Genomic DNA, 54,294 nt, shown 5'->3' with positions numbered 1-54,294 from the left:
GGTATTAGGTGAAGTATCTAGTACCAAATGACCATAAACAGCAAAACGTGATTGGACTAACAGTCTTGCTCTAAACCAACATAGATTTCATGGTTTGGCGGTGTTGTAATGCAGTTTATAAACAAGCTTGGCAAATACTGAGTTTTTCGTTGCAGTGATTGTAATAGGGAAGAAAGATGCAGAAGCGAATTACCATTGATGGAATGCTGGATCTGCATATCGCCAATAAGGATGTTCTGGCGACTTACGACAATCATGAGGTCCACTTTACTTACATTGGTCTTTCCAATGATCGTGTCAGTGAGCGGTATTTGCTGTTTTCTCTTGATTACCACATCGAACCGCAAGCCATTCTCTATGGTGACGGTTTTCAAATGCACAGCCAAGTTTGTGGTCGGTTAGAGGACTTACGCGATATTGGACTGGGCCAAGATAATAGTTCGACCTACCGCCTCTATCCTCGTTCAGAAGCGAAGCGATTCTATAATCATGTGATCGTCTCTGACTCACTTGGCTACACCTTGTTTGGTTTCACTTCTTGTCATCGTTTTTCGGGTTATTTTCAGTTTAGTGAGATGAAGGGTATCCATAAACTAAGTGCCTATCTTGATGGCGAAAACACGTATCCGCAAGATTGGACCAGCAGTCAATTGGAATCAGTGTTGGTATTACAATCGGCCAACTTACAGGATCTCTATGCTCAATATGCCGACCGCCTCGCGGTACAACATCCGCCACGCCGACCGAACAGCAGTGCAGCTCCAATTGGATGGAGCGGTCACCACGCTTATGATATAGCGGTTAACGATCGCCAACTTCAAGCGAATTTAAATGCTTTGCCCACCCTGTCAAATGCGGTTGAGTACGTCTTGATTGATGAGGGTTATCAAGCGGCAATCGGTGATTGGCTCACGCCGTCAGAGCTCGGTGGCATTGATGTCAAACAGCAGATTAAGCAGATCCGCGCTGCTGGTAAAAAGCCAGCAATTTGGCTCGCGCCTTTTATTGCTCAGCAGCAATCCGAGTTGTTTAAACATTACCCTGATTGGTTTGTGAAGAACGAAGCAGATCGCCCACTCAAAGCGGAAGAGATCACTCATGCCGGATGGCATTCAACGCCATGGTACATACTTGATATGACCAATCCTGATGTGCAAGAACACATTGGGGAAGTCGTTCGTTATATGCGGGTAGAGTGGGGAATTGAACTTTTCAAACTCGACGCTTGTTACTGGGGCGCAATTAAAGCTCAGCGATCGCAAACTGGTTTGACTGGGGTTGAAGCTTATAGAATGGGGGTGCAAGCCATCACTGATGCTGCTGATAGTGCCATTGTAATGGCCAATCATGCGCCGCTTTGGCCGTCATTAGGTATGGTAGATGTGATGGGGATTGGCACTGAGGTAGTCCGTGATGAACGGCGCTTTGAACAACATGCCAAAGAGGTATTGCTGCGCAGTTGGCAGCATCGCCGTTTGTGGCAAGTGGATCCTGATAGCCTGGTGCTTATTTCACTACCGAATCAAGGTACTGAGCGTAAATATTACGATTTTCATCGCACGGTTCATCTCGCGTGTGCGGGTGTATTGATGTTGGGCGACCCGCTGGATGAGATGACCGCATTTGCTAAGCAAAGCATCGATAAATTGATTATTCGCCTGCAACACAACCAAGAGGCGGTCCGGTTTTCTACGCTAAACCTTCAACATGGTTCATTAGCTTTAACCGCGAACAATGATCTTCATTGTTTGTTCAATTACCAACAACCGGCACGAGAGGTGACCTTAGCGGCTGATCATCCTGTTGATTGGCATGACTTTTGGACAGGAGAAAAGCTCAATCAACAGCCGATCCAGGCATTCGAAATTACCCTCGAGTCAGGATTGTCAGCACGCGCCATACTTACCGTGGGTTAAGCTCGCCAATCTGTGATGCCTGCTATACACTAAGTGCCAAAGTAAGGCATTGATTAGGTTTTAGTATGTCTATTATCTTGGGGATTGACCCAGGTTCACGCATTACCGGCTACGGTGTGATTCGGCAGCAGGGGCGTCATCTGCAATATTTGGGCAGTGGCTGTATCCGCACTTCAGAAAAAGAGTTGCCTGGCCGACTTAAACAAATTTACGCTGGCGTGACGGAAATCATTACTCAGTTTCAGCCGGATGTATTCGCGATTGAACAAGTGTTTATGGCGAAAAATGCCGATTCAGCGTTAAAGTTAGGACAAGCCCGCGGTAGCGCGATTGTGGCTGCCGTTAACGCGGATTTACCGGTGTATGAATACGCAGCAAGGCTAATTAAACAAGCCGTGACGGGCACCGGTGGCGCGGATAAACAACAAGTGCAACACATGGTGAAGCAGATGCTCAAATTGCCTGCATGCCCACAAGCGGATGCAGCGGATGCTTTGGGTGTCGCAATTTGTCATGCCAATACCAATAAAACCTTAGTCGCCTTAGCGGGCAAAGCAACCAGTGCCCGACGAGGTCGTTACCGTTAAGCGCATTTTTGAACCTTGCTCGATAGCCAGTTTTTACTGGCTATCCATCCAGTTATTTATTATTATCAAACCAAACTTTATTACACTAGGTACCTACCGTGATTGGACGTCTCCGCGGCATTCTGCTGGAAAAGCAACCTCCTGAACTCCTGATTGAAGTCAATGGCATTGGCTATGAAGTACAAATGCCAATGAGTTGTTTTTACGAGTTACCCAATATCGGTGAAGAAGCGATTATCTATACGCATTTTGTGGTGCGTGAGGATGCGCAGTTACTGTATGGTTTTAATACCGTGAAGGAGCGAGCGTTGTTCCGCGAAGTTATTAAAGCCAACGGCGTAGGGCCAAAGCTTGGTTTAGGCATTCTTTCAGGTATGACGGCCACTCAGTTTGTTGCCAGTGTCGAGCGTGAAGATATTTCAACCTTGGTTAAATTGCCGGGTGTCGGCAAGAAGACGGCAGAGCGCCTAGTGGTTGAAATGAAAGACCGCCTTAAAGGTTGGAGTGCGGGTGACTTGTTTACCCCATTTACCGACGCAGCACCGTTGGATAACAGTACCGGTTCGTCTCAAAGCAACGCGGAAGAAGAAGCGGTGAGCGCACTACTTTCATTAGGCTATAAACCAGTACAAGCATCTAAAGTAGTTTCTCAAGTGATGAAGCCAGGCATGACCTGTGAAGAGCTGATCAAAGATGCTCTAAAATCGATGGTGTAACGGGGATAATTCATGATTGAAGCAGACCGTTTAATTGCACCCGATAGCCCGATTTTTCGTGATGAAGACGTTATTGACCGTGCGATCCGTCCGAAAAAGTTGGATGACTATCGTGGTCAAGATCATGTCCGTGACCAGATGGAGATCTTCATTCAAGCTGCAAGATTACGCAATGAGCCACTCGACCATCTGCTGATTTTTGGCCCTCCGGGTCTGGGTAAAACCACCTTGGCTAACATTGTCGCGAATGAAATGGGCGTAAATATTCGTACCACTTCTGGCCCTGTGTTGGAAAAAGCGGGTGATTTGGCGGCATTGTTGACCAACCTTGAAGAAAATGACGTGCTGTTCATCGACGAAATCCACCGCCTCAGCCCAATGGTTGAAGAGGTCCTTTATCCGGCGATGGAAGATTACCAGTTAGACATCATGATTGGTGAAGGCCCAGCCGCGCGCTCAATCAAAATTGATTTACCGCCTTTTACCTTAATTGGTGCCACTACGCGTGCTGGCTCACTGACCTCCCCATTACGTGACCGTTTTGGTATTACGCAGCGACTAGAGTATTACCAAGTACCGGATCTACAGCACATCGTTCAACGCAGTGCCGATTGCTTAGGCTTGTCGATGGAATCGGAAGGTGCACTTGAAGTTGCACGCCGTGCTCGCGGCACACCGCGGATTGCCAACCGCTTACTACGTCGTGTACGGGATTATGCTGAAGTGAAAGGGGACGGTCATATTAGCCCTGACATCGCAGACAAAGCACTCAATATGCTCGATGTCGACGCACAAGGCTTTGACTACATGGATAGAAAGCTATTGTTGGCGATTATGGAAAAATTTGGTGGTGGCCCAGTGGGTTTGGACAATATGGCAGCTGCGATTGGTGAGGAAAAAGACACCATCGAAGATGTACTAGAGCCTTATCTTATTCAGCAAGGTTACCTCCAACGTACCCCGCGTGGACGAATTGCCACCGATCGCGCTTACTTGCACTTCGGAATCGATAAGTAAACTTTGATTACCGATTTGATCGCATCCACTCAAGTGTTCGTAAAAAAATACAATAAATTGTGAATACTTGAGTGAGTTTGTTTTGGTTTTCTTTTCCAAAATAGCACTTTGTGGCATGGGTCACATTTAGTAAATCTTGCCTAATACTCTCTAAGTAGCTGAAAATGATGGGTTGTTAACGATTGATGTTGATCGTCTTTGGTTTAACTTCGCATTTTTGCCATCTTCCACTCGTATAGTTGCTAAACTCTTGATTTGGATCAAATTGATGCATTTCTGTTCGAAAATGCAAATTTAATCTTGATGCAGATCAAAGCGAACCTTTGCCATAAACCTTTTGAAACATTGGTCTTTTCACAGTAATATTAGCGATAGCTATATTAGCTGATGCTTAACAATTAACTAACCATTGCGGCACATGTTTGTAACAACAGTGATGTTTTATAAACAACTCTCGAGTTTGTTCAACTATTGAGGTGCCAAAGCAATTAATGTAGAGCGTGTCTTTCAGCCGACACATAGGAGTTACCATGATTGACATAGTTGATCTATCGCGGTTGCAGTTTGCTTTAACTGCGATGTATCACTTCCTATTCGTACCACTGACCCTAGGTATGGCATTTCTGCTTGCCATCATGGAATCACTGTACGTAATGACCGATAAGCAAATCTATAAGGACATGACTAAGTTCTGGGGTAAGCTTTTTGGTATTAACTTCGCCCTTGGTGTGGCTACAGGCCTAACCATGGAATTCCAGTTTGGTACGAACTGGTCTTACTATTCCCACTATGTAGGTGACATCTTCGGTGCACCACTGGCCATTGAAGCCCTCGTTGCTTTCTTCTTAGAATCCACTTTTGTAGGTTTATTCTTCTTTGGTTGGGATCGACTGACAAAACGCCAGCACTTAGTGGTGACGTGGTTAGTTGCTCTTGGTTCAAACTTCTCCGCACTTTGGATTCTAATTGCGAACGGCTGGATGCAAAACCCAGTTGGCGCAGAATTTAACTTCGAAACCATGCGTATGGAAATGGTGAGCTTTGCTGATGTGGTATTAAACCCAGTTGCTCAAGTTAAATTCGTTCACACGGTAGCTTCTGGCTACACATGTGGTGCAATGTTTGTTCTTGGTATCAGCTCTTACTACCTAATTAAAGGTCGTGATATCGCGTTTGCACGTCGTTCATTTGCAATTGCAGCATCGTTTGGTATGGCAGCAATTCTTTCAACAATCGTACTGGGTGATGAATCTGGTTACGAGCTAGGCGAAGTTCAAAAAGTGAAACTCGCGGCGGTTGAAGCAGAATGGCATACAGAGCCAGCACCAGCAGCGTTCACGCTATTTGGTCTGCCAAATCAAGAAACGATGGAAACCGACTACGCGATTAAGATCCCATACGTAATGGGTATTATCGCTACGCGTTCTTTCGATGAGCAAGTGACGGGTCTGCACGATCTTCGTGATGATCACGTCGACCGTATCCGTACAGGTATGTACGCTTACGAATTGCTAGAAAAACTGCGCGCAGGTGATAAATCTGAAGCAAACATGGCCGCTTTCGATGAAGTGAAAGGTGACCTTGGTTACGGCTTACTGCTTAAGCGTTACACTGACAAAGTGACAGACGCAAGCGAAGAGCAAATTCAAGCGGCAGCGGACGATTCAATCCCTACTGTTTGGCCACTATTCTGGTCATTCCGTATCATGGTGGCATGTGGCTTCATCATGCTGTTCGTCTTTGGTGCTGCATTCCTACAAACTTGCCGTCAGAAGATTGAGCAAAAACCGTGGGTTCTTAAAGCTGCACTATTCAGTATTCCACTACCATGGATCGCAATTGAAGCGGGCTGGTTTGTCGCTGAATACGGTCGTCAACCATGGGCAGTAGGTGAGATTCTACCCGTTCACGTTGCCGCATCTGCTTTGACTGCCGCTGAGATCTGGACTTCGCTATTCGCAATTCTAGCGCTTTACACAGTGTTCTTGATTGCTGAAGTTTACCTAATGGTTAAGTTCGCACGTAAAGGACCGAGCAGCCTGAAAACAGGCCGTTATCACTTCGAGCAAAACGCTGACTCTGTTGAAGACAAAGTTAGTCGCCAAGTAGAAGCGTAAGGAGAAAGAATATGTTTGATTACGAAATCTTGCGATTCATCTGGTGGGTACTGATCGGTGTGCTTCTGGTTGGTTTCGCGATTACGGATGGCTTCGATATGGGTGTGGGCGCGCTTGTACCTATTATCGGTAAGAACGACAGTGAACGTCGTGTGATGATCAACTCGATCGCACCACACTGGGATGGTAACCAAGTTTGGCTTATCACTGCCGGTGGTGCATTGTTCGCGGCATGGCCACTAGTGTACGCAACGTCGTTCTCTGGTTTCTACCTAGCGATGATCCTAACACTTGCAGCGCTTTGGCTACGTCCAATTGGCCTGGATTACCGTTCAAAAATTGAAGACAAAAAATGGCGTAGCACTTGGGATATCTGTATCTCAATCAGTGGCTTCGTTCCACCAATCATCTTCGGTGTTGCGTTTGGTAACTTACTGCAAGGTGTACCGTTTGAACTGAGTGATTTCATGATGCCGACATATCATGGCAACTTCTTCGGTCTATTGAACGGATTTGCACTACTGTGTGGTTTTGTTAGCTTGTTCATGATTTTGATGCAAGGCGCAGCTTGGCTTCAAATGAAAACAACCGATGATGTTCATGTTCGTGCACGTAATGTAGCGCAAATCATGGGTCTTCTAACGGTTGCGACGTTTGTGACAGCAGGCTTCTTCATCCAAGATATGGAAGGCTACGTTATTAAATCTGTGATTGACACTGGTGCTGCATCGAATCCACTAACGAAAGAAGTGGTTCGTGAAGCGGGTGCATGGATGAATAACTTTGAGGCTTACCCAGCAATGTGGGCGGCTCCTATCCTAGGTGTTGCTATGCCATTGCTAGCTGTAGTTGCTTCTCGCTTTGAAAAAGGTGGTTTTGCGTTCCTATTCTCAAGTCTAGGTAACGCTGGCATCATCTTCACCGCGGGTCTATCAATGTTCCCATTCGTGATGCCATCAAGCCGCGTACCAAGCCACAGCTTGACAATGTGGGATGCGACTTCATCTGAACTGACTTTGAACCTAATGACTGGTGTTGCATTTGTAATGGTACCAATCATTCTTGGCTACACCACGTGGACGTACTACAAAATGTTCGGCCGTTTGGATAGCAAGTTCATTGAAGAAAACAAAAACTCACTTTACTAAGGAGCAATCACTATGTGGTATTTCGCATGGATTCTAGGTGTACTACTTGCTTGCGCATTCGGTATCATCAACGCTCTTTGGTTAGAGCATTCAGAAATGATGGATAAAGACAGTGAGTGATCTCGCTGAAAAGGTGGCAAAAATACATGCCCCTTTGGATAAGACCCTACTAAGGGTCTTATCTCTGGTTTTAGGTTTTTTCCATGTTGCGATGGTGATGTGGGATCCTCATGCGTATTCAGAGGCGATTGGCGGCTTTAATGCAGTCATTTCACCGCTGATGATATGGGCGATTTGCTCAAGCATGGTGTTTGGTTTGTCATTCAAACCACACAACTGGTATTGGCAAATTCTGTTTAGCCCATACTTCAGTTTGTCGATCCTGATTTACCTAACGATTATTTACGTTTCGTAATAGATTAGCCTGAGAAATCATCAGAAAATCATTTAAATAGCGCCACTTTTGATAAGTTGGCGCTATTTTTTTGTCTAAGTTCTGAAATCGTAGATTCGCCAGTGCACATCCGCAGCACAGATGGGGTATAGTAGTCGTTAAGTGTACAAATTTTAGAGTGTTACCGTGGAAGCAGCCCCTCATGGCTTTGAATGGCCAGTGACCGTTTATTACGAAGATACCGACGCCGGTGGTGTGGTTTATCATTCAAACTATCTAAAATATTTTGAGCGCGCACGAACGGAGATGCTTCGCAGTGTTGGCGTATCACAACATGCATTGTTGGAACAAAACACTGGTTTTGTAGTCCGACATATGGACATAGACTTTTTACAAGGTGCGCGCCTTGATGATCAGCTCGTAGTGAGAACGACAATCGCTGAACTCAAGAAGGCCTCTTTGACCTTCTGTCAGGAGATCGTCAATCCTGATAGTAAAACATTGTGTAGAGCAATGGTTAAGGTAGCATGTATCGATAATCAGAGGATGCGACCGACTGCGATTCCTCAAGCAATTTATATGGAGTTTTCTCGAAGTGACCGCTGATATTTCAATTCTTGACCTGTTTTTGCAAGCCAGCTTGCTGGTAAAAATGGTCATGCTGATCCTACTTGGTATGTCGATTGCCTCATGGGCGATGATCATTAAGCGCAGCAAAGTGCTTTCTCAAGCAACCAAAGAGACAGAAGCCTTTGAAGATAAGTTTTGGTCTGGCACCGATCTTTCAATTATTTATCAAGCGGTAAACAAGAGAAAAGATGAACTCACGGGTACCGAAGAAATTTTCTATGCCGGCTTTACTGAATTTGCACGTCTACGTAAATCCAATGCAAATTCGCCAGATTACATCATGGAAGGCACAGGCCGAGCAATGCGCGTGGCGGTCGCCCGTGAAGTAGATGATCTGGAAACCAATCTGCCTTTCCTAGCAACAGTCGGCTCTATCAGCCCATATATTGGTTTGTTTGGTACGGTATGGGGCATCATGCATGCGTTCATCGCGTTGGGTGAAGTGAAGCAAGCGACCCTGGCAATGGTTGCGCCGGGTATCGCAGAAGCCTTGGTGGCAACGGCAATGGGTCTATTTGCTGCAATTCCCGCCGTAATGGCATACAACCGCTTGAGCAATAAAGTGTCAAAACTTGAGCATAACTACGCGACGTTCTCAGAAGAGTTTCACAGCATTTTGCACCGTCAAGTGATGGCTGGCAGGGAGTAACGCATGGCGGGTTATCAACCTAAAAAGCGTAAAATGACATGTGAAATCAACGTGGTGCCGTATATCGATGTCATGTTGGTGTTGCTGATCATTTTCATGGTGACCTCACCCTTTGTAACACAAGGTGTTGAAGTTGAGCTGCCAAAAACGGCGGCGGCAGAATCAATGCAAGAGATGGCGGAAGATCCGAATATCAGCTTTATCATTGTTGAAGTGGACCGTGATGGTAATCTCGGATTAAGCGTCAATGATGAAGAGGTGATGCGTGGTATTTCACTGCAAGATTTGATCGTGCGAGTGAAAGCTGAGCTTAGTATCAAACCTAACTCACCGGTTGCGGTGGGTGGGGATGCAGCCACGCCTTATGCGGAGATTGTATTGGTTTTAGATGAGTTGGGCCGAGCAGGGATCCCGAAAGTGGGCCTGCTAACGGACATCAAGGAATAAGTTCAATCACTCCATGAAAGACAAAAAGCCCAATAAAAATAAACTCGGCAAACCAATGGTTATTTCGTTTGCCTTACACGCAGTCTTACTTGCTGCGTTGCTTTGGGGCGCGGATTTTACGATGTCGAAACCTGAACCTGTCGGTCGAATGGTGGAAGCGGTTGTGATTGATCCAGCCTTAGTGCGTAAACAAGCACAGCAAATTCGCGAGCAGCGAGAAGAGGCGTCGCGCAAAGAGCAAGATCGCCTTGATAAACTGCGTCGTGAAAGTGAGCAGCTTGAGAAGAACCGCAAAGCGGAAGAAGAACGCATTCGTAAACTGAAAGAGCAACAAGTCAAAGAAGCGAAAGCGGCGCGTGATGCGGAAAAATTACGTAAGCAAAAAGAGCAAGAACGCAAAGTTGAAGAAGAGCGTGTTCGTAAAGAAAAAGAACGCGCAGTCAAACTTGAGCAAGAGCGTAAAAAGAAAGAAGAGGCAATACGTGTAGCGGAAAAGCAGCGCTTAGAGAAAGAGGCTGCGGTAGCCAAAGCTGAGCAACAACGTATTGAAAAAGAAGCGGCTGCAGCGAAAGCAGAGCAGCAACGCATCGAAAAAGAAAAAGCAGCAAAAGCGGCGCAAGAGGCCGCCGCTAAGGCTGAAAAAGAACGCATAGCAAAAGAGAAAGCGGCAAAAGAAGCGGCAGAAAAGGCACGTAAAGAAAAGCAACGTTTAGAGCGCTTGGAGCGAGAACGCAAAGAGCAAGAAGCTGCGATGAACGATATTTTTGCTGGCTTGGAATCAGAAACGGAACAAAATAGCGCGGCGCGCAATCAATTTGTTGATAGTGAAATTTCGCGCTATGCCGCGATCTACACACAGCTGATTAAGCAAAATTTGCTCGTGGAGGACTACTTCCGGGGAAAGTCTTGTCGAGTTAACTTGCGCCTTATTCCTACCGGAGCGGGGGCTATTGTCGGAAACTTTAGTATCCTTGATGGTGATAGCCGAGTTTGCTCAGCAACAAAACGTGCGGTAGCTCAAGTGCCAAGCTTCCCACTGCCGACAGATGCGGATCTAGTCAACAAACTGAAAAACATCAATTTAACCGTTGAACTTTAAATAAAGGATTAGCTTGTGTTAAAGCGACTGATAATAGGATTCTCGCTCGTGATTGCGAGCTCGGTTCAATTTGCCAATGCGGCTCTTGAACTGGTCATCACAGATGGTATTGATTCGGCCCGCCCGATAGCTATCGTGCCATTCAAATGGGAAGGCGCTAAGCCTCTACCACAAGATGTGTCAGCGGTGATTGCTTCTGACTTGCAACGCAGTGGTAAATTTAGCCCAGTGCCGACCAGTAAAATGCCACAAACCCCTTATAACGAAAGCGAAGTCAATTTTGACGCTTGGACACGTCTGGGGGTTGACTCATTGCTAACGGGATCGATCACACAAGATGCCAAAGGTGATTATGTGATTAATTACCAATTGGTCGATGTTGTGCGTGGCCAGTTAACGCAAGGTCAAAGCAAAGCGTTGGGTGAAGATGGCGAGTTAGTACTGTCTAAGGATCACGTTTTGTTTAACAAACGTGCCACGGTACCTGAGAGCCGTTTGCGTGAATACGCACACCGAATCTCTGATTTGGTTTACGAACAATTAACGGGTGAGCGCGGTGCATTTTTGACCCGCATCGCATATGTCGTCGTTAGTGACAAAGAATCCTACCCGTATCAATTACGCGTCGCAGATTATGACGGTTACAACGAACGTTTGGTGTTGCGCTCAAAACAGCCATTGATGTCACCGTCTTGGTCACCAGATGGTAAAAAGCTTGCATACGTTAGCTTCCAGAACGGTCAAGCTGAAATCTACATGATGGATATCTACACCGGTGAACGTGAGAAACTTACGTCATACCCTCGTCACAACGGGGCACCTAAGTTCTCTCCAGACGGTAAGACATTAGCCTTGGTATTATCAAAAACCGGCAGCTTGCAGGTTTATACGATGGATATAAAGACGCGTAAGCTCACACAAATAACGCGTGGTAGATCAAATAATACAGAACCATTTTGGCACCCAGATGGGAAATCCTTGATATTCACTTCTGATCGGGGTGGTAAACCTCAGATTTATCAAGTAAATTTGGCTGGCGGAGATACTAGCCGCATAACATGGCAGGGCAGTCAAAACTTGGGTGGTCAAATTACCCCAGATGGACGCTTTCTCGTAATGGTGAATCGCAGCAATACTGGTTTTAATCTTGCCAAACAAGATCTTGAGACTGGTGCGGTGCAGGTTTTAACCAAAACATTGTTAGACGAGTCGCCGAGTATTGCCCCAAATGGTGGAATGGTTATCTATAGTTCGATTTATAACAAAACCAACGTCTTATCGATGGTTTCTATAGATGGGCGTTTTAAAGCTCGATTACCCGCAACAAACGGACGAGTCCGTGCACCTGCGTGGTCACCGTTTTTGTAGCAAATAAGTATTTAAAAGTAAGGAAAACATAACAATGCAACTTAACAAAGTTCTTAAAGGGTTACTCATTGCACTACCTGTTCTAGCAATGACAGCATGTAGCTCGAGCGATGATGCTGCAAACGCGTCTGGCTCAGAAACGAACAACGGTTCTTCTACAACAGTAGTAACGCCAATCGATCAGAATGGCCAACTATCTGAGCAAGAACTAAAAGATCAAGTAATGCAAGCTTCAACTATCTACTTCGCATTCGATAACGCAACTATCGCAAGCGACTACGAGAAAGTTCTAGCACTACACGCTGCTTACCTAAGCTCTAACCCAGCGCTTAAAGTAACTGTTGAAGGCCACGCAGATGAGCGCGGTACTCCAGAGTACAACATCGCACTAGGCGAGCGTCGTGCTCAAGCGGTATCTATGTACCTTCAAGCACTAGGCGTAAACGCTGACCAAATCGCTATCGTTAGCTACGGTGAAGAGAAGCCTCTAGTACTAGGTCAATCTGACGAAGCTTACGCTAAGAACCGCCGCGCAGTTCTAGTGTACTAATTCGGGGATAACCTCATGTTCAGTAACTTAAAGCATGTCTTTTCGCTTACGTTACTGGCCAGTGCAGCGAACCTAGCGTTCGCTGCACCAGCCCCAGTAGCAGATATTGGCGGCAGCACCAGTAGCTCTAGAACGTTCTCTAGTAACGAAACGGATATTCAGCGTTTAGAACGTTTGCTAGAAAATCGTAACCGAGTGCAACTGCAAATGCAGCAGCAATTGGACACGATGTCGCTCGAAGTGAGTGAACTTCGTGGCCAAATTGAAAAGAACAACTATGACATGCAGCAAATGTTGCAGCGTCAAAAAGAGTTGTTTGTTGAACTTGATAAAGTTCGCCAAGAAGCAAAAGCTGCGCCCGCGATCGTCGCTGATGTGACAACAACAGAACCTGTTGAGTCGAAAGGCACATACAGCAGTAATGTTGATGAACAAACCGCCTATCAAAATGCAGTCGATTTGATTCTTAAGCAGCGTGACTATTCCGGTGCGATAAGCGCTTTTGTTCAATTCCAAAAAGATTTCCCAGATTCAACGTTTACCCCTAATTCACATTATTGGCTCGGCCAACTTTATTTTGCTAAGAAGCAAGATAAAGAAGCGGTGAAAAGCTTTGCTGCAGTGATCGCTTATAAAGATTCGAATAAGCGCGCTGATGCGCTAGTGAAGTTAGGTGATATTGCGGAGCGCAATAATAACGTTGAGCAAGCAAAGAAATACTATCAACAAGTGGTAACTGAATACCCAGATAGTGCTTCTGCAAAAGTTGCGCAGCAAAAGCTCAACTAAAGGCTAATTGACGAAAAAAGGCGCTTATGCGCCTTTTTTTTATCCTTCTTTTAGCGCCAAACAGCTTTGATTCTTGATGTCGATCGGAGTTACAATGTTCGAACTAACGGAAGTTGCGTAGAGCAAAGCAATGAGTCACATTCTAGATAAAATCGATACTGTTTACCCTTTTCCTCCTAAGCCAAAGCCATTGACGGCTGAGCAAAAGCAAGCCCATATTGCCAATATCAAGCAACTGCTGATTGATAAAGATGCCGTGCTGATTGCCCACTATTACACGGATCCTGAGATTCAGGCATTAGCGGAAGAAACGGGAGGTTTTGTTGGTGACTCACTGGAAATGGCTAAGTTTGGCAACCGTCATCCTGCCAGCACCCTAATAATTGCCGGTGTGCGCTTTATGGGCGAATCCGCCAAAATCCTTACACCAGAAAAACGCATTCTAATGCCAACACTTGACGCAGAATGTTCATTGGATCTTGGTTGTCCTGCAGACAAGTTCTCTGAATTTTGTGACGCGCACCCTGACCATACGGTTGTGGTTTACGCGAACACCTCTGCGGCAGTAAAAGCTCGTGCAGATTGGGTGGTAACCTCCAGTATTGCACTTGAAATCGTTGAGCACCTAGATAGCGAAGATAAGCCTATCATTTGGGGCCCAGACCGCCATTTAGGTTCATACATTGCCAACAAAACTGGCGCAGAAATGCTGTTGTGGCAGGGCGAGTGTGTGGTTCACGATGAGTTCTCTGCTGACGCACTGCGTAAGATGAAGAGCGTTTATCCTGATGCTGCGATTCTTGTTCACCCTGAATCACCAGCAAGTGTGGTTGAATTGGCAGATGCTGTTGGCTCAACTAGCCAATTGATCAAAGCGGCAAAAGAGCTGCCACAGCAAAAAATGATTGTCGCGACTGATAAAGGCATCTTCTTCAAGATGCAGCAGTTAGTGCCGGAAAAAGAATTGATCGAAGCACCAACAGCAGGTGCAGGTGCGACGTGTCGTAGCTGTGCACATTGCCCTTGGATGGCGATGAACGGTTTGTTTGCGATTGAGCAAGCGTTGAGTAAAGGCGGCGAGCAGCATGAAATCTTTGTTGATGAGGCATTGCGCGTAAAATCGCTGATCCCATTAAACCGTATGTTAGATTTTGCTGAACAGCTTAACTTGCTAGTAAAAGGCAATGCATAAGCTACGATTGGTTTAAGCCAAAATTACCTATTAGCCAGCCTCGTGCTGGCTTTTTTACGCCTGAGGTTTGCTACCTAACTTAAATGCAACAAAGAATTTTAGCGACTTTACCAACAGCGCCATTTTTGTCTTACACTTCTCAACAATCTATTTTTGATGCCAAGCAAACTCGAAAAGTCGCGTTAGTTCTGCATACAATAAGTAGAGTTATCAATCGAACAAAGCTAAGACAAGGAAATGGTATGGCGATCTGGTTCTACTTAAGGCGCAAACTGCGCTCCACCTTGTTTGATTTGAGTACGCGAAACTTAGCCATCCTTACACTGCTTTATGTCATTCTTTCGTGGGTGTTGCTGACTACTGCGGGAGAGCACGATCTTACCGATAATTTCTCCAACTTTATTTATTACTTAATGGTTACTGCGAGCACGGTTGGCTATGGCGATCATTCACCCGTAACCGACATGGGTAAATGGGTGGTGGTGCTATTTATCATTCCAGGTGGATTGGCACTGTTCGCTTCAATATTGGGGCGTATTGGTTCAAATCTTGTCGACTATTGGCGAGCTGGCGTATTAGGGAAACGAAAAGTGAATACACACAATCATATTTTATTATTGGGCTGGAATGGCCAACGTACCTTGCATTTGATTCGTATGTTGCAACATGAAGAAGAGGGGAACAGGCCTATTGTGTTGTGTACTCGCTCTGAGATTGAGAATCCGCTGCCTGGTGAGATCGGTTTTATCAAAGTCAGCAGTTACACCGATAGCCAAGAAATGAAAAATGCGAATATCGAACAGGCAAGCTGCATCGTAGTCGATAATCTTGAAGATGACATAACGCTCTCAGCATCGCTCTATTGTGCCAATGTTAATTCTAGCGCCCATCTTGTCGCTTATTTCAAAGACGAAGCCCTCAGCTCGCTACTGAGCCAGCATTGCCCAAATGCAGAGTGCATTCCAGCCGTTGGTGCTGAGATGCTAGCGAAAGCGGCGGTGGATCCCGGATCAAGTGCACTGCATCAAGAGTTACTTGCTTCTACGCGGGGGATGACCCAGTACTCAACTTATTACCCACAAGAGGCCGCAGCAGTCGAGGTCGAAGCGGTGTTTCTCTTTTTGAAAAAGCAGTACAAGGCAACCTTGATCGCATTGGAGGGCGAGCAAGGCATGGCGCTCAATCCTGATCTGGATGTTGAGATACGTCCTGGGACTAAGCTGTTTTACATCGCCGATGAGCGTATTGAGCAGATCAATTGGTCGAACCTTTAGGCCGTGCTATCCGCTGACTTTAGTGATGAAATGATGGTTTTTTACCGAAAAGAAACCTCTGGCGTTAAAAAGGCTTCCAATCGGAAGCCTTTCTCATCTTGAATCAGTGCCACATGTGCGGATTACTGGTCTGCTTCAACCAATTGCATGCCACGCATCGTTAAGCCAGAAAGCATGGTTGGGGTCGCGTTGAAGATCTCTTCAAACTGCTCCAGACCTTCGATGCCTTGTTCAGCAATCGTTGCGAGTGACGTTTCTGGATCGTACAGCATGCTTAGCGACAGCAATACACCACCGAGTAAGGCGTTTTCTGGGCTATCTTCAGGCATGATTGACTCCCAATCATCGCGAGATAATTGCCAGCCTTGTAGGAAGCCTTCGCAGAAATCGCGCGTTGCTTCTGTTACGATCTCTTCTTCGTCTAATACGCAGCCTTCAGGCCACTGCCATTGATTGTTTAACAATGCTGGACGATAGTTATTCCATAGCGCGATCACATGTTCAATATAACTCTCTAACAGCTCACCGTCGCTAAATGGTGCAACGTCTTCACCGCCCCATAGAAACGGGAGCCACTCATGCGGATCAAGCGTATGCGGTGCAGCCGCCATTGCCGTAACAAAACCTTGAGTTTTGGCCTGATTAATCAATTTTTCTTGCAGTTCAGGAAGGGCGAGAATGTCTTGTAGAGTCAAAATGAATACCACTACTTAGGTTGTAAATGTTGATATGGATATAGTAACAGCACCTTTGCGACAAAAATAGGTTGCTGTTACTCAGTATTGACTATAATTTTATATAAACGTCAAAAATTCAGTTGGTTATGGTTAAGAGCTCGTCACTAAAACGGAAAAGCATATTTGCCCTTGGCTTGTACCTTGCGTTCGTCGTTGCGACGGTAGGGACAGTAAGCTATTTGGTGGTAGAGCCTCCCGTTCGCGATCAACTTGTTATCAATCTAGATTCTCGCTCAAAAATCATCTCCAGCCAGATTGAAGCCCCACTAGAAAGCTCGTTAAGTGTTTTACAAAGCATTGTTAGCATTGGGAACACCGGTTATGGCCAATCGCTGCAAGTTGAATTACTCCAATCACTCTTTCAAGTTATTGATGGTGTCACCACCAGTGGTGGGCTATGGCCAACACCCTATTCAGTCGATTCCCAAGAGCCTTATTTAAGTCTATTTTTCAATCGTGCGATTGATGGCAAGGTCGATAGAATCCACGCTTGGAATAACGCCCAATCTGGTGGCTATGACAAAGAGCCTTGGTATTTGTCGTCCGTCGATAAGCCACTTGGTACCGTGTCGTGGTCACCCGTGTATATTGACCCGTTTACACACGTACAGATGATCACCGCTTCTTCGCCGTATTTCGTTAAAGGCGAATTTGCAGGTGTCGCGACCATTGATGTTTCGTTGGTCACTCTAATCGACTTTGTGCGCAAGCATGCTGAACAGCATGGTCTTGGTGTGATTGTGCGTGATGGTTTTGGCGATGTGATCGTTGAGCATAATTTTAATGTCGCGGAAGATGTTTACATCAGCCGCCAGCAGTTTGGTAGCTTTCACTGGACGATTGATGTGGTTAATGCCAATCGTTTAGTGGCTGATCAAGTATATGATTTAGTAAGCAAAGTTGAAAAGGGCATTGTGCCAATCATGCTACTTTGTGTGTTGTTTGGCTATGTTCTTATCAGCCGCTTTATCATTGAACCGATAACACGGATTGCACAAAAGGTAGATGACTCTAAAACCGGCGGAATCATCGACATTGGGTATCGCAGCAATGATGAGATCCAACATCTAATTGAAACCTTCAATGAGAAGACGGTATTTCTTGAGCAAGAAAAGAAAAAGGCACAGGCCTCCACTCGTGCGAAGAGCGCCTTTTTAGCGACTATATCGCATGAAATCCGAACGCCAATGAATGGCGTGCTTGGTACCGCTCAGATTCTACTTAAAACGGATTTAAGCGACGAGCAGCGCAAGCATTTAAAAACGCTTTATGACTCTGGCGACCATATGATGTTGCTGCTAAATGAAATTTTGGACTTTTCGAAGATAGAGCAAGGGCACCTTGAACTCGAGCAAGCCCCGTTTCCGCTGGAATCGATCGTGGGGAGCATCAATAGTGTCTATTACACCTTATGTTCAGAAAAAGGCTTGGATTTCAACATTCACAATGAAGTGAGTAAAGATCGTTGGTATCTCTCTGATAAAGCTCGCTTGCGCCAAGTGTTATTTAACTTATTGAATAACGCCGTGAAATTCACCTCCCATGGTTTTGTCGATGTGCACTTTTCGGAGGTCACGCTGGATGGTCGCAATTGCTTAAATATTCGAGTATCCGACTCGGGTATTGGTATTGATCGTGCGGCGCAAAAGAAAATCTTTAATCCGTTTGAGCAGGCTGAATCGTCAACCACTCGCCGCTTTGGTGGTACAGGGCTTGGCCTCGCTATCGTTAAACAAATTGGCGAATTAATGAATGGTGATGTTTCGGTTCAGAGCTCTATCGGAGTGGGGACGACTTTCGACATTATTCTCGAAATGGAAATTTGCCCACCAGGCACGGCAGAGGTCATTGAGCTGCGTAAACATGACTATAGTGGCCTTAAAGCGCTTATTGTTGAAGATAACCGCACTAATACCATTATCATTAACTCTTTCATCAGCAGCAAAGGGTTTGAATGTACTAATGTTGAAGATGGCCAACAGGCTGTGGAGGCGGTACAAAACGGTCAGTATGATTTGATATTGATGGATAACCACATGCCGAATAAAGATGGCATAACGGCTACCGCTGAAATTCGCGCGTTAAAAGGCCAACGGGCCGATACCTTGATCTTTGGCTGTACCGCAGACCTGTTTAAGGAGACGCGAGAAAGGATGTTAGCGGCCGGGGTCAATTGCATTATTTCCAAGCCTATCGATGAAAAAGAGCTGGATGATATGCTGCATCGGTATTACGAAAAGCTGTATCAATTCAAATCTATCGCAAGCGATAACCAGTTTATTGCTTTTAATGCCGAGCAGCAGTTAGTCTCGCTACACATCGCGGTTGAAGACCAAAAAACCGAAGATGCGCATCAAATCTTAACTACGATTAGCGAGTATGTTCATCGCAATTCATCCAGTAATGGCACTCAATTGGCTGAGACGCTTGCTCCGCTGCTACACAGCAAATCGCTCCCTTCAAGTCATGAGCTTGATGTTCTTACCGTACTGTTGAAAGATAGCTGACTCTAAACGACACATTTTATTCAATATAACCGACTCAAACCGCTATTTTTGGCGGTTTGAGTTTTTTTGGCTATTTTAAGCCTAAAAACCAGCAGTTTATTGACTCTTGATGTTTGAAATTGAAATCTAATTCTTTATTACTTGTGGTTTAATAGCGAATAAATCTGGTTTAATTCGCTTTGTTGGGCGTTTTATATTGTTCTTTATTCACTATACTAGTGATATATGTTGAGAATTTGCAATGAAAGCTCGTGGGTCTTTCTGTTTTCGTGGCGCAGTAGCAGATACGTTTGCGATGGTGGTGTTCTGCTTTATTTCAGGCATGTTTATCGAAATTTTCATTTCGGGTATGACATTTGAGCAGTCACTGGCTTCTCGATTGCTTTCTATCCCAGTCAATATTGCCATTGCTTGGCCCTACGGTGTGTTTAGAGATTTCATTTTGCGCCAAGGCGCCCGAGTTTCATTGTCTAAACGGATGAAGAACCTGTCAGATTTGGTCGCGTATGTACTGTTCCAATCTCCTGTTTATGCCGGTATTCTCTATACGGTTGGAGCATCAACTGACCAAATTATTACTGCTGTCGCTTCCAATGCGGTTGTTTCTTGTGCGATGGGCGTATTGTATGGTTACTTCTTAGATCTATGCCGTAAGTGGTTTAAGGTACCGGGTTACTGTTCACAAGCGTAAGTGCTCGAATTTGATGGACAAAGTGTCATCAATTTAGCTAGAGAGTGACCAATCGATCCGTTAGTACGTTATTTTTTTGCCTTTTGGCTTGACCTAACTCTATAGAATCATTAAATTAGCGCCTCGTTAGCCAAGTTGTTAACGATTCGGTGAGTTGTCCGAGTGGCTGAAGGAGCACGCCTGGAAAGTGTGTATACGGCAACGTATCGAGAGTTCGAATCTCTCACTCACCGCCACATTCTAAGCCCCAGCAGAAATGCTGGGGCTTTTTCGTTTTTGTTTTCTAGTAATATCTACTCAGCTAATCTGTGTGACTAACTCAACATGACTTTGTGCACATATTTTAATGCTTTTCTACGACCTTATCACCTACAAGGTTTAAGCCTTATATCTTCAGAATAGATTTATATCTTGAGCATAACTCGCTATTTTTACGATAAAAATACTGCTGAGTGGTAAAGCAATAGATGGTATCGACTTTGAGTCTGCACATCAATCATGGGGGCGTCTCTAACGAGGTTAGGGATGTGCATTTGGGGGCGAATAAAATAGCAAATGATGCGCGTATATTTTAGTAATGCGTAGCGCGAAAATTTGTGTAAAATGCGCCACCTTTTAAGAATCATAAAACTAGAAACCCAATGAGATTCAAAACGATTGTCGCTCTTGTTATCGCGGCTAATTTGACTGCGTGTGCTACTCCTGTAAACAAAAATTGGTTCGTGACTGATGGCAGTAAGGGTGATGCAACTATCACGCTAGCCTATGATGAAGGCTTGCTTCAGCAGGCAGTGATTGACGAACAAGAAGCTTTTTTAATGGCAGAAAACGGCTGTAAAGCTTGGGGATTCAAAGGCGCACAGGTTTTTGGTACTCCGCTAGATAAATGCGCTCGTCGTGATAAGTTATTTGGCTGTATTTCTACGCGTTATACTCAGCTTTATCAATGCGTTAATTAATCACGCGTATCATTCTACAAGGGGCTGCTTAGCCCCTTTTGTTCATTAAAATCTTTTAATTAATGCTTTGTTGTATCGGCTCAAATTTGGTTAAGCCGTTTTCTAAGCTTGCTCAGTGAATATCCCACCTGAGTATCATTCTCAGCATCGATCCATTTTCTTCCTTGCCGTTTAAATCGCCGCTAAAGTGGCATATCCCAATGTGAATATGACTGTTTATAGATGAAATTTCTCTGATGTTTAGTTAACCGAATCTTAAACCCTGCCTATCTCGTGTTTCCTCAATCGCTCTAGTTACGAGATAGCTCACCGTTTTGCCCTTGTGACCATGTGCTCTCTATCGGATAATTATTCAATAAGTTTCATTTAGTTAGAGCTGAATGTTACCAGATCAGGGAATAGAGGTTGATATGGGTTTTTGGAATAAAATAATGGGCGAGTTTATTGATATCGTCGAGTGGATTGACGATAGCAATGACACCTTGGTGTGGCGTTTTGAGCGCCATCAAAATGAGATCAAGAATGGCGCTCAGTTAACCGTACGTCAGGGGCAAGTTGCCATTTTCGTCAACGAAGGCCAAATTGCCGACGTATTTGAATCTGGCATGTATCAACTCACCACCGCGAACCTGCCTATTCTCAGTACGCTGAAAGGTTGGAAACATGGTTTTAATTCACCTTTCAAGGCTGAAGTCTACTTCGTCAATATGCGCCTATTTACTAACAACAAATGGGGAACGAAAAATCCTATTATGTTGCGAGACCCTGAGTTTGGTCCTGTACGTCTTCGTGCTTTTGGTAATTATGATATTCGCGTGAGTGAACCACTAAAGTTGCTTGAGCAAGTGGTCGGTACTGACGGTTGTTTCCAAATCGATGAAATACAGGGGCAGTTGCGCACGATGGCGGTCGCTCGTTTTACCGATGCGGTGGGCGAAAGTAAGTTACCCGTGCTTGATATGGCGGCAAACTATGATGAATTTGCGCTGCTAATGCGAGAAAAAATGAACGGTGACTTCGCCACTTATGGTTTGACGCTCGCGAAGTTCATGGTCGAGAACATTTCGCTACCGCCAGAAGTAGAAGAGGCGCTGGATAAGCGTTCTTCAATGGGCATTCTTGGTAACTTGAATCAGTATACCCAATTCCAAGCGGCAGAAGCGTTAGAGGCCGCTGCGCAAAATGGGGGTGGTAATGCCAGCGCAGGAATGGAAATGGGGATGGGTTTTGCGATGGCGCAGCAAATGGCACAAGCGATGACCCCACAACAAGGGGCGCAACAACACTCCCAACCTCAGAGCTCTCAATCACAGATTGCTCCGCCACCATTGCCACAACAGAGTGAGTATTTTGTGGCGGTGAATGGGCAGCAAGCAGGGCCGTTCGCGCTAGACACTCTTCAGCATCAAATCACCGCAGGACAAATCAGCCAAGATTCTTTGGTATGGAAGCAAGGTATGGCAGCATGGGAGAAAGCCAGCACAGTCGCAGAGCTACAAAATCTGTTTCAAGCCGCACCACCACCGATCCCAGGAGCGTAACGGATGTTAGTCGATGTAAAGTGCAAGAGTTGTGCTGCCGATTTATCTTATGAACCCGGTACGACTTCGCTGATTTGTAACCATTGCCAGTTTGAAGTGGAGATAGAGCAACCGCTAACGGTAAAAGAGGCGCATCATGAGGTCGATCTAGAGAGTTATTTAAATAATTTTGACGCTTGTCAGGAGAAGATCGAGTCACGCATGATTCAGTGCGAGAGCTGTGGTGCGACAACCGAGTTTGGCTCTGATGTGAAAGCGACACATTGTGCGTTTTGCGATACGCCGTTAGTGCTTTCTCGAGCTGAGAATACTAAGCGTATTAAGCCACAAGGTATTATTCCTTTTCAGATCAAACGTGAACAAGCTATCTCCAATTTTAGCTCCTGGGTAAAAGGGTTATGGTTAGCGCCTCATAATCTGAAAAAGCATGCAGAAAAGCTGGATCGTTTCCAAGGAGTGTATATTCCGTATTGGACTTATGACTGTAATGTTGCGACTTCCTATACAGGAAAAAAAGGGGTTAATTATAAAGAATCGGTAACGGTGACCAACTCTGACGGTAAAACAGAAACGCGCACGGAAACCCGTACTCGTTGGTATTTTGCTTCCGGGCATGTAACCAATAACTTTGATGATGTGCTTGTCCCTGCCACATACTCGCTTGATACCACGCAACTGCATCAATTAGAGCCATGGGATCTGTCTAAGCTGGTGGATTACACCGACAGTTACTTGCAAGGGTATCAGGCTGAACTGTACCAAGTGAATCTTAAAGAAGGTTACGCAGATGCCAAAGTACGTATGCAAGAGAAGATTGAAACCACGATCGATCGTGATATCGGGGGCGATAAACAAATAATCAGCACGAGAGATTCAACCTACACTGATGCTACCTTTAAACACTTGATTTTGCCTGTCTGGGTCTCCTCTTATCGTTATCGAGAAAAGGTTTACCGTGTGTTAGTGAATGCCCAAACGGGGGAAGTGACGGGTGAGCGTCCGTATTGCCCATTTAAGGTTACGTTTATGGCTACGCTGGTGCTGACGGTTTCTATCGGAATCGCGGTGATTTACCATAGAATGGAATACTAGTATTCATTTCGCTGTGTAATAATATTTGTTATTGGAAAGCTCCTGTAATGGGAGCTTTTTTGTTGATAGCGAGAGTTAAGAAGAAATAATGAATTTTATAAGCTTGCAGTTAGATGACAATGCAAAAGCGATAGTCAGCGATTTTATCGATGGTCTCAATGAGCAGGATGGCTGGATTCAAATGACGGCAAGAATTGCCGCACAAATCGATACCGAGTTGAGGGATAACGCTTATATTGGCCGCGTTATGTGGTTCAGTGAATCGGATTTTATTGAGCAAGTTATCGAATATAAGGGTTAAACTGCTTCACTAGCGTTGCTTTGGCCCTTGGGCTAAAGCAAGTAGCGTTACTTGCGTGTCGTGCTGGCAACGAAATGTAACGAAATGGCCTAGATTTCGTAGTTGGCTTTATTACCAATATCAAAGTGAAGTGGCATGCGCCATTTTGCGATTGATAAGTTGCCCATAACCAGCCCCGCCAATGCCAATAAAACAGAACCACCCCAAGGCTGTTCAAGCCATAGAGAGAACGTAGAGAGCGCCAATAATACGGGAACAAGCTTTAAACCGAGCACTTTAAAGCAAAACGACTCTTTAAGCGCAATACCCGAGAACGTGATAAACAGAAACCCTAACGATAGCCATACTCGGCTTTGGGAAGCGTCGCTTAACATCAGTAAAATTCCAATCCAAGCCGACCAGCAAATCACCGCTCGAACATGTTTACTGTACACGTGAAGGTTTGCGGCAGTTAAAGCCGCTGATATGCAGATCACTAGCAAGGTTATGGAGTAATACTCTGACAAGTGAGTAAAAAGACCACTTAGAATCGTTGATAGAGCGAGTAGCGATAGTGAAAAGCAACTGATCCCCATGCGATACAAACAGACGCTCACCTAATCCAGTTTGTCTAATGTCTCTTTATATTCGGGGTTTGCCATAATCGTTCATACGCAGCAATGCGCTCTTTGCCTACTTAATCTCAGCATTATACGCCCGTATGCTAGCGACATGAAGCCAGCATTGCTGCGGCGCTTGATTATAGGCCGGTAATCTAAATTTGCTAAATCACCTGATCTTACATGCCGTCTTTTCGAGGATAGACGTAACCGAGTCCAGATTGTCTTGCTGGATTACCATGAGTCTTCTGTCGAATCGAACTCGTTTTTTTGTTGTACTTCTTCGTGTAAAGGGACGCTTATTAATGAAATGTCGTATTTTTTAGACTCTTCGAAGAAGTTGATACTGTCGTCTAAACTCTCGCTTTCTACAATTTGCACTTCTGGGTGAAGTTTGGATTTTAGAGTGGTTAAGATGTCATCAAATTGCTCTGGTTGACAATATATTTCATAGGCGGTTATGCATTCATATATTTCTGGCGATTCGGGATCGGTACTGACATCATTACCTTTGTACCAAATGGCGATATAGTCCATTTTTTTTATTACATCTAGACACAACACTGAGTCATAAGGGATAGTCGTATAGATATCCTGACGTTTGGCTCCGACTAGTTTAAATGCCATTAATGCAGAAGCGCCCGCACCAACAAAAGCCATTGGCCCAACCCAAATCGTGATAAAAATACAAAATACAACGCCAACCCAAGCTAAGGCTCTTAACGCGGTATAAGCGGAATGGGGTTGGTTTTGGTGTTGGTGCGCAGCCATAGCTTGCTCGCTAAAGCGATAGTGGTTGCACATTTCAGCAAAGTGCAGCCAAACAATACCGCCAGCAAAGATTCCTACAATAATCATGAACCAGCCTTCAGATAAAGGCATTAACTCTCCGCCCATCAAAGATATAATTAAGTAGGGAGCGATAAGAGCTGCTATACCTGCTTTTTCTCGTAAATGCTTTGGGCCAAGGGATAGCATGGCATCCCAGTTCTTTGTCGGCCTTGAGTTTACCTTTTCAAACTGTATTTTTTGGTAGGCTCTCCATCCTGCTCTGTTTGGATTGGCGCGAATAGTTAGGATAAATTCGTCAGTTAACTGTTGTGTCTGAAAGTTGGGGTTCATACTTATCCCTAAATCCCTACCATGAGTCTTCTGTCGAATCGAATTCGTTTTTTTGTTGTACTTCTTCGTGTAAAGGAACGCTGATTAAGGAAATATCGTATTTCTTGGATTCTTCGAAGAAATTGATTTTTTTATCTACACTTGGGCTTTCGAAAAATTGCACTTCTGAGTGAAGCTTAGATTTTAAGGTGGCGAGGATGTCATCAAATTGCTCAGGCTTACAAAATAATCCGTAGATTGTAATATTCTCAAATATTTGTGGAGATTCCGTGCCGAGCTCAAAATCAACATCTTTAAACCAGATCGCGATGTAATTATCTTTTCTTATGACATCAATAACTAGCACTGAATCGTAGGGAATAATCCAATACATGTCGAAACGCTTAGCATCAATCATTTTAAACGCCATCAGCGCTGAGGCCCCAGCACCAACAAAAGCCATCGGGCCAACCCAGATGGTAATGACAATACAGAATACTACGCCAACCCACGCTAGGCCTCTTAACGCAGTATAAGCTGAATGGGGCTGGTTTTGGTGTTGGTGCATAGCCATAGCTTGATCACCAAAACGATAGTAGTAACACATTTCAGCAAAGTGCAGCCAAGACATAAAACCAATGAAGATCCCTGCAACAACCATGAACCAACCCTCTGACAACGGCATTAACTCCCCGCCCATTAAAGATACAATTAAGTAAGGAGCTATAAGGCCGGTTAAACCCGCTTTCTCTCTCAAATGTTTTGGACCCAGTGACAACACTGCATCCCAACGTGTTGTTGTGTTCTCATCGACTTGTTTGAATTGCGATTTTTGATAGGCATCTGAACCACCTTGCGTCGGATTAGCACGAGCGGCTTGGATAAATTCGTCAGTAAGCTGTTGTTTTTGAAAATTGGGGTTCATGATTATCCTTAAATCACTACCATGAGTCTTCTGTCGAATCGAATTCGTTTTTTTGTTGTACTTCTTCGTGTAAAGGAACGCTGATTAAGGAAATATCGTATTTCTTGGATTCTTCGAAGAAATTGATTTTTTTATCTACACTTGGGCTTTCGAAAAATTGCACTTCTGAGTGAAGCTTAGATTTTAAGGTGGCGAGGATGTCATCAAATTGCTCAGGCTTACAAAATAATCCGTAGATTGTAATATTCTCAAATATTTGTGGTGATTCTGTGCCGAGATCAAAATCAACATCTTTAAACCAGATCGCGATGTAATTATCTTTTCTAATGACATCAATAACTAGCACTGAATCGTAGGGAATAATCCAATACAGGTCGACACGCTTAGCATCAATCATTTTAAACGCCATCAGCGCTGAGCCTCCAGCACCAACAAAAGCCATTGGGCCAACCCAAAAGGTAATAACAATACAGAATACAACGCCAACCCAAGCGAGTATTCTCATTGCGGTAAAGGCTGAATGAGGCTGATTTTGGTGCTCATACGTAGCCATGGCCTGATCACTAAAGCGATAGTAATAACACATTTCAGCAAAGTGTAGCCAAACAATACCGCCGGCAAAGACTCCTAAAATGATCATGAACCAGCCTTCAGATAAAGGCATTAGCTCTCCACCCATTAAAGATATAACTAAGTAGGGAGCGATTAGACCGGTTATGCCTGCTATCTCTCTCAAATGCTTTGGGCCAAGGGATAGCATCGCATGCCAATGTGTTGTTGCATCCGCGTCAGCTTTTTCAAACTGTTCTTTTTGATAGGAGTTCCATCCGGCTCTGTTTGGATTGGCGCGAATAGTTTGGATAAATTCGTCAGTGAGCTGCTGTTTTTGAAAGTTGGGGTTCATGATTATCCCTAAATCCCTACCATGAGTCTTCTGTCGAATCGAACTCGGTTTTTTGTTGTTCTTTTACGTGCAAAGGGACGCTTATTAATGAAATATCGTATTTTTTTGCTTCTTCGAAGAAGTTGATTTTTTTATCTACACTTGGGCTTTCGAAGAATTGCACTTCTGGATGAAGTTTGGATTTTAGAGTGGTTAGGATGTCATCAAATTGTTCGGGCTTACAAGACAAACCATAGATTGTAACATTTTCAAATATTTGTGGAGATTCCGTGCCGAGATCAAAATCGACATCTTTAAACCAGATCGCGATGTAATTATCTTTTCTAATGACATCAATAAATAGCACTGAATCGTAGGGAATAGTCCAATACAGGTCGACACGCTTAGCATCAATCATTTTAAACGCCATCAGCGCTGAGGCTCCAGCACCAACAAAAGCCATCGGGCCAACCCAGATGGTAATGACAATACAGAATACAACGCCAACCCACGCAGATATACGCATCGCTACAAATAGAGAATGTGGCTGATTTTTATATCGATGAATCGCAATAGCTTGCTCACTGCACCTATAATGATGATACGTTTCAGCAAAATGAAACCAAATCACACCACCAAAAAATAAGCTCCATAAAATTCCAAATGTGGATACGCCATCTGCAAAAAACATGACCTCCCCTGTCATGAAGCATCCAAAAGAGTACATCAAAAGAAAAGCGGAGAGCCCGATGAACTCGCGGATGTAGATATAGTTTTGAGACATTGACAACATAGCGTCCCAACGTTTTACTGCTTCTGTATTAACTTGTTCAAATAGGTCTTTTTGATAAGCTTTAAATGCTGTTTGGCTTGGATTGGCGCGAACAGCTTGGATAAATTCGTCAGTAAGCTGCTGTTTTTGAAAGTTGGGGTTCATGATTATCCCTAAATCATTAATGTATAATTAGACCAAGGCGTATCAGCGCCTACCCAGATGGCTTTGCGATACAGGACAATGTAATTTTAGAAGGCTACAAGTCGGTATTTAGGTGTATTGTACGGCTGATAATGATTTTCTGAAGAATTACAGGAAATTATTAATTCGTTTCATTTTGATTCTGAATGTACATCACGCCTTTATTTACCTTACATTAACGCTTTAACATGCGAACGATTTAAAATAGAGACTGTTAATGAATGGACTCTGCAATGAATAATAAATGGTTAGGCATGGTAGAACATAGGGGTCAGGTCTTTCTTCTTGCCACTATGTCGATCACACATTTAATAGTGAAGTCCAAAAAATTCACTGATTTCTGCGCATCTCCTTAACGATTCACCGCTTTAACTACCCAATAGTGACATCTGGCGATCCTGTCGCGACCGTACCGCCGCAACCAATAGCATCGCTAACTCGAGCGGCAGGGATGCCGTTAATAAATACGTCACCACTGCCGGCGATAATCGGTGTAGAAGGGAAACATCCATGTGCTGAGGCGATATCGCCTATACGTGCTGCTTTTGGCATTAATTATCCTTAAATTATGTTTCGTTCAGGCATCTAATTTCGTATACATCAAAGAAGCCTAACCCTCTAACCCAAGAAAGCAAAAGGAAAGACCTGACCCCGTGCATTCCTGATAGTAAGCAATGAGCCTTCTAGATATGAAAATAGCAGATAAGTGAGTAAAAACATCGAAATCCCCACCCCCTGACGAAAGTAGGGGATATTGTGAATCATCGAAAATTCCGCATACCATTTTTTAGTCGCTGTCTTGTCCACGGCATCAAAACGTTTTTTTTCGTAAGTTTGCTATCCAGATCGAGTTGGATTCGCGCGGATTACTTGGATAAATTCGTCAGTGAGCTGCTGTTCTTGAAAGTTGGGGTTCATGATTATCCTTAAATCCCTACCATGAGTCTTCTGTCGAATCGAACTAGGTTTTTTGTTGTTCTTCTTCGTGTAAAGGAACGCTGATTAATGAAATGTCGTGCTTTTTTGCTTCTTCGTCGAAGTCTAGACGGTCATCTAAACTGGCACTTTCGACAATTTGCACTTCTGGGTGAAGTTTGGATTTTAGAGTGATTAAGATTTCATCAAATTGCTCTGGTTTACAAAAGAGTTCATAAACGCGAATAGTTTCAAGGATTTTTGGATTTGTTGGGTCATAAGTAAAACTGCACCCTTTAAACCAAATAGAGATATGGTCAGCGCTTTTTATGACATCAAGACACAACACAGAGTCATAAGGGATCGTTGTATAGATATCTTGCCGTTTGGCATCGACGAGTTTAAACGCCATTAACGCAGAAGCGCCGGCACCGACAAAAGCCATCGGGCCGACCCAGAAGGTAATGACAATACAAAACACGACACCAACCCAAGCCGCAGTTCTCATAGCCGAAAAGAAAAAGTGGGGTTGGTTTTGATGCTGGTGCGCTGCCATCGCTCTAGAACCAAAACGATAGTAATAACATATCTCTGCAAAGAACAGCCAAGACATAAAGCCAATAAAGATCCCGGCAACAACCATGAACCAACCTTCAGATAAAGGCATTAGCTCTCCGCCCATCAAAGATATAATTAAGTAGGGGGCTATTAGACCGGTTATGCCCGCTTTCTCTCTCAAATGCTTTGGGCCAAGGGATAGCGTAGCATTCCAAGGTATTGTTGCATCCGCATCAATTTTTTCAAACTGTTCTTTTTGGTAGTTTCTCCATCCTGCTCTGTTTGGATTGGCGCGAATAGTTAGGATAAATTCGTCAGTTAACTGTTGTGTCTGAAAGTTGGGGTTCATACTTATCCCTAAATCATTAATGCATAATTAGACCAAGGTGTATCAGCACCTGCCCAGATGGCTTTGCGATCGGTATAGTAAGACGGGTCATACACTTGTGTTTTTGATTTTGTGTTGATTTCATCCGCAGTTAAAGGCTGAATTGGCGTCAGTTGTATGTCTGACAGTCGTCCGCCACTAAACGTATAGCTATAGGTGATTTTTTTGTGTAAGTGACTGCTTTTCTCCGGTTGCATGTAAAAGCTGACTTCAATATCAAACGCTAATGATGTATTTTTGTTTAAGGTTTGGCTGTGCTCGTAGCGTAATACATCTCCAACTTGCGACCATACGACAGTCGCTGGGTTCAAATTGGTACTACTCGGACTGTTTATCCCTACCTTGACGATATTACCCACTTGATCGAGTGTACCTGGAAAATCGACAATGAGTTTAAAGCCAGTTGTTGTGGCGATAGCCGCTGGGTAACTCGATATTTTGTTTTCGACTCTTTCAACTATCAATTGAGCAGACAGCTTGGGCTGCATGGTAAATTGATACAAGACCAATAGCGCTTCGGCAACTCCTATAGGCGTATCATCGAACTTAATGGCGCCGCTGTCAGTACTCCACGGTAAACGGCTGAGCCATTTTTGATAGTCGTCTTTTTTTAAGCCATTTAGTACGATAGAAGCGAGAACTATGATAATACCGCCCCCAAATATTAACCCGCTAACCACACTGCCAACTAAAAAGCCTATCGAAATTCTGGATGCTAAGAATACAGCCCCTCTCTGTAATACAAATCCAGATCCGCTTGCTGCTAGACCAACAGCTTTTGCAGATAACCAAAATCTCTCTTGAGGATTGGTTGCCTTTTTTCTGTCTTCATTGACGTAGTATAATTCTATCCCAACAGCTAGTACCCCTAGTGTTGCAGTGACGCGGGTTAAGTTGACGAATTTCGCTACGCGGCCCGCTTGCTGATTGCTAGCCGATTGTATAGTTCGTTCTAAAAAGCCTTCGACACTCTTATCCACCTTCGCCCACGCTTTAGCTTGGAAAATCGAACCAAGCGCATTCAAAGTGTAAAAGAATTTTTGTGCCAGCTCGGCTTTCTCACGTGAGGTGGTGACACTGTTTGTTTGTAAGTCACCATAACCGGTGTAAAGATCTTTGGCGTTGAGCAAGAAAACCATAAAGCCAAGCCCACCTAGGCTATTATAGGTGTTCGCTGTCACTTTTAACCCGCGCGCCATTTGTTGTTTGATGTTGGTTCTAAATTCTTTGGCGATGTCTTGCTCGGCCAGAAGGTACATTGATGGCATACCGTAATAGAGTTCGCCCATTTGGTTTAAGGCTTTTTGGTAGCGAGCGGCAGTTTCTGGTGTCGCGTTGTTTTTGTATTCTGCCTCTGCTTGGTGAAGCTCATCGAAGCTTTGCTGTTTTTGAGAGAGATCATCTATCTCGCGTTCGAGTGCGTCTGATTGCGCGGCGATATTCTGCTTGGCGCTTTGTGAATCGTAACCAACAATATCTAAATGTGAAGCAAGTTTGTTGGCATTAAACTCGTGATACGCTTGGTTCAGTTCTTTTGCCACGCGCTGGCGCTCGGCCATCCAGTTCCGACGTTGGTTAAGAAAGTCCTCTTGTAAGGTGATCTTTTTGTCTATCGCTATGCGTTCAACGACTGTTGCACGATCGATAAAATGCATCTTAGGGAACATTACCGCCAATGCTGCGGATTTGCGTGCAATGATAGACACACCACCATCAACCATTTCAGATATTGATGCTTGAAAGGCGTTCATCACTCGTTGTAATGGTTTTGATAGCGCGGCATAAATTCGGGAATCTTGTACTTCTTCTGTGCCGAGAAATGCATTCATTTCGTTGATGCGGGAAGTGAAATTTCCCGAGTCATTAAAGCTGACATAATCAGATTCTGCAGGGATTAATTCATCGCCAAACTTTTCATACAGATCTTTGCTGTATCCCGATAAATATAATGGGAGCAGAGTAGTAGGGCTTTCAAACTCTTTTTCTATCCATGCGGTGGTTTTCTCATCCAGAACTTTAGTGACAACTTCATTAATGAAGAAGTGCACTTCAGAAAGGTAGTCTTGCCCTTGCTGCTCTTCAATATCGACAAAGCCCTTTTCTGGCTCCCAGCCAAACCGTTGAGTGGCAGCCACTAACTGGTCGCGGAATATATTGAGCGTGTCGACAAGTGCTTCTAATACGGGTTTCTCATTGGCGTTAAAATCGTCAATTGCTTGATAGATCTTTTTGGCGTCGACTTCGTTTCGCCATTTTTGGGTTGCCGACCAGCGTTCAAGTAGCGCGGCATTGTCTATGTTGTGTTTGCCATATTTATCGAATAACACATTTTTCGCCATTTCCGCTTGTTGGTCAGCGATATAGCCTCTTCCAGCGCCGAAGTTCCCCCCTTGCTTTAGTGCGTTTTCGACTTGGCGCTTATGTTCCATATATGGCGTGAGGTCTTGGTAGTACTGTTGCTTCTCTTCTTCGTTTTTTACCGTGTCGGGGTAATTTAAGTCTTCAGGCTGGCTCAGTGCAGTGACTTGCGCGGCGGTTTCTAGCAGCGCCCACTTATGGCTATTTTTTTCTTGTAAGTCTTCATGGTCTAGTACCTTTTCACCCAGTATTAAGCTGAGATCTTGTAAATCCACCAGCGGGTCGTCCAACGCGACAAAAATAGCCGCGTCTTTTTTTATACCGTTAGTTATCGCGCCATATTGCGCGATGGGTTTTACTTCTGTATTCGCGGCATCGCCATCTTCAGCTAAGGTGGTTGGCACGCTCGTGCCTGTAAAATACGCCTCTGAACTGTCGGCATGGCTAATGTCCGATACGGCTTCTACTATGTCGGTGGCTAACCCCATATGTGGTTCATTTAACGTTTGGCAATGTTTGCTAAGATCGACTTTTCGCATCCATTGCTTACATTTGCTTTTATTGGTAAGCACGTAATTAAACAGGCGCCACGTCCAGCGTTGTTTTGACCAAGCAATGTACAACGTATTTTCTTGGTTATAGGTTAAAAATGGCTTGTTTTCACCAGCTTCACCTCGCTCTGTTTTACCTTGCTCTTTTTCCCAACGATCGAGGTTGTATTTTTTGAGTTGTGTTCCACAAACTTCATATTCGTGAAAGGTTTTATCGTGATCGCTAATGACGTAGAGCCAGCCGTCTCTTAGCTGACGTAATGTGTAGTTTGACCGAGTTAAGTCATCAGCGAAAATGCCGTTACCTTGCCATTTTTCAGGTAAACCAAAGCGCCCTGAACCGTCTTCTAGCGATTCATCGATGGCATAACGCACCGGAATAATATCAATACCCATTGCTTGCATCGGACATTGACCCGCGATGGAGCCGACCTCTGTTGAAGGTTGCTGTGATGCACTTGCATTTTCATCAGACATGGTTGACTCCTAGTGTGAATGCTTTCGCTAAAGCTGCCGCTTTTTCGATTCTTTGTTCTGGTGTTTGTGTGCCTGGGTTATTGACCAATTGAGCGATGGTTTTATGCTGTGGATTTTGTTGAAAATCAACGCCAAGGTGCCCTATGACATTGGCGTAATAATACACAGAGCGCTCGGTGGTAAAACCAAGTTCCTTTGCTTTTACGATCAATGTTTCAGCCTTGGGCTGAAGAGTGTTTTCAAAGCTATTGGGGAAATAAGTGTTGATGTGGGCTTCAAGTTTAGTGGCAAACGCTTTTGTTGCGATTTTCTCTAAAATGGTTACATCAGAATCGGTTAATGTGTAAAGGCTGGTATTGTCAGATTGTTTTGGCGCTGTAAGCGAAACCCATTGTTGTTCTTGGCGAAAGAACATTGTTCTGATAGGGCCGATTAAGCGTGTTTGACCGCTGGCAATGTGTTCTTTTAGTAACGGGTATGCAATTCGTGCATCTGCTAGCCGGAAAATGAGTTCTCCCAAATAAGGGGAGTTCACAACCGCTAACTGCTGAAAGTGTTGTGCAACATCGTAGAGCGTGGCTTGCGATGACAATAACCAAGCGAAACCTTTATCGAAATACTGATTTTCTATCACCCATTCAAAAATTTTTGGTTGCTTGTCCGGCTGGAATTCAAGTACCCATGGGGAAATCTCATTGAGGTTAGTGAGTGCAGTATTGGCATATAAAGACACGGCATTTACGCCATTTTCGAGCGCATAGAGGTTTACGCCAATATCGTCTATCGAGTTCCCGTCGAGAATAAGATAGAGAAGTTCATCATCCGCGGGTTTAAAGTCTGGCAAGTCAGCGTGCATCATTGGTTTGCCTTTTTACATACTTCACAAACACCTTTCACCCCAGCCGAACTCGCCTTTAATGCGCTTTTCTGCTGGGCGCTGACGATCGTTATTGGTGAAGATGTACTTTGTAATTTTGGATCCAACGCCGAGAGTGAGGCGTCAATGTTATCCAGAGAATGAACGCTTGGATCTGCAGGTGCGGCATCTATTTGATTTGGCAACACCGCCATTTGCCCGCCAAAGCCGCTGCCTCTGCTTGCGCTGCCTCCGGAGTTGAGGTTTATCGCAGCGCCGACAATGTGCACGCCCGCGGGGTCGACTTTAACAAAGCTGCCTCCCGCTTTAAGTGTAATTTCTGTACCGGCATCTAAGACGACTTTGGCGCCAGCTTTAATATGCACTTCGCTACCGGCACTCAACGCATGTTTGTTGGCAACCTTATGGTGTGCGCTGCCATCGACGATATCGGTCTTGTCTTTGCTGATTTTGGTTCGGCTTTCACCTTCAACGGTGAAGTGATGATTGTTTTTGATTTGGGTAAAACGGTCGTTATCCACCGTCAGGTGTTTATCGCGTTTGATATGCGTGGTGTGATCATTGAGTACGTCGGCCTCAAAGTCTTTTTGCGCGTGTAGGTAGACTTTTTCTGTTTGGCTTTGGTCTTCAAAGCTCAGTTCATTAAAGCCCTCTCCCTGATGAGTTTCACTGCGAAGAATGGTCTTAGTTTTGTTATCCGGTAAAGTATAGGGCGGTACATTACTCGCGTGATAGGTGCGGCCTGTAATGATCGGTTGATCAGGGTCGCCATGTAAAAACGAGACGATCACTTCATGACCAATGCGTGGAATGGTCATCATGCCGTATTGGCTGCCAGCCCAACCTTGGGATACTCGTACCCAGCAAGAGCTTTTTTCATCACCGTTTGAGTAGCGATCCCACGGGAAATGCAGTTTTACGCGGCCATGCTCATCGCAAAATATCTCTTCACCTTGAGGGCCAACGACGACCGCGATGCATGGCCCATCGACTTGCGGTTTTGGGGTAGGGTGGGCTTGCCAATTTATTGTCGCGGGAATGGCCTTGAAGGTATTGCTGTAGGTTGTAGCGCCGCTTCCGCCTTCTTCCTCTAAGGCTTGAGGTTGTGTGCCTTTATGCTCAACGCTGACGATTAACCATGAACGGTTGTTGTCGCTATTGAGATGTTCTTGTAAATCAAATTTATAGCCAGCTTGCAGCAAAGGCTGGTTACTTTTTCCTTGGGCGGTATGTGCGTTTCGGCGTAAAAACTCTAAACGGATTTGATTGAATGCTTTACCCGTTTCATCGTCTTTAAAGCGACCTGGGGCATCAAAGTGTTCGTAAACATCGGTTCGCTGGTGGTTCATTTCTGTGCCAACAGTGTTTTGCTGAAAGTGATATTGTGGTTTTTTAAAGCTGTAGTCCTGCAATGCCGTATGGCTGGGGTGCGATTGAGTGTTAGTGGTAAAAGTCGAGATATAAGGTTCATCAATGATCCCGCCACTGAGCGCATTATAAGGGACTGGCATTGAGATCTCAGGTTGGCTTTCACTGCAATCGGTAAAGAGTAGGGTGTGTTTTCCTTGTTCATGGATAAAGCTATACACTAAGCCTTCTTCAGCGGCTAAACGGTGTAGAAAATCCAAGTCAGTCTCACGATACTGCACACAGAATTCACGCTGTAGAGAATCGCGTTTGAGTGAAAAGGCATAGTCATAAATACCCATTTCTTGCAGCAGTACAGAAAGAATTTCCGGTACGGTTTGTAATTGAAAAATACGGCTGTTGTGACGTAAAGAAAGGCGCTCTAATGCCGGGACTAAGGTGAGCTGATAAAAGGTATGATGGTGGCCGGTATCACCTACGGTAAAGTTACGGGCGATGCCATGGATACGCTGCACAATTTCGCCATTACGAACGATTTCAAGCTGCACGTTTTTATCAACGATGTTCTCGGCTGAGAGAGTATTGTTACGGCTCGCGAGTGCAATGTCGAAATGATAGCCAAAGCATGCTCGCCCTTGTCGTGCCTCGCCATTCGATAGTGTTTCCTGCCCTTGGTACTCCCTGACAACGAAGGTATTTTCATCAAGCCCATCAACGTGAAAATTGAAATTAAGAGTTGCCATAGTCGTCCCTGTCTAAATATCAAAATCTTAAACATCAAAGCCCTAAGCAAGAGACTACGTAGTAATGTCTTGCTTAAGGCATTAATTAATATGGAAATTTAGCCCGCCAAATGACGGGCTAATTGTCGCAAGCGATTAAGCTTCGACAGGTTTACGCCAATCGTCAGAACCAGAAGTACCTGCGTTGACGTGATCCCAAGTGATCTTACGGTAAGAAAGAGACACAGTAAGATTTTGAGTAAAGTCCGCCATAGCTGGATCTTGGCAGTGAGGCATTTCACATTGAATATCAACGATAGAGGCGTTTTCAAGTTTGGTAGTAAAGAAGTTCTCTTGTTTACCTTCAATTGAAGTACGGTACCATTTCAGTTCGATGTTCTTCATTTTTTCACCAGAAGAAAGCGCGTTGTAAAGCAGTGGAACGGCTTTGTTTAGTGACACTGTGAATTTGAATGGTTTGTGCACACGCTGACCTGAAGGTTGACCAGATTGAGGATCGGTCGGTACGGTTACCGTGTGATCAAAGCGCTGTACTAGCATTTCATCTTCATGGCCTTCTACGTAAGAGTCGCCAATTGAATCTGCAGTACAAGCGCCCGCAGTGATAAGTCCCTGAGTTTCGCCTTCGATTGAGATATAACATGGAGTTGGCATGTTTCATTCCTTTTGAGTTAAGTTACATAAATTCCCTTATCTATAGTCAAGTTGTGTGCCAAAGTTAGAAGTAAGCAAAATCAGTCTGTTACAGTGATAATTTTGCTTGTAGGGCAAGATATTGCTTGGGCTGGGCAAAAAACTACCAAAGCGGGCAAAAATTCGTATCAAAGATAGAACGATAGGATTCTGTCGATTTCTTCAGCGAAGTGACGATTTTTTTGTTCACGATCTCATTCTTTTACATCTTACTGTTCGCTTTGGTTGATGGGCTCTTTTATGATGCGCGCGATTTTAGTTTAACGTTTGCTTAATTGCCGATTTAAAGAGAACAATAATGAACAAACCTACTTTGCTGGCCTCTATTATTACGCTAGCGCTTACTGGTTGTGCGCAGTTTGCGCCAAGCTACAATGCCGATCTCATCATCACTAACGGCGAAGTACTAACGATTGATGGCAATATGTCAGTGATTGAAAATGGTGTTGTTGTGGTGAAAGACGACAAAATCGTTGCGGTGGGTGAGGCGGATCTTGCTGAGCAATACCGTGCACCGAAGCTGATTGATGCACAAGATGGAATTGTGATGCCGGGCATGATTAATACTCATAACCATCTGCCGATGATTGCGTTTCGTGGTTTGGGCGAAGAGGGCATTTCGAATCGATTGTTTGCTTACTTCTTTCCGTTAGAGGGAGAGAAGCTCAGCCGTGAGCTTATCTACAATGCGACGAAATTAGGCGCCATCGACTTAGCGCAAAGTGGTGTGACGACTTATGCCGATATGTACTACCACATGGATGAGATGGCCAAAGCGACTAAAGAAGTGGGCTTGCGTGCCGTACTTGGCCAAACCGTAATTAAATTCCCAGTGGTGGATAGCAGTGCTCCTTATGGTGGTATTGAGTACGCGCAGAGCTTTATTGACCAGTACAAAGGTGATCCTTTGATCACGCCTGCTTATGCTCCACATGCGGTGTATACCGTGAGTAAAGAAAAACTCCAGCAAATCAATCAACTTTCTAAACAGCAAGATGTGCCAGTGTTGATCCACGTGGCGGAATTCCCTAATGAAGAAGCGCGCATTAAGGAAGAGCACCAAGCTAGTTCACCAGTTGAGTACATGGCGCAAATTGGTGTTTTGGATGAACGTGTGGTGTTAGCCCACGGGATTCATTTCTCTGAAAAGGACATTGAGTTGGTTAAACAGGCTGATGCGGGCGTGGCTTATAACCCAATGGCAAATGCTAAAGGCGCGACAGGAATGGCGCCAGCGTGGGAGATGTATCGCACAGATGTTCGCTTGGGGTTAGGTACTGATGGGCCAATGAGCTCAAATCAAGTCGATCTATGGCGCACGTTGAGCTATGCCAGCACGATGCAGCGTCTTAAACATGATGATCGAACCATTATGATCCCAGAACAAGTGATTGAAATGGCAACGATGGGCGGTGCGAAGGCTTTGCATATGGAAGAGCGTATAGGCTCTTTGGAAGTAGGCAAGCAAGCGGATATCATTATTGTCGAAACGCAATCAGCGAACATGATGCCAAACTATGATCCATACGCAACACTGGTATTTCAAGCTAACCCAAGCAATGTGGATACAACCATTGTGAACGGTGAAGTTGTGATGGAAAATCGCCAGATGCAGACGGTCGCGCTCGATGATGTACGCAGCACGATTGATGCAATGGAGGCTGATATCAGTGCGTTTGCCAAAGAGTTGGCGAAAAAAGCAATTAAATCGAAAAGCTTGATGGACTAGTGACGTCTCTTGTTTTAGCTCGAGTGTTGCGAGTCAATCACTTGAGAATGAGATGAGCCAAGGCGATCGAAAAATAGTCAGCTAGAAAAATAAAGGCCGTCTTCAAAGATAGTGTTGAAGACGGCCTTTATCATTGGATGAGCGTAACCTGATGGGGTTTAGTGGGTCGGTTTAACGCCGTTGCGAACCATATCTTGACCTGTTTTAAAGACTTCTTCGCTGACCCAGCGACCTAGCAGCAGCTGATGTTTATCATCAAGTACTGCAACAAAGTGACGACCGCTGCTATTGTGTGTCGCGAGTGCCAAACCTGCGACGTTTTGTAGGCCTAGTACGCCACTCTCTACAGCAAGTAGAAACGCTTTTAGCTCGTCTAAAGTTTCAATAATTTTATCATCAGTAATCATGGCATCGTCTCGGTTAACTGCTTTCGTTATTATTGAAACCAGTTCTAAAAATTTAGGAGCGATACTTTAGCTATCATGGCTGAAAAAATCCATCGTGTTTTATCGCGATAGGTTATTTTTCATCATTAGGCCTTTATTAGCGTGCGCAGTTTCATTGCTCTCTATTACAGCATCGATGTTTTTTTCTATTAGTCGGTTACCTTGGTGAATATTGACACTGAGTCGATTGATCAATTTTTGAAAGTTATCGATACACGGTATCTTACTCTCACGGACCTGTTGCTCCATTTCGATGGTTAGATTGGCGAGATTATCAAGTTGCAGATTGAGCGTTATCCCTTTCAAGCAGTGTAATGTTTTACCCAATTGCTCAGTATCGGCAGCCTCAAAGCCGATAATAAGCTCATCGATATGAGTTTCAAAATCTTCAATTAGAGATTGCAACAAACTCTGGTAGATATCGATATCTTGCTTTACTTCGTTGAGTAATTCACTTTTTGACAGTTCTTCTTCAGTCAAGCGTAAATCTTGGACATTTTCACGATGTAAATGAATCACATTGGTGCCTGGCAGTGCCGGTGTGTTCTGGGTTTGAATACGATGGCTGAAGTTACTGATCGCATCGTAGAAGCTTTCATTTTGTAATGGTTTAGTGAGAACATGGTCCGCCCCTGCATTGATAAAATCGTCATGAGCCTCGCGGAACACATCGGCGGTGTAAGCAAATATTAATGTCTTAATGCCAAGTACATGACGTAAATAATGGGTCGCTTCGATGCCATTCATTTCAGGCATATGATTGTCCATTAGGATCAGGTCGTATGATTCTTTTGTTGCTTTATCTATGGCGATTTGTCCATTTTCTGCGATATCAACACGATGACCTAGTTTGTTACAGAAGCCTTTAGCGACAATCGCATTTACGCGGTTATCTTCGGCGAGCAAAATATGGAGTGGGCGGGTTTCTAGCGGTGAAGCACTAACGGGATCTTGATTGGCAACAATCGCCTTTTCTCCTCGAGGGAGGGGAATGGTTATGGTAAATGTGCTACCGACATTTTCGCGGCTGATTAAGGTGATGGTACCGTCCATGAGTTCGGTGAGTTTTTTTACGATGGCTAAACCTAATCCACTGCCACCAAACTTACGAGTCGTTGAAGCATCGGCTTGTTCAAATGAGGCAAAAATAGCGTCGTGCTTATGTGGAGGAATACCGATCCCCGTGTCGGAAACACTAAGAATGAGATGAGACGGCATGATATTGTCGAGTTGAGCTTGAATGGTGATCTTGCCTTTGGCGGTAAATTTTATCGCATTACCCGTTAAGTTAAATAGGATTTGTCTTAGCCTTGCACTATCACCGATTAAATAGATGTTGTCGGGAATCTGATTGTTGATTTCTAAGGTTAAGTTTTTTTCTTCAGCGAGCGGGGTGATGGCACTGACAACCGGCATGAGGATTTGGTTAAGATGAAAGTGAACAGCCTCGAGTTCTAATTTGTTCTCTTCAATTTTTGAAAAGTCGAGAATATCGTTGAGCACCGTCATGAGGTGTTGGCCTGATTCCAGAATAATACCGACATTTTTTTTAGTGGCGCTCTCTTTTGTTTCTCCTGCAATAATTTGGGCAATGCCCAACACACCATTCATTGGGGTGCGTAACTCATGACTCATCGTGGCAAGAAACTGTGATTTTGCTTTAGCCGCGTTTAAGGCTTTTTCTGATGCTGCTGCCATCTCTTTATTGAGCGCTTTTAAGTGGGTGAAACGCAAATAAGCTTGAATCGAGAACATTAGTATCAAAACGGTGACGGCCCCCAGGCAGTACATTAGTGCATTGTTGAGTTCACTATGGCTATATTGGCGTAAGGCCGTTTCGGTTTTTTCGATAAATTCATAATTATGCTCATTGAGCAAATCAGTCCGTAATGACGTTCTTCGCTCGTCTATTTGGCGAAGTTGCATTGCAAATTGTTTGATTTGTGGATTGGCTACATTGTTATCAAGCAAATGCTGATTCATAAAATCAACAAAGTGCCATTCTAGACCCAAATTGTTTCGCTCGTTTAGTGCTTGCTTGAATAAGGACTCTAAAGATAAGTAAGCGTATTTCCGAGCCACTTGGATACCCACGAGCATATCTAGCATGGTACTGGTATGGATTAGCTTTTGCTCAAATGAGGCTAATTGCTGGTTGGTTTTATTTACGTTGCTACTAATAGGAAACCAGGTAATTGTCGTGTTCTTTTTCAGCATGGCTTTGGCCAACTTTTCAATTTCAGTAATTCTCTGAGTGATCAAAAAATGGCGTCGTTGCTGCTGATACTGGTAGTTCAAAATGGTATCTCTATGGCCCAATAATTCGTGCCCAACCGTGGTGACATCGGTGAGTGTGTTTTCGATGTGACGGCTGTTTTGATAGCTCATATAGGCAACGGTAAAAAGCGCAGCGACAATGGATGAGAGGAGCAGTGTAACGATTTTAGGGCTATTCATTTTCAAACTCCTCTAAGATCCTTGGCCTTGGTGCGCTAAGCGTGTGAAGAAAGGCCTCAACGTCAGAGATTGTATCGCTATTCATGGTGATCCCGAGTTGCCCCTGAGCCATCACCTTAATGGCTTGTTCTAGTGTTTCGGTTCTACCATCGTGAAAGTAAGGCGGTGTTTGAGCGACATTTCTTAAGCTCGCAACCCGGAAGTAAAATTTGTCTTGGCCTTGCTCGGTGATGAGATGCTTACCCGTATCTTGAATCGAATTGATAGGAGTGAAATAACCAAATTTTTGGATCATATTTCCACCAACATTCTGACCTTGATGGCATTGAACGCAACCCACCGCTTGAAAGGTTTGCCATCCCCGTAGCTCTTGTGCTGAAAGGGCTGTTCCATCGCCTTGTAAGAAGCGGTCAAAATCGGAGTTAGGGGTTTGCAGTGACCGCATGAATTCCGCTAAGGCAAAACGAATTGAGTCACTTGTAATTGGAAGGTTATCAGCTGAAGAAAAAAGTTGTTGATAGCGGGCCGAGCGTGAAACATAACGCTCTATTTGCGGCCAATCAGAATCCATTTCTAAAGGATTAGTAATAGGGCCGTTAATTTGTTCTTCTAAGGTATTGGCTCTGCCATCCCAAAAGAAACGATAGTTCAGTGCGGTGTTAAATACGGTTAGTGAATTGCGCAGACCAATGCCATTGACACCGGTTGATACACGTGTGGTTTCTGCCCCATTAGTCGATAAATCATGGCAAGATTGGCAACTGACAGCTTGATTGGAAGATAGATTAGGATCGTTAAACAATACCCAACCGAGCTTAGCGATGTCTCGGTTAAATTCTGTATGTTGTGGTATTGGTTCAATTAAGCGTAACTCAACAACTTCTTGCGCATGATCGTCATGACTATGGTCATGTGCGATAACCACAGGAGAAAAAATAAAGAACGTCACTATCCATGTCTTGCATCTCATATCTGCCTGCCAAAGCGTTATTCCCTTACTATGAATTTAGTTGCGTTTCACATTAATTCAATTTTGCAATGCAATATGACCGTGGTTTGAGAACCGTTAAGGCTAGTTTTATTGAGGTGTTAGGCAATGTTTGCTGCTGTAGTATTTTCCTCTTTTTCTTTGATAGTGAATAGGATAGTCACTATCAACGGCATGAGAAACTGCCACTAAGGTTGAGAATGGTCTAGGTTCGACTTATCTAGAGTAATCCATTTTAACGCGCCGTTGCTTTCAAAATCATTCGCATTATCACAGCGCATAATATAGCCACCGACTTCGATAAGAGCACCAAGGGAATAAGCTTGGTCTTGGTAATAGCAGATGCGGTGTTTGACATTGGAGCTGTTGACGATCACTGCCGTTTTTTTGGGCGTAGAGAAGCTTTTTGTCTCACTATTTGCAAGTGCATGATGGCCATAGGTGAGAAGAAGAATCGGAACGAGCGCCAACATGACTGCGCGGTTTAACCTCAATGCCATTTTTCTCTCCTAATATTTGCTTTTCGTCTTCGTGCTTTGGATTACACGTCGAATTTGCGTTGATAGCGAGGCAACATACTCTCGTTGCCTAATAACCCACCTTGGTGAATATAGATAATAGGCTTGTCGGTATTATTTGGATACCAATTTAATAGGCAGTGCCACATCATCGGATCGTAGAGTAAGTCAAACTCCACATTCGTTTCGCTCAGTAGCTGTTGCCAAATCAGATAGTCGTCTTGATACAATTTACCAAAATGGTGTTTGTTTTCTAGTTCAAGAATAGTGGGGTGATCGGTCTCTCCCAATTCGTCGAACTGCTTGGTGAGATACTCTTTTCCGCCCACACAGGCACATGTAAGAACTTCAATGCCATGTACCTTGAGCGCTTTATGGAGGAAAAGTGCGGTGGTGCCCGTGCCTGCTGGCAGTCCGACGACAAACTGTTTATTGGCTTGTAATCGAACCCAACTGAGAATCTCTGATGCCAACTGATTTACGCCAAATTCAGCTAACGAGCAGCGGCCACCTTCAGGTACAACTAAACAATTTTCATTAGGTTGACGAACGTTAGCAATATAGTCGGTAGGATGCAGTCCACTCTCTGCGGTGGCGATAATTTTCGCCCCAAGTTCTAATGCGCCGCGATAATTGCCCATCGGTCGCTCTTTTAGCCATTCAGGGATACGATCAACGTAAAACTCTAACTGCCAACCTTTAATGCTAGCGAGTGCTGCCATCGAATAGAGCGAGTTAGCTTGCGGGCTTCCGTAGCCAATGAGGGTATCTACTTGTGGAAAGTCTTGTTCCAATAGGGCCATGAACTTTCGAGCTTTGTTTCCAGAAAAGTGACTATGTAACTGGTCATCACGCTTGAGATAAAAATCAATATTGGCAAATTGGTGCTGGGTGATGGGCGTGTCGGCAAGCTTCATAAGGCGGTACTTTATCGTGTCACTATTCTAGTTAGGCTAAGGCGATGTTATCAAAGCACATAATACCTTAGCCACCCCATAAAGACTTTACTTTCTCATCAGCGTTTGAGTACTAAAACGTTATTTTGGCTACGCAACCACGCGTTGGATGGTTGTATAATTCAAAATGCCATTGGTAGCGTCGGCTGAGATCTTCAACGATCAGCAAACCAAGACCGTGCCCATGCAAAGAGGGTTGATCACTGAGCCCTGCTCCATCATCGGTGATGGTCACTCTTTGTTCGGTTACGTGAATCGTCACTTCCCCATGAGCTGTTGCGGCAATCGCGTTACGGATGAGATTACCCAGGATCATATTCAGCACTGCGGGGGTGGCTTGCACCTGTGGTAACGATTCAATCAACAGATTGATGCTCAATGCTTTCTCATGGGCTTGCGATGAGTTGCTCATCACGATCGTATTGAGTTCGCTCTCGGTGACCCTGCGTAATGGCGTATCGTCTGTGTTGCGTTCGTAACGAACTAGGCTCAACAATGCATCAACCATGCTGCTCATTTGAACTGTCGCACTGTCGATACGGGATATTTGACGCTGATTAAATTCGGTTTGTTCAGATCGAGCGAGTAGTTTGTTTGCACCTTTCACTACTGTTATTGGGGTTCTTAACTCATGGCTGGCATAGCGGGCAAAGGCTTGTTCGCGCTTTAAGACTAAATGAAGATCACTGCGGTATTGGTTGAGTTGTTGCGTCAGCACTTGAAACTCTTGTGCTGCTTCGTTGGAGATGGTGAATTCACTTTCACTATCGCCGCTTTGTTGTTCGAGTTGCAGAACAATGCCGTTTAGTGGCTCAATCAGTCGTTTAGACAAACGGTAGAGTAGCGTGCCAAAGAGAAACATCAGTAAGGCAATCATTGTCACCACGATGATACTGGAGTAGACAATTTCTTCTGCACTAAATTCAACCGTATCAATCGTTGTTAAAAGTACGATATCGCGCAGTTGGCCTTGATCGGTATATTGTCCTTTATAGACCATGCGTGAGTCACGCTCTAGAGAGGGTTCGAGCTCGCCGAGAAAGTGATTTTTTCCCTTTAAGTCGTGCTGATACACTTCGGGAAGCAACGAGAGGTCGTTATAGGCGGTGGTCAGGATATCAATCTTAATTTTCCCGTTTTCACCCGCGACAAAGCGTTCAATTGCGATATCTTTGTCGAGTAAAATCCGTCTTTCTCCGACCCGATCTTCTGACCAATGCAGCGCCAATGAAAAAATGACGAGAGTAAACAGCCCAAGAGCAATTGAGATGCCAATAAAAAAGACTGCGAGTCGGCCGGTGAGCGAGCGAGTACTGTTTAACAAATTAATCATTGCGGGAACTCAAGACGAAATCCACATTTGGGTACCGTAACCAGCATCGCTGTGGCAAAAGGTTTATCAAGCTGAATTCTTAGTTGATAAATATGGCTACGCAGCACATCGTTGTTTGGCTCCGATTCTTGCCAAAGCCGCTCTGTGATCTCTTGACGACTAACTACTTCGGGGGCTCTGACTGCCAGCATTTCTAAAATAGTGTAAGTGGTCGGGTTAAGCGCTAGTGGTTTGTCTTCGCGGTAGGCTTGGCGAGTTTTTTGATCTATCAATAGAGGGCCAACCGTGATCTTGGTTGATGCCGTTTTACCTCGATAACGTTTAATCAGAGCGTGCATTCTGGCCTCGAGAATGTCTAAGTCGAACGGTTTCGTTAGGTAATCATCCGCGCCGTGACTGAAACCGGCTAACATATCCTCTCGGTTATCGAGTGCGGTAAGCATCAAAACGGGTGTGGAATCTCCCGCATCGCGTAACTTATTACAAACGGTTAGACCGTCCATTCTTGGCAACATAAGATCGAGAATAATCATGTCAAAATTGCCTTCGAGTGCAAGCTGCAGGCCGAGCTCACCGTTATCGGCGTAGTCAAGTTCCATACCTATGCTTTCAAAGTAGTCAAACAAGATACCGGCAATTTCACGGTTATCTTCTACCAATAAAATTTTATTCATGTCTTACCTACTACTTATTCAACAAGAGATCGAGTGAGGGGGATCTTATCGTTATGCCAGTCAAAAAAAAGTGGAAAAAACGTCAATAACATTCTTTTCACACTGTCAGCGATAAAGTCCAGCATATCATCTCTGAGTATGGAGCTTAATAGAGTTGCCATACGGATAAAAGTAATTAGGCGGTTTTATGAACGTAATCACATCTCCTCATAAGCGTGTTGAATCCGCAATCACATTGACGGTCGTCGTGCCTTATTTCAATGAAGAATCCGTGCTGCCAGCACTGCATCAACGTTTAACGAAAGTGTTAGACGCGCTTCCGGAACGGTGTGAAATCGTGTATGTCGACGATGGTAGCCATGATGGAAGTTTGGCTATCGTTGAGTGTTTTCAATCATCTACCAGTTTGGTACGCAGTATTTCATTGAGCCGTAACTTTGGTAAAGAGTCGGCGATGAGTGCAGGGTTGCAATATAGCCATGGTGAAGCCGTGGTGCTGATTGATGCTGATCTGCAAGATCCGCCAGAACTGATCCCTGAGATGCTAGCGAAGTGGCGAGAAGGGTTTGATGTGGTCAACATGCAGCGTCAATCTCGTCACGGAGAAACGTGGTTAAAGCGTCAATCTGCTGCTCTGTATTATCGTTTACTGAATACTCTGGTTAAATCAAGCATTCCTGAAAATGTCGGTGATTTTCGTTTATTGAGTCGCCGAGTCGTTGAGCATATTAACCAACTTCCTGAACGAAATCGCTATATGAAAGGGATTTTTGCATGGCCGGGTTTCAATCAAGTCACGCTTACATTTGATCGCGATCCGCGCTTTTGCGGTGAAACCAAATGGAATTACCTCAAGTTGTTAGGGTTGGCCGTCGATGGCATCACGGCCTTCTCTATTCGCCCTTTGCGTTTGGCGACAGTGGCAGGAGCATTAGTTGCAGGCAGTGCTTTTGTATATGGTTTAGTGATCGTATTGAAAACGATGCTTTGGGGTGATCCTACTGTCGGCTATCCATCATTGATGGTGGTGATGCTGGCATTGGGAGGGATTCAGTTATTGAGTATTGGTTTGCTAGGGGAGTACATCGGTCGAATTTTTATTGAGTCGAAGCAAAGACCGTTGTATCTCGTTCAGTCAGTTAAAGAAAAACCCGCTGTGATGTTGTTTCAAGTAATGGAGAAGCGCGCGTGAGTTTTAATCGAGTTCACCTATGGGCGATCTTAGGTTCAGCCTTGCTTATTCGCCTTATTTCACTGGGGGCTTATCCATTAATGGATACCACCGAAGCTCGCTATGGCGAAATGGCTCGCTTGATGATTGATACGGGTAATTGGCTAACTCCCCAATTTGATTATGGCGTGCCATTTTGGGGGAAACCACCATTGTTCACATGGATGAGTGCTGTTGGTATTGAATGGTTTGGTATTAATGAGTTGGCGGTTCGAGTACCTCATTGGTTTGCTGGTGTTGTTGTTATTGCTATCACGGCTTATTTCGCCAAGCGTTTAGAGATTAATGCGCTTGTTACTTCAGTTGTGCTAGCAACTTGCGCTATTTTTTCGATTGCTGCTGGTGCCGTCATGACCGATATGGCACTGACCTTAGGCATGACGATTGCGATGGTCGGCTTCTATTTTTGTTGGCAGGGAGAGCGAATCTGGGGTTACGTTGGCTTTGTTGGCCTGGCGGTAGGTTTGCTTGCTAAAGGTCCATTGGTCATTGTATTGGTCGGCATTGCTGTTATGCCATGGCTCATTTTTCAGCATGGGTTCAAAGGGGCATTTGTTCAATTATGGCGACGTTTTCCATTGTTAAGTGGAAGCACTTTAATGCTGGCGATTGCACTGCCTTGGTATTGGTTAGCGGAAAAAGCGACGCCGGGTTTTATCGATTACTTTATCGTTGGGGAGCATTTTAAACGATTTGTCGTCAGTGGTTGGGAGGGGGACTTATACGGCAGCGCCCATGATGAACCAAGAGGCATGATTTGGCTGTTTTGGCTTTATTCTGCGGCACCTTGGTCTATCGTGTTACCGGTGTTGTTGTTTTGGCGAGCAAAGCATAATCCGCAGCCGTGGTGGGACAAATACCAGCCGGTCGTTAGTTTTGCGTTTTGCTGGATGCTTGCACCTCTCGTGTTGTTTACCTTCTCTGGCAATATTCTTCCAGCCTATATTTTGCCAGGAGTGCCTGCATTGGGGTTGGTCATTGCTATTTTACTCAATGATATAAAGCATGATCCTAAATGGTTTAAGTTCATTGCCGGGGCGATACCACTCCTTTTGATTATTGCTGTTGGTGTTATTCAATCAGGAGTCGGGGCTAAGAAAAGCGACAAAATGATTTTGTCTCGTGCCGATCTGTCGGTACCCATATTCTATGTAGGAAAAAGGCCCTTCTCTGGGCAGTTTTATAGCCAAGGAAAAGCACAAACACTGGTGCAATATGATCAGATTTTGACATTGGCGAAGTTTCAACTGGTTGGTAAACCGAAGCAAGTTAGTAAATTAGTTGAGGAGCATAAGTTTAACTGTGTGGTTGAGCAGACAGCGAAAAGCAAACGTAAATTATATCGTTGCCAGCAGGATCGGCAGTGAAACGGCTACAGCAGCATCGGCTGCTTAAGTTCGCTCTTGTTGGGGGGATTGGTTTTATCGCCGATGCGTTGGTCTTCATGTTGTGCGCCTATTTGTTTTCTCTACCGTTATTATGGGCTCGGGGCATCGCCTTTTGCTGCGCGGCGTCGGTCACTTGGTTTGGTAATCGCCGTTTTACTTTTAGACAAGGACAGGCTCCTTGGCAAACAGATAATATCAAGAATTTGCTTAGCCAATGGTTAACCTTTATGAGCTGCGCTTTAATTTCGGCATTGCCAAATTTTCTTGTCTTCCAATCGATTATCTTAGGCTTGGGCAAACAAGGTTGGGTGCCTTTGTTTGCGCTCACCGCTGGAGTGCTTGTCGGCATGTTGAGCAATTATATTTTAAGTTGCCGCTGGGTGTTTCGTTAGCCTAGTTGATTAGAATATCGCCTTAAACGGTAATTCATCTCAAAGAATGATTAAGTCTTCGTTTGCGTTTACGCAGCGAAGACTTCGTTATTTCTGAAGCGTGGTTAGCAGGAATAAAAAAAGCCCAGAGCAAAAGTGGCTCTGGGCGGATACATATAAGTATAGGAGTTAATTTGGAAAAGCAGTGTAAAAATCTTTTAGAAGCAAAGTGAGCTCGACGGCCAGTTAAACTCATTATCTTTGCTATCTACACTTATTCAGACCCACCTTTTTCCATTCAGTTCCAAAAAAGTTTAAAAATATTTGCTTCTTTTCTTTTCGCCTGTTTTCAGAGGCTTATTTCGCTAGCTTGTTATTCTGGTCTAACCAGTGCGTAAAAGTGTGATGTTAACCGCTTGTTAAGTTTGTATGCGGTGTGTATATTTTCAAACAAGCGTTTGATACGGGTGATTGAAATGACTGCCAAGCACAAAACCAAAGAGAAAATTCTGGATGTAGCAGAAGCTCTGTTTGCCGAGCAAGGCTTTAATGATACCTCACTACGCACGATTACATCGAAAGCAGGGGTGAACCTTGCCGCGGTCAATTACCATTTTGGGGATAAGAAGACCTTAGTTCGTGCAGTGTTGAGTCGTTACTTAGAGGCTTTTATGCCAGCGGTATCAGATGCGCTGATCACACTGAATCTCAATCCAGATTATTCGATGAAGCAGGTTTTTGAAGCGCTAAGAGGCCCTTTAATGGCACTCAACCATGTAAGACCGAATGGCACTAGTCGATTTATGTTACTGATTGGTCGAGGGTATACCGATGTGCAAGGTCATCTACGTTGGTTTATCAGCACCCGTTATCAAGAGACGTTAGGGCTTTTTACTCAATCGGTGCTTGCTGCCAACCCGCAATTAAGCCGTGAAACCTTGTTTTGGCGACTGCACTTCACACTGGGGGCTTGTGTTTTCACCATGGCTTCAAGCCAAGCTTTAGCAGAAATTGCGCACAATGATTACGCTCAAAATGCCGACGCACAGGCCGTACTGGATCAATTAATTCCATACCTTGCTGCTGGCGTTTCTGCGCCGTAGCACTTTTAGCGCATTAATGACGTATAAAAATACGGGTGTGCCAATGAATAACTCACCCCCATAGCGACATCGTAATAACAAAAGCTGTAATAACAATAACAACAGACCTGCAAAGGTAATAACGTGAACAAAAGGAACTGGTTATGAGCTCTCTACGCAGAAAATGGATCAGCGATCCAGCATTCAAATTGTTTAAGCAAGTGTTACCACCGCTTTCTGAAACGGAAAAAGAAGCGATGGAGGCGGGTAGTGTCTGGTGGGATGGCGAGCTTTTTTCAGGGCGTCCTGACTTCAGCAAGTTACACCATTACCCAAAACCGAGCTTGTCCAGTGAAGAGCAGTCGTTCATGGATAATGAACTCAACACGTTATTAGCCATGCTTGATGATCATAAGATCAATAAAGAAGATCGTGATTTGCCTGCCGAAGTTTGGCAATACTTGCGTAAAGAGCGTTTCTTTTCGCTGATCATTTCTAAGCAATACGGTGGTCGTGAGTTTTCTTCATTGGCAAACTCTACCATTGTTTCTCGTATCGCTACTCGCAGTATTAGTGCCGCGGTGACGGTGATGGTGCCTAATTCACTCGGCCCGGGTGAGTTGCTTTCTCACTATGGTACCCAAGAGCAAAAAGAGTATTGGTTGCCGAGATTAGCGGATGGTACCGACATCCCTTGTTTTGCGTTAACTGGTCCCGAAGCGGGCTCTGATGCGGGGGGCATACCAGATAAAGGTGTCGTCTGTTATGGTGAACATAATGGCGAAAAGGTACTTGGTATTCGCCTTAGCTGGAACAAACGCTACATTACTCTAGCGCCTGTCGCGACAGTTCTTGGACTGGCATTCAAAATGTATGATCCAGAGAATTTACTAGGCGAAGAACAAGATTTAGGTATTACTTGTGCGTTGATCCCTGCTGATCATCCGGGAGTGGAAATTGGTGAGCGTCATGACCCGTTAGGTTTAGCGTTTATGAATGGCCCAACTCGCGGTAAAGAAGTCTTCATCCCGATGGATTGGCTGATTGGGGGACAAGAATACGCCGGTAAAGGTTGGCGTATGCTGGTGGAGTGTTTGTCCGCAGGGCGCGGTATTTCACTGCCAGCACTTGGAACGGCTATTGGTCATTTAACTGCCCGAACGACTGGGGCTTACTCTTATGTGCGTAAGCAGTTTGGGATGTCGATTGGTAAATTCGAAGGGGTGGCAGAAGCACTCGGACGTATTGGTGGTTTAACCTATTTGTTGGAAGCGACACGAACGTTGACTACGACTTCACTTGATATGAAGGAAAAACCGGGCATCGTGACCGCAATTGCCAAATACCACATGACGGAAATGGCTCGTACGATTTTGAATGATTCGATGGATATCCATTCAGGCCGTGCGATTCAAGATGGTCCAATGAATTATCTTGCCAGCCATTACCTTGGTATTCCTGTCGCGATCACGGTTGAAGGCGCGAATATTCTGACTCGTAACTTAATGATTTTCGGTCAAGGGGCAACACGTTGTCATCCTTACGTTTTACAAGAGATGGAAGCGGCAGCCAATCCGGATAAAGAGCAAGCAGCCAAAGATTTTGACTCACTGCTGTTCAAACATATTGGTCATGCCACTAAAAACACACTGGGTGCGTTTGGCGCGGCATTAACTGGCTCACGTTTCATCAAGGCCGATATGAGCGGTGCAACTCAAGGTTACTATCGTGAGATGACACGCTTGAGTCGAGCCTTAGCGGTGAGTGCTGATTTTGCCATGCTGACACTCGGTGGCGATCTCAAGCGTAAAGAATTGATTTCAGCTCGTCTTGGCGATGTTTTGGCTTATTTGTATATGGCGTCGGCTGCGTTGAAGAAATACGAAGATGATGGACGTCAGCAACAAGACCTGAATTATGTGCATTATGCTGTGCAGCATTGTTTGTACCAAGGTGCACAATCGCTACAACAAGCTTTCAGTAACTATCCGCACAAAGGGGTGGGGCGTTTACTTAAAGTGATCATCTTCCCATTGGGTAATCGTTATAAAAAGCCAAGCGATGATTTAACGGTGAACTTAGCTGAGAGCCTAATGACGCCTGGAGCACATCGTGATCGTCTGACTCACCTTTGTTATATCGGTGAAGATGAAAATGACAGTGTGGGGTTAATGGAGAATGCCTTTTTAGCCATGTATGGCGTGAAAAGTCAGGAGCGTAAACTTAATCGAGCGGCTAAAGATGGCATTGTGGCGCGTAAAGGTGATTTGCAAGCGCGTTTAGAGCAAGCCCAGCAAGCTGGCGTATTGACGCTGCAAGAAGTCGAGCAAGTGTTGCAGGCAGATAAGCTGCGCTATAAAGCGATTCAAGTGGATCACTTTAGCCATGATTTTAGTCAGGTTCGCACCCATAGCGAGGCGGAGAAGCCAAGCAAAAAAAACTAAGGTAAAAGCTAAGCTAAATAGTGTTGCATAAACGGCGCGGCAACAACGAAACTGTTTTAATGTCACTAAGCAATGGTACCTGAAAGGGTGCCATTGTTGTTTCTGACCACAAATTATTGAGTGAAAGTGCTCCAACCACTTGCATTTTCCCTGCAATTTTTAAGAAATTAGATGCGATTTCCCGACGAACCTTTTATCCTAGCGAAGATTTTTAAAGGAAGTTGAATATGATCATCAAACCTAGAATTCGTGGATTTATCTGTACCACTACACATCCAATCGGTTGTGAAGCTAACGTAAAAGAACAAATTGCTTACACTAAAGCACAAGGCCCTATCAAAAATGCACCGAAGCGTGTGCTTGTGATCGGTTCTTCAAGTGGCTACGGTCTCTCTTCTCGTATCGCTGCGGCATTTGGCGGCGACGCATCAACCATTGGCGTGTTCTTCGAAAAAGAAGGCTCAGAGAAGAAACCAGGTACAGCAGGCTTTTATAACTCCGCTGCATTTGAAAAACTCGCACGCGAAGCTGGCCTATATGCGAAAAGCCTAAATGGTGATGCTTTCTCTAACGAAGCGAAACAGAAAACAATCGATTTGATTAAAGAAGATCTTGGTCAGATTGATATGGTGGTTTACTCACTGGCGTCTCCAGTACGTAAAATGCCTGAAACGGGTGAAGTTATCCGTTCTGCTCTAAAACCAATTGGTCAAACTTATACATCAACGGCGGTTGATACCAATAAAGATATGATCATTGAAGCAAGCGTAGAGCCTGCAACAGAGCAAGAAATCCAAGATACTGTAACAGTTATGGGTGGCGAAGATTGGGAACTTTGGATCAATGCACTGTCTGATGCGGGCGTATTGGCAGAAGGTTGCAAAACCGTTGCTTACAGCTACATCGGTACTGAGCTTACTTGGCCTATCTACTGGGATGGCGCACTAGGTAAAGCGAAGATGGATCTGGATCGTGCCGCTGCACAACTGAATACCAAACTGGCAGCGACTGGCGGTAGCGCAAACGTTGCAGTTCTAAAATCAGTTGTGACTCAAGCAAGTTCAGCGATTCCTGTGATGCCTTTGTACATCGCGATGGTATTTAAGAAAATGCGTGAGCAAGGTGTCCATGAAGGTTGTATGGAGCAAATCTACCGCATGTTCAGCCAGCGTCTTTATAAAGAAGATGGCAGCGCAGCCGAGGTGGATGATTGCAACCGTCTACGTCTTGATGATTTAGAACTACGCGAAGACATTCAGCAACACTGTCGTGAACTTTGGCCTCAAATCACCACTGAAAACCTAAAAGAGCTAACGGACTACGTTGAGTACAAAGAAGAGTTCTTGAAACTATTCGGCTTTGGTATTGAAGGTGTTGATTACGAAGCAGATGTAAACCCAGCAGTAGAAGCAGGCTTTATCGCAATCTAATTTGCGCTGATGCCATAAAAAACCGGAGCAATTTGCTCCGGTTTTTTATTGTGTGTCGTTAGTTATTATCTGTTGATAGCATTGTATCGCGTTTTAATATCGGGTATTAATACC

Annotated in this window: 49 protein-coding genes and 1 tRNA gene; 31 read left to right on the top strand and 19 right to left on the bottom strand. The window is 44.6% G+C overall.

The annotated features are described in order from the left end of the window. Positions 1-176: 176 nt before the first annotated feature. From RH88_RS17760 to RH88_RS17680, 17 genes are all read left to right on the top strand, one after another. Positions 177-1,916 (top strand): glycoside hydrolase family 36 protein, encoded by a 1,740-nt coding sequence (locus tag RH88_RS17760; RefSeq protein WP_005598586.1) that lies wholly within the window; start codon positions 177-179, stop codon positions 1,914-1,916. Between the two features lie 65 nt (positions 1,917-1,981). Beyond that, on the top strand, positions 1,982-2,503 hold the full coding sequence (gene ruvC / locus RH88_RS17755; protein ID WP_005598584.1) for a crossover junction endodeoxyribonuclease RuvC: 522 nt from the start codon (positions 1,982-1,984) through the stop codon (positions 2,501-2,503). A gap of 98 nt (positions 2,504-2,601) precedes the next feature. Next, the gene (gene ruvA / locus RH88_RS17750) at positions 2,602-3,219 is read left to right on the top strand and encodes a Holliday junction branch migration protein RuvA (protein ID WP_005598582.1); all 618 of its coding nucleotides are present in this window, start codon (positions 2,602-2,604) and stop codon (positions 3,217-3,219) included. A gap of 12 nt (positions 3,220-3,231) precedes the next feature. Next, positions 3,232-4,236: a Holliday junction branch migration DNA helicase RuvB gene (gene ruvB / locus RH88_RS17745; RefSeq protein WP_005598581.1), complete on the top strand. Its 1,005-nt coding sequence runs from the start codon at positions 3,232-3,234 to the stop codon at positions 4,234-4,236. Between the two features lie 530 nt (positions 4,237-4,766). Beyond that, on the top strand, positions 4,767-6,353 hold the full coding sequence (gene cydA / locus RH88_RS17740) for a cytochrome ubiquinol oxidase subunit I (protein WP_005598580.1): 1,587 nt from the start codon (positions 4,767-4,769) through the stop codon (positions 6,351-6,353). Between the two features lie 11 nt (positions 6,354-6,364). Further along, positions 6,365-7,501, top strand: coding sequence for a cytochrome d ubiquinol oxidase subunit II (cydB, locus tag RH88_RS17735; protein ID WP_005598578.1), 1,137 nt, complete (start codon positions 6,365-6,367; stop codon positions 7,499-7,501). Positions 7,502-7,513: 12 nt separating this feature from the next. Continuing rightward, on the top strand, positions 7,514-7,621 hold the full coding sequence (cydX, locus tag RH88_RS23080) for a cytochrome bd-I oxidase subunit CydX (RefSeq protein WP_000270284.1): 108 nt from the start codon (positions 7,514-7,516) through the stop codon (positions 7,619-7,621). Beyond that, positions 7,614-7,916 carry a cyd operon protein YbgE gene (ybgE, locus tag RH88_RS17725; protein ID WP_005598576.1) on the top strand — a complete coding sequence of 101 codons (303 nt, stop codon included), beginning with the start codon at positions 7,614-7,616 and terminating at the stop codon, positions 7,914-7,916. Before cydX ends, ybgE begins: the two co-directional genes overlap by 8 nt. Before the next feature lie 165 nt (positions 7,917-8,081). Continuing rightward, positions 8,082-8,501, top strand: coding sequence for a tol-pal system-associated acyl-CoA thioesterase (gene ybgC / locus RH88_RS17720; protein ID WP_005598574.1), 420 nt, complete (start codon positions 8,082-8,084; stop codon positions 8,499-8,501). Continuing rightward, entirely contained in the window at positions 8,491-9,174 is a 684-nt protein-coding gene (tolQ, locus tag RH88_RS17715; RefSeq protein WP_005598572.1) for a protein TolQ, read from the top strand. Before ybgC ends, tolQ begins: the two co-directional genes overlap by 11 nt. Before the next feature lie 3 nt (positions 9,175-9,177). Then, complete coding sequence (locus RH88_RS17710) at positions 9,178-9,621, top strand: ExbD/TolR family protein (protein ID WP_005598570.1); 444 nt, start codon at positions 9,178-9,180, stop codon at positions 9,619-9,621. A gap of 13 nt (positions 9,622-9,634) precedes the next feature. After that, the gene (gene tolA, locus RH88_RS17705; protein ID WP_005598568.1) at positions 9,635-10,720 is read left to right on the top strand and encodes a cell envelope integrity protein TolA; all 1,086 of its coding nucleotides are present in this window, start codon (positions 9,635-9,637) and stop codon (positions 10,718-10,720) included. Positions 10,721-10,735: 15 nt separating this feature from the next. Continuing rightward, positions 10,736-12,088: a Tol-Pal system beta propeller repeat protein TolB gene (gene tolB, locus RH88_RS17700; protein ID WP_040758018.1), complete on the top strand. Its 1,353-nt coding sequence runs from the start codon at positions 10,736-10,738 to the stop codon at positions 12,086-12,088. Between the two features lie 34 nt (positions 12,089-12,122). Then, positions 12,123-12,638 carry a peptidoglycan-associated lipoprotein Pal gene (pal, locus tag RH88_RS17695; protein WP_005598565.1) on the top strand — a complete coding sequence of 172 codons (516 nt, stop codon included), beginning with the start codon at positions 12,123-12,125 and terminating at the stop codon, positions 12,636-12,638. Between the two features lie 15 nt (positions 12,639-12,653). After that, positions 12,654-13,427 carry a tol-pal system protein YbgF gene (gene ybgF / locus RH88_RS17690; RefSeq protein WP_005598563.1) on the top strand — a complete coding sequence of 258 codons (774 nt, stop codon included), beginning with the start codon at positions 12,654-12,656 and terminating at the stop codon, positions 13,425-13,427. 130 nt (positions 13,428-13,557) lie between these two features. Next, positions 13,558-14,619 carry a quinolinate synthase NadA gene (gene nadA, locus RH88_RS17685; RefSeq protein ID WP_005598561.1) on the top strand — a complete coding sequence of 354 codons (1,062 nt, stop codon included), beginning with the start codon at positions 13,558-13,560 and terminating at the stop codon, positions 14,617-14,619. Between the two features lie 242 nt (positions 14,620-14,861). Further along, positions 14,862-15,893 carry a potassium channel family protein gene (locus RH88_RS17680; RefSeq protein ID WP_005598560.1) on the top strand — a complete coding sequence of 344 codons (1,032 nt, stop codon included), beginning with the start codon at positions 14,862-14,864 and terminating at the stop codon, positions 15,891-15,893. Positions 15,894-16,015: 122 nt separating this feature from the next. Here RH88_RS17680 and RH88_RS17675 read toward each other — a convergent pair whose 3' ends face one another. Then, positions 16,016-16,588 carry a UPF0149 family protein gene (locus RH88_RS17675; protein WP_005598558.1) on the bottom strand — a complete coding sequence of 191 codons (573 nt, stop codon included), beginning with the start codon at positions 16,586-16,588 and terminating at the stop codon, positions 16,016-16,018. Positions 16,589-16,716: 128 nt separating this feature from the next. Between RH88_RS17675 and RH88_RS17670 the strand changes: the two genes are divergently transcribed. From RH88_RS17670 to RH88_RS17640, 7 genes are all read left to right on the top strand, one after another. After that, entirely contained in the window at positions 16,717-19,137 is a 2,421-nt protein-coding gene (locus RH88_RS17670) for a hybrid sensor histidine kinase/response regulator (protein ID WP_174269667.1), read from the top strand. Between the two features lie 241 nt (positions 19,138-19,378). Next, positions 19,379-19,828: an L-alanine exporter AlaE gene (locus tag RH88_RS17665; RefSeq protein WP_005598554.1), complete on the top strand. Its 450-nt coding sequence runs from the start codon at positions 19,379-19,381 to the stop codon at positions 19,826-19,828. A gap of 148 nt (positions 19,829-19,976) precedes the next feature. After that, a tRNA-Ser gene (locus RH88_RS17660) sits at positions 19,977-20,064 on the top strand. A gap of 405 nt (positions 20,065-20,469) precedes the next feature. Further along, on the top strand, positions 20,470-20,787 hold the full coding sequence (gene yecR, locus RH88_RS17655; protein WP_005598553.1) for a YecR family lipoprotein: 318 nt from the start codon (positions 20,470-20,472) through the stop codon (positions 20,785-20,787). 380 nt (positions 20,788-21,167) lie between these two features. Beyond that, positions 21,168-22,328 (top strand): SPFH domain-containing protein, encoded by a 1,161-nt coding sequence (locus RH88_RS17650; RefSeq protein WP_206536061.1) that lies wholly within the window; start codon positions 21,168-21,170, stop codon positions 22,326-22,328. A 3-nt stretch (positions 22,329-22,331) separates the two neighbouring features. Next, positions 22,332-23,420, top strand: a complete 1,089-nt coding sequence (locus RH88_RS17645; protein WP_005598550.1) for a hypothetical protein — start codon at positions 22,332-22,334, stop codon at positions 23,418-23,420. A gap of 88 nt (positions 23,421-23,508) precedes the next feature. Further along, on the top strand, positions 23,509-23,721 hold the full coding sequence (locus RH88_RS17640; protein WP_005598549.1) for a hypothetical protein: 213 nt from the start codon (positions 23,509-23,511) through the stop codon (positions 23,719-23,721). A gap of 89 nt (positions 23,722-23,810) precedes the next feature. Here the strand turns inward: RH88_RS17640 and RH88_RS17635 are convergent, their stop codons facing one another. From RH88_RS17635 to RH88_RS17585, 11 genes are all read right to left on the bottom strand, one after another. Further along, positions 23,811-24,317 (bottom strand): DUF2301 domain-containing membrane protein, encoded by a 507-nt coding sequence (locus tag RH88_RS17635; RefSeq protein WP_241212206.1) that lies wholly within the window; start codon positions 24,315-24,317, stop codon positions 23,811-23,813. 237 nt (positions 24,318-24,554) lie between these two features. Next, on the bottom strand, positions 24,555-25,442 hold the full coding sequence (locus RH88_RS17630; RefSeq protein WP_005598547.1) for a hypothetical protein: 888 nt from the start codon (positions 25,440-25,442) through the stop codon (positions 24,555-24,557). Positions 25,443-25,458: 16 nt separating this feature from the next. Continuing rightward, on the bottom strand, positions 25,459-26,346 hold the full coding sequence (locus RH88_RS17625) for a hypothetical protein (protein ID WP_005598544.1): 888 nt from the start codon (positions 26,344-26,346) through the stop codon (positions 25,459-25,461). Between the two features lie 16 nt (positions 26,347-26,362). Continuing rightward, positions 26,363-27,250, bottom strand: a complete 888-nt coding sequence (locus RH88_RS17620; protein WP_005598542.1) for a hypothetical protein — start codon at positions 27,248-27,250, stop codon at positions 26,363-26,365. A gap of 16 nt (positions 27,251-27,266) precedes the next feature. Continuing rightward, positions 27,267-28,166, bottom strand: coding sequence for a hypothetical protein (locus RH88_RS17615; protein WP_005598540.1), 900 nt, complete (start codon positions 28,164-28,166; stop codon positions 27,267-27,269). 411 nt (positions 28,167-28,577) lie between these two features. After that, positions 28,578-28,757, bottom strand: coding sequence for a PAAR domain-containing protein (locus RH88_RS17610; RefSeq protein ID WP_005598539.1), 180 nt, complete (start codon positions 28,755-28,757; stop codon positions 28,578-28,580). Between the two features lie 409 nt (positions 28,758-29,166). Continuing rightward, complete coding sequence (locus tag RH88_RS17605) at positions 29,167-30,027, bottom strand: hypothetical protein (protein ID WP_005598537.1); 861 nt, start codon at positions 30,025-30,027, stop codon at positions 29,167-29,169. An 8-nt stretch (positions 30,028-30,035) separates the two neighbouring features. Continuing rightward, positions 30,036-33,452: a T6SS effector BTH_I2691 family protein gene (locus tag RH88_RS17600; protein WP_005598535.1), complete on the bottom strand. Its 3,417-nt coding sequence runs from the start codon at positions 33,450-33,452 to the stop codon at positions 30,036-30,038. Further along, positions 33,445-34,311, bottom strand: a complete 867-nt coding sequence (locus RH88_RS17595; protein WP_241212205.1) for a DUF4123 domain-containing protein — start codon at positions 34,309-34,311, stop codon at positions 33,445-33,447. Before RH88_RS17595 ends, RH88_RS17600 begins: the two co-directional genes overlap by 8 nt. Continuing rightward, entirely contained in the window at positions 34,308-36,440 is a 2,133-nt protein-coding gene (locus tag RH88_RS17590) for a type VI secretion system Vgr family protein (protein WP_005598531.1), read from the bottom strand. Before RH88_RS17590 ends, RH88_RS17595 begins: the two co-directional genes overlap by 4 nt. Before the next feature lie 135 nt (positions 36,441-36,575). Further along, positions 36,576-37,094, bottom strand: a complete 519-nt coding sequence (locus tag RH88_RS17585) for an Hcp family type VI secretion system effector (protein ID WP_005598529.1) — start codon at positions 37,092-37,094, stop codon at positions 36,576-36,578. 337 nt (positions 37,095-37,431) lie between these two features. On the opposite strand from RH88_RS17585, the gene RH88_RS17580 reads away from it, so the two are divergent. Then, positions 37,432-38,862, top strand: coding sequence for an amidohydrolase (locus RH88_RS17580; RefSeq protein ID WP_005598526.1), 1,431 nt, complete (start codon positions 37,432-37,434; stop codon positions 38,860-38,862). A 158-nt stretch (positions 38,863-39,020) separates the two neighbouring features. Here the strand turns inward: RH88_RS17580 and RH88_RS17575 are convergent, their stop codons facing one another. The 7 genes from RH88_RS17575 to RH88_RS17545 all read right to left on the bottom strand — a co-directional run bounded on the left by RH88_RS17575 (position 39,021) and on the right by RH88_RS17545 (position 46,234). Further along, positions 39,021-39,269 carry a hypothetical protein gene (locus RH88_RS17575; RefSeq protein ID WP_005598524.1) on the bottom strand — a complete coding sequence of 83 codons (249 nt, stop codon included), beginning with the start codon at positions 39,267-39,269 and terminating at the stop codon, positions 39,021-39,023. 99 nt (positions 39,270-39,368) lie between these two features. Then, entirely contained in the window at positions 39,369-41,765 is a 2,397-nt protein-coding gene (locus RH88_RS17570) for an ATP-binding protein (RefSeq protein ID WP_005598523.1), read from the bottom strand. Beyond that, positions 41,758-42,735, bottom strand: coding sequence for a cytochrome-c peroxidase (locus RH88_RS17565; RefSeq protein WP_050798521.1), 978 nt, complete (start codon positions 42,733-42,735; stop codon positions 41,758-41,760). Before RH88_RS17565 ends, RH88_RS17570 begins: the two co-directional genes overlap by 8 nt. Before the next feature lie 206 nt (positions 42,736-42,941). Further along, positions 42,942-43,253 carry a DUF1496 domain-containing protein gene (locus RH88_RS17560; RefSeq protein ID WP_005598521.1) on the bottom strand — a complete coding sequence of 104 codons (312 nt, stop codon included), beginning with the start codon at positions 43,251-43,253 and terminating at the stop codon, positions 42,942-42,944. Positions 43,254-43,294: 41 nt separating this feature from the next. After that, positions 43,295-44,188, bottom strand: coding sequence for a 1-aminocyclopropane-1-carboxylate deaminase/D-cysteine desulfhydrase (locus tag RH88_RS17555; RefSeq protein WP_005598520.1), 894 nt, complete (start codon positions 44,186-44,188; stop codon positions 43,295-43,297). 112 nt (positions 44,189-44,300) lie between these two features. After that, entirely contained in the window at positions 44,301-45,560 is a 1,260-nt protein-coding gene (locus RH88_RS17550; RefSeq protein ID WP_005598519.1) for a sensor histidine kinase, read from the bottom strand. Next, on the bottom strand, positions 45,557-46,234 hold the full coding sequence (locus tag RH88_RS17545) for a response regulator transcription factor (RefSeq protein ID WP_005598518.1): 678 nt from the start codon (positions 46,232-46,234) through the stop codon (positions 45,557-45,559). The genes RH88_RS17550 and RH88_RS17545 overlap by 4 nt, the downstream gene beginning before the upstream one ends. A gap of 187 nt (positions 46,235-46,421) precedes the next feature. On the opposite strand from RH88_RS17545, the gene RH88_RS17540 reads away from it, so the two are divergent. The 6 genes from RH88_RS17540 (at position 46,422) to fabV (ending at position 54,180) form a co-directional block, all read left to right on the top strand. Continuing rightward, positions 46,422-47,426 carry a glycosyltransferase family 2 protein gene (locus RH88_RS17540; RefSeq protein ID WP_005598517.1) on the top strand — a complete coding sequence of 335 codons (1,005 nt, stop codon included), beginning with the start codon at positions 46,422-46,424 and terminating at the stop codon, positions 47,424-47,426. After that, on the top strand, positions 47,423-48,832 hold the full coding sequence (locus RH88_RS17535) for an ArnT family glycosyltransferase (RefSeq protein WP_005598516.1): 1,410 nt from the start codon (positions 47,423-47,425) through the stop codon (positions 48,830-48,832). The genes RH88_RS17540 and RH88_RS17535 overlap by 4 nt, the downstream gene beginning before the upstream one ends. Next, positions 48,829-49,245, top strand: a complete 417-nt coding sequence (locus tag RH88_RS17530; RefSeq protein WP_005598515.1) for a GtrA family protein — start codon at positions 48,829-48,831, stop codon at positions 49,243-49,245. Before RH88_RS17535 ends, RH88_RS17530 begins: the two co-directional genes overlap by 4 nt. A 455-nt stretch (positions 49,246-49,700) precedes the next feature. Next, the gene (psrA, locus tag RH88_RS17525) at positions 49,701-50,327 is read left to right on the top strand and encodes a TetR family transcriptional repressor PsrA (RefSeq protein WP_005598514.1); all 627 of its coding nucleotides are present in this window, start codon (positions 49,701-49,703) and stop codon (positions 50,325-50,327) included. A gap of 143 nt (positions 50,328-50,470) precedes the next feature. Continuing rightward, positions 50,471-52,750: an acyl-CoA dehydrogenase gene (locus RH88_RS17520; protein WP_005598513.1), complete on the top strand. Its 2,280-nt coding sequence runs from the start codon at positions 50,471-50,473 to the stop codon at positions 52,748-52,750. A gap of 227 nt (positions 52,751-52,977) precedes the next feature. Beyond that, positions 52,978-54,180: an enoyl-ACP reductase FabV gene (gene fabV / locus RH88_RS17515; RefSeq protein WP_005598512.1), complete on the top strand. Its 1,203-nt coding sequence runs from the start codon at positions 52,978-52,980 to the stop codon at positions 54,178-54,180. Positions 54,181-54,294 lie beyond the last annotated feature (114 nt).

Origin of the sequence: Vibrio scophthalmi LMG 19158 (assembly GCF_000222585.1) — a bacterium.
In the GTDB taxonomy this organism is placed as follows: Bacteria; Pseudomonadota; Gammaproteobacteria; order Enterobacterales; family Vibrionaceae; genus Vibrio; species Vibrio scophthalmi.
Note: the sequence above shows the minus strand (reverse complement) of the source record. Positions and strands in the feature narration are given on the sequence as shown.

What these genes read in the sequence shown, in the direction of transcription:
- RH88_RS17710 (WP_005598570.1), top strand. Translation starts at nt 9,178, where the DNA reads ATGGCGGGTTATCAACCTAAAAAGCGTAAAATGACATGTGAAATCAAC.
- RH88_RS17680 (WP_005598560.1), top strand. Translation starts at nt 14,862, where the DNA reads ATGGCGATCTGGTTCTACTTAAGGCGCAAACTGCGCTCCACCTTGTTT.
- RH88_RS17645 (WP_005598550.1), top strand. Translation starts at nt 22,332, where the DNA reads ATGTTAGTCGATGTAAAGTGCAAGAGTTGTGCTGCCGATTTATCTTAT.
- tolA (WP_005598568.1), top strand. Translation starts at nt 9,635, where the DNA reads ATGAAAGACAAAAAGCCCAATAAAAATAAACTCGGCAAACCAATGGTT.
- RH88_RS17580 (WP_005598526.1), top strand. Translation starts at nt 37,432, where the DNA reads ATGAACAAACCTACTTTGCTGGCCTCTATTATTACGCTAGCGCTTACT.
- nadA (WP_005598561.1), top strand. Translation starts at nt 13,558, where the DNA reads ATGAGTCACATTCTAGATAAAATCGATACTGTTTACCCTTTTCCTCCT.
- fabV (WP_005598512.1), top strand. Translation starts at nt 52,978, where the DNA reads ATGATCATCAAACCTAGAATTCGTGGATTTATCTGTACCACTACACAT.
- RH88_RS17590 (WP_005598531.1), bottom strand. Translation starts at nt 36,440, where the DNA reads ATGGCAACTCTTAATTTCAATTTTCACGTTGATGGGCTTGATGAAAAT.
- RH88_RS17625 (WP_005598544.1), bottom strand. Translation starts at nt 26,346, where the DNA reads ATGAACCCCAATTTTCAAAAACAACAGCTTACTGACGAATTTATCCAA.
- psrA (WP_005598514.1), top strand. Translation starts at nt 49,701, where the DNA reads ATGACTGCCAAGCACAAAACCAAAGAGAAAATTCTGGATGTAGCAGAA.
- ruvB (WP_005598581.1), top strand. Translation starts at nt 3,232, where the DNA reads ATGATTGAAGCAGACCGTTTAATTGCACCCGATAGCCCGATTTTTCGT.
- RH88_RS17545 (WP_005598518.1), bottom strand. Translation starts at nt 46,234, where the DNA reads ATGAATAAAATTTTATTGGTAGAAGATAACCGTGAAATTGCCGGTATC.
- RH88_RS17620 (WP_005598542.1), bottom strand. Translation starts at nt 27,250, where the DNA reads ATGAACCCCAACTTTCAAAAACAGCAGCTCACTGACGAATTTATCCAA.
- RH88_RS17665 (WP_005598554.1), top strand. Translation starts at nt 19,379, where the DNA reads ATGAAAGCTCGTGGGTCTTTCTGTTTTCGTGGCGCAGTAGCAGATACG.
- RH88_RS17640 (WP_005598549.1), top strand. Translation starts at nt 23,509, where the DNA reads ATGAATTTTATAAGCTTGCAGTTAGATGACAATGCAAAAGCGATAGTC.
- ybgF (WP_005598563.1), top strand. Translation starts at nt 12,654, where the DNA reads ATGTTCAGTAACTTAAAGCATGTCTTTTCGCTTACGTTACTGGCCAGT.
- RH88_RS17595 (WP_241212205.1), bottom strand. Translation starts at nt 34,311, where the DNA reads ATGATGCACGCTGACTTGCCAGACTTTAAACCCGCGGATGATGAACTT.
- cydA (WP_005598580.1), top strand. Translation starts at nt 4,767, where the DNA reads ATGATTGACATAGTTGATCTATCGCGGTTGCAGTTTGCTTTAACTGCG.
- RH88_RS17650 (WP_206536061.1), top strand. Translation starts at nt 21,168, where the DNA reads ATGTTACCAGATCAGGGAATAGAGGTTGATATGGGTTTTTGGAATAAA.
- yecR (WP_005598553.1), top strand. Translation starts at nt 20,470, where the DNA reads ATGAGATTCAAAACGATTGTCGCTCTTGTTATCGCGGCTAATTTGACT.
- RH88_RS17555 (WP_005598520.1), bottom strand. Translation starts at nt 44,188, where the DNA reads ATGAAGCTTGCCGACACGCCCATCACCCAGCACCAATTTGCCAATATT.
- RH88_RS17565 (WP_050798521.1), bottom strand. Translation starts at nt 42,735, where the DNA reads ATGAGATGCAAGACATGGATAGTGACGTTCTTTATTTTTTCTCCTGTG.
- RH88_RS17570 (WP_005598523.1), bottom strand. Translation starts at nt 41,765, where the DNA reads ATGAATAGCCCTAAAATCGTTACACTGCTCCTCTCATCCATTGTCGCT.
- RH88_RS17520 (WP_005598513.1), top strand. Translation starts at nt 50,471, where the DNA reads ATGAGCTCTCTACGCAGAAAATGGATCAGCGATCCAGCATTCAAATTG.
- RH88_RS17630 (WP_005598547.1), bottom strand. Translation starts at nt 25,442, where the DNA reads ATGAACCCCAACTTTCAGACACAACAGTTAACTGACGAATTTATCCTA.
- pal (WP_005598565.1), top strand. Translation starts at nt 12,123, where the DNA reads ATGCAACTTAACAAAGTTCTTAAAGGGTTACTCATTGCACTACCTGTT.
- RH88_RS17550 (WP_005598519.1), bottom strand. Translation starts at nt 45,560, where the DNA reads ATGATTAATTTGTTAAACAGTACTCGCTCGCTCACCGGCCGACTCGCA.
- RH88_RS17540 (WP_005598517.1), top strand. Translation starts at nt 46,422, where the DNA reads ATGAACGTAATCACATCTCCTCATAAGCGTGTTGAATCCGCAATCACA.
- RH88_RS17575 (WP_005598524.1), bottom strand. Translation starts at nt 39,269, where the DNA reads ATGATTACTGATGATAAAATTATTGAAACTTTAGACGAGCTAAAAGCG.
- RH88_RS17760 (WP_005598586.1), top strand. Translation starts at nt 177, where the DNA reads ATGCAGAAGCGAATTACCATTGATGGAATGCTGGATCTGCATATCGCC.
- RH88_RS17610 (WP_005598539.1), bottom strand. Translation starts at nt 28,757, where the DNA reads ATGCCAAAAGCAGCACGTATAGGCGATATCGCCTCAGCACATGGATGT.
- RH88_RS17600 (WP_005598535.1), bottom strand. Translation starts at nt 33,452, where the DNA reads ATGTCTGATGAAAATGCAAGTGCATCACAGCAACCTTCAACAGAGGTC.
- RH88_RS17615 (WP_005598540.1), bottom strand. Translation starts at nt 28,166, where the DNA reads ATGAACCCCAACTTTCAAAAACAGCAGCTTACTGACGAATTTATCCAA.
- RH88_RS17670 (WP_174269667.1), top strand. Translation starts at nt 16,717, where the DNA reads ATGGTTAAGAGCTCGTCACTAAAACGGAAAAGCATATTTGCCCTTGGC.
- RH88_RS17605 (WP_005598537.1), bottom strand. Translation starts at nt 30,027, where the DNA reads ATGAACCCCAACTTTCAGACACAACAGTTAACTGACGAATTTATCCTA.
- RH88_RS17560 (WP_005598521.1), bottom strand. Translation starts at nt 43,253, where the DNA reads ATGGCATTGAGGTTAAACCGCGCAGTCATGTTGGCGCTCGTTCCGATT.
- ruvC (WP_005598584.1), top strand. Translation starts at nt 1,982, where the DNA reads ATGTCTATTATCTTGGGGATTGACCCAGGTTCACGCATTACCGGCTAC.
- cydB (WP_005598578.1), top strand. Translation starts at nt 6,365, where the DNA reads ATGTTTGATTACGAAATCTTGCGATTCATCTGGTGGGTACTGATCGGT.
- RH88_RS17585 (WP_005598529.1), bottom strand. Translation starts at nt 37,094, where the DNA reads ATGCCAACTCCATGTTATATCTCAATCGAAGGCGAAACTCAGGGACTT.
- cydX (WP_000270284.1), top strand. Translation starts at nt 7,514, where the DNA reads ATGTGGTATTTCGCATGGATTCTAGGTGTACTACTTGCTTGCGCATTC.